This is a genomic window from Bacillus sp. FSL R9-9530, from assembly GCF_038008145.1.
GTDB classification, from domain to species: domain Bacteria; phylum Bacillota; class Bacilli; order Bacillales; family Bacillaceae_G; genus Bacillus_A; species Bacillus_A mycoides.
The window spans coordinates 2,133,846-2,191,516 of record NZ_JBBOYO010000001.1 but is presented as its reverse complement, the minus strand read 5'-3'; the positions used below and the strand labels follow the sequence as shown (position 1 = coordinate 2,191,516).

The 57,671-nt window shown below is 35.3% G+C and carries 53 protein-coding genes, 5 pseudogenes, 1 riboswitch and 3 other annotated features (2 of these 62 cut by a window edge); of the genes and pseudogenes, 45 read left to right on the top strand and 13 right to left on the bottom strand.

What is annotated here, in order from left to right; all coding sequences use genetic code 11:
* Both MKX66_RS10815 and MKX66_RS10810 read right to left on the bottom strand, forming a co-directional pair.
* Positions 1-281, bottom strand: the 5' portion of a protein-coding gene (locus tag MKX66_RS10815) for a VOC family protein (protein ID WP_341086141.1). The gene continues 172 nt to the left of window position 1, outside the view; 281 of the gene's 453 nt are visible here — the first part of the coding sequence; it begins with the start codon at positions 279-281; its stop codon lies beyond the left edge, outside the window.
* A 280-nt stretch (positions 282-561) separates the two neighbouring features.
* The gene (locus MKX66_RS10810) at positions 562-1,791 is read right to left on the bottom strand and encodes an aspartate kinase (RefSeq protein ID WP_002141239.1); all 1,230 of its coding nucleotides are present in this window, start codon (positions 1,789-1,791) and stop codon (positions 562-564) included.
* Positions 1,792-1,992: 201 nt separating this feature from the next.
* Positions 1,993-2,179: riboswitch (Lysine riboswitch) on the bottom strand.
* Between the two features lie 192 nt (positions 2,180-2,371).
* Here MKX66_RS10810 and MKX66_RS10805 point away from each other — a divergent pair.
* The 3 genes from MKX66_RS10805 to MKX66_RS10795 are packed head-to-tail and all read left to right on the top strand — an operon-like array spanning position 2,372 to position 5,527.
* Positions 2,372-3,280: a DoxX-like family protein gene (locus MKX66_RS10805; protein ID WP_002126739.1), complete on the top strand. Its 909-nt coding sequence runs from the start codon at positions 2,372-2,374 to the stop codon at positions 3,278-3,280.
* A gap of 4 nt (positions 3,281-3,284) precedes the next feature.
* Positions 3,285-3,896: a DUF4166 domain-containing protein gene (locus tag MKX66_RS10800; protein ID WP_341086140.1), complete on the top strand. Its 612-nt coding sequence runs from the start codon at positions 3,285-3,287 to the stop codon at positions 3,894-3,896.
* A gap of 5 nt (positions 3,897-3,901) precedes the next feature.
* Complete coding sequence (locus MKX66_RS10795) at positions 3,902-5,527, top strand: YndJ family protein (RefSeq protein WP_326996427.1); 1,626 nt, start codon at positions 3,902-3,904, stop codon at positions 5,525-5,527.
* A gap of 28 nt (positions 5,528-5,555) precedes the next feature.
* Here the strand turns inward: MKX66_RS10795 and MKX66_RS10790 are convergent, their stop codons facing one another.
* On the bottom strand, positions 5,556-6,041 hold the full coding sequence (locus MKX66_RS10790) for an 8-oxo-dGTP diphosphatase (RefSeq protein WP_326996428.1): 486 nt from the start codon (positions 6,039-6,041) through the stop codon (positions 5,556-5,558).
* A gap of 137 nt (positions 6,042-6,178) precedes the next feature.
* Between MKX66_RS10790 and MKX66_RS10785 the strand changes: the two genes are divergently transcribed.
* Positions 6,179-7,441: an MFS transporter gene (locus MKX66_RS10785; RefSeq protein WP_341086137.1), complete on the top strand. Its 1,263-nt coding sequence runs from the start codon at positions 6,179-6,181 to the stop codon at positions 7,439-7,441.
* A 29-nt stretch (positions 7,442-7,470) separates the two neighbouring features.
* Positions 7,471-7,749, top strand: a complete 279-nt coding sequence (locus MKX66_RS10780; protein WP_002135550.1) for a hypothetical protein — start codon at positions 7,471-7,473, stop codon at positions 7,747-7,749.
* A gap of 19 nt (positions 7,750-7,768) precedes the next feature.
* On the opposite strand, the gene MKX66_RS10775 is transcribed toward MKX66_RS10780, so the two are convergent.
* Positions 7,769-8,233 carry a hypothetical protein gene (locus MKX66_RS10775; protein WP_002086342.1) on the bottom strand — a complete coding sequence of 155 codons (465 nt, stop codon included), beginning with the start codon at positions 8,231-8,233 and terminating at the stop codon, positions 7,769-7,771.
* 245 nt (positions 8,234-8,478) lie between these two features.
* Here MKX66_RS10775 and MKX66_RS10770 point away from each other — a divergent pair.
* From MKX66_RS10770 to MKX66_RS10755, 4 genes and pseudogenes are all read left to right on the top strand, one after another.
* Positions 8,479-9,921: pseudogene (locus tag MKX66_RS10770) on the top strand (carbon starvation CstA family protein).
* Between the two features lie 90 nt (positions 9,922-10,011).
* A pseudogene (locus MKX66_RS10765) lies at positions 10,012-10,824 on the top strand (polyphosphate kinase 2 family protein).
* A gap of 531 nt (positions 10,825-11,355) precedes the next feature.
* Entirely contained in the window at positions 11,356-11,691 is a 336-nt protein-coding gene (locus MKX66_RS10760) for a YrdB family protein (protein WP_341086136.1), read from the top strand.
* Between the two features lie 153 nt (positions 11,692-11,844).
* Positions 11,845-13,113 (top strand): MFS transporter, encoded by a 1,269-nt coding sequence (locus MKX66_RS10755; protein ID WP_341086134.1) that lies wholly within the window; start codon positions 11,845-11,847, stop codon positions 13,111-13,113.
* Between the two features lie 232 nt (positions 13,114-13,345).
* Here MKX66_RS10755 and MKX66_RS10745 read toward each other — a convergent pair.
* Positions 13,346-13,423, bottom strand: a pseudogene (locus tag MKX66_RS10745) (3-oxoacyl-ACP synthase); the annotation flags it as partial.
* 180 nt (positions 13,424-13,603) lie between these two features.
* Between MKX66_RS10745 and MKX66_RS10740 the strand changes: the two are divergent.
* The 7 genes from MKX66_RS10740 (at position 13,604) to MKX66_RS10710 (ending at position 21,423) form a co-directional block, all read left to right on the top strand.
* Positions 13,604-14,158 carry a cobalamin biosynthesis protein CbiN gene (locus MKX66_RS10740; protein ID WP_341086130.1) on the top strand — a complete coding sequence of 185 codons (555 nt, stop codon included), beginning with the start codon at positions 13,604-13,606 and terminating at the stop codon, positions 14,156-14,158.
* 480 nt (positions 14,159-14,638) lie between these two features.
* Positions 14,639-15,898 carry a GTPase HflX gene (hflX, locus tag MKX66_RS10735; RefSeq protein WP_341086128.1) on the top strand — a complete coding sequence of 420 codons (1,260 nt, stop codon included), beginning with the start codon at positions 14,639-14,641 and terminating at the stop codon, positions 15,896-15,898.
* A gap of 577 nt (positions 15,899-16,475) precedes the next feature.
* A complete protein-coding gene (locus tag MKX66_RS10730) occupies positions 16,476-17,555 on the top strand; it encodes an RNA-guided endonuclease InsQ/TnpB family protein (protein WP_341087640.1) in 1,080 nt (359 codons plus the stop codon).
* Between the two features lie 203 nt (positions 17,556-17,758).
* Positions 17,759-18,970, top strand: coding sequence for an MFS transporter (locus tag MKX66_RS10725; RefSeq protein WP_341086127.1), 1,212 nt, complete (start codon positions 17,759-17,761; stop codon positions 18,968-18,970).
* A gap of 10 nt (positions 18,971-18,980) precedes the next feature.
* Positions 18,981-19,898, top strand: a complete 918-nt coding sequence (gene cysK / locus MKX66_RS10720; protein ID WP_341086125.1) for a cysteine synthase A — start codon at positions 18,981-18,983, stop codon at positions 19,896-19,898.
* A 94-nt stretch (positions 19,899-19,992) separates the two neighbouring features.
* Positions 19,993-20,505: a GNAT family N-acetyltransferase gene (locus tag MKX66_RS10715; RefSeq protein ID WP_341086123.1), complete on the top strand. Its 513-nt coding sequence runs from the start codon at positions 19,993-19,995 to the stop codon at positions 20,503-20,505.
* 93 nt (positions 20,506-20,598) lie between these two features.
* A complete protein-coding gene (locus tag MKX66_RS10710; protein ID WP_131245868.1) occupies positions 20,599-21,423 on the top strand; it encodes a DUF4037 domain-containing protein in 825 nt (274 codons plus the stop codon).
* 41 nt (positions 21,424-21,464) lie between these two features.
* On the opposite strand, the gene MKX66_RS10705 is transcribed toward MKX66_RS10710, so the two are convergent.
* Entirely contained in the window at positions 21,465-23,099 is a 1,635-nt protein-coding gene (locus MKX66_RS10705) for a putative polysaccharide biosynthesis protein (protein WP_002031219.1), read from the bottom strand.
* Between the two features lie 220 nt (positions 23,100-23,319).
* Positions 23,320-23,542: a binding site (T-box leader), on the top strand.
* Positions 23,543-23,843: 301 nt separating this feature from the next.
* Between MKX66_RS10705 and MKX66_RS10700 the strand changes: the two genes are divergently transcribed.
* Positions 23,844-25,187 (top strand): sodium-dependent transporter, encoded by a 1,344-nt coding sequence (locus MKX66_RS10700; protein WP_326996435.1) that lies wholly within the window; start codon positions 23,844-23,846, stop codon positions 25,185-25,187.
* A gap of 38 nt (positions 25,188-25,225) precedes the next feature.
* Here the strand turns inward: MKX66_RS10700 and MKX66_RS10695 are convergent, their stop codons facing one another.
* The gene (locus MKX66_RS10695) at positions 25,226-25,930 is read right to left on the bottom strand and encodes a polysaccharide deacetylase family protein (protein WP_341086118.1); all 705 of its coding nucleotides are present in this window, start codon (positions 25,928-25,930) and stop codon (positions 25,226-25,228) included.
* A 326-nt stretch (positions 25,931-26,256) separates the two neighbouring features.
* On the opposite strand from MKX66_RS10695, the gene MKX66_RS10690 reads away from it, so the two are divergent.
* The 5 genes from MKX66_RS10690 to MKX66_RS10670 all read left to right on the top strand — a co-directional run bounded on the left by MKX66_RS10690 (position 26,257) and on the right by MKX66_RS10670 (position 29,565).
* Positions 26,257-26,520, top strand: coding sequence for a CD3324 family protein (locus tag MKX66_RS10690; protein WP_002012161.1), 264 nt, complete (start codon positions 26,257-26,259; stop codon positions 26,518-26,520).
* Positions 26,521-26,675: 155 nt separating this feature from the next.
* A complete protein-coding gene (locus MKX66_RS10685) occupies positions 26,676-27,362 on the top strand; it encodes a DUF421 domain-containing protein (RefSeq protein WP_002126773.1) in 687 nt (228 codons plus the stop codon).
* Between the two features lie 110 nt (positions 27,363-27,472).
* Positions 27,473-28,114 carry a FusB/FusC family EF-G-binding protein gene (locus MKX66_RS10680; protein ID WP_341086117.1) on the top strand — a complete coding sequence of 214 codons (642 nt, stop codon included), beginning with the start codon at positions 27,473-27,475 and terminating at the stop codon, positions 28,112-28,114.
* Positions 28,115-28,278: 164 nt separating this feature from the next.
* Positions 28,279-29,175: an RCC1 domain-containing protein gene (locus MKX66_RS10675; protein ID WP_001106807.1), complete on the top strand. Its 897-nt coding sequence runs from the start codon at positions 28,279-28,281 to the stop codon at positions 29,173-29,175.
* A 189-nt stretch (positions 29,176-29,364) separates the two neighbouring features.
* Positions 29,365-29,565, top strand: coding sequence for a hypothetical protein (locus tag MKX66_RS10670; RefSeq protein WP_002012157.1), 201 nt, complete (start codon positions 29,365-29,367; stop codon positions 29,563-29,565).
* Between the two features lie 167 nt (positions 29,566-29,732).
* Here the strand turns inward: MKX66_RS10670 and msrA are convergent, their stop codons facing one another.
* Together msrA and MKX66_RS10660 are read right to left on the bottom strand one after the other, a co-directional pair.
* On the bottom strand, positions 29,733-30,269 hold the full coding sequence (gene msrA, locus MKX66_RS10665; RefSeq protein ID WP_341086114.1) for a peptide-methionine (S)-S-oxide reductase MsrA: 537 nt from the start codon (positions 30,267-30,269) through the stop codon (positions 29,733-29,735).
* A 90-nt stretch (positions 30,270-30,359) separates the two neighbouring features.
* Complete coding sequence (locus MKX66_RS10660; RefSeq protein WP_000911713.1) at positions 30,360-31,118, bottom strand: SDR family oxidoreductase; 759 nt, start codon at positions 31,116-31,118, stop codon at positions 30,360-30,362.
* Positions 31,119-31,376: 258 nt separating this feature from the next.
* Positions 31,377-31,622, top strand: a binding site (T-box leader).
* 67 nt (positions 31,623-31,689) lie between these two features.
* Positions 31,690-31,928, top strand: a binding site (T-box leader).
* Between the two features lie 151 nt (positions 31,929-32,079).
* Between MKX66_RS10660 and ilvE the strand changes: the two genes are divergently transcribed.
* From ilvE to ilvA, 6 genes are read left to right on the top strand one after another with little or no spacing between them, the layout of a single operon-like run.
* On the top strand, positions 32,080-32,979 hold the full coding sequence (gene ilvE / locus MKX66_RS10655; RefSeq protein ID WP_215591135.1) for a branched-chain-amino-acid transaminase: 900 nt from the start codon (positions 32,080-32,082) through the stop codon (positions 32,977-32,979).
* A gap of 22 nt (positions 32,980-33,001) precedes the next feature.
* Positions 33,002-34,717, top strand: coding sequence for an acetolactate synthase large subunit (ilvB, locus tag MKX66_RS10650; RefSeq protein ID WP_326996438.1), 1,716 nt, complete (start codon positions 33,002-33,004; stop codon positions 34,715-34,717).
* On the top strand, positions 34,714-34,944 hold the full coding sequence (locus tag MKX66_RS10645) for an ACT domain-containing protein (RefSeq protein WP_002165980.1): 231 nt from the start codon (positions 34,714-34,716) through the stop codon (positions 34,942-34,944). The genes ilvB and MKX66_RS10645 overlap by 4 nt, the downstream gene beginning before the upstream one ends.
* 14 nt (positions 34,945-34,958) lie before the next feature.
* Positions 34,959-35,972, top strand: a complete 1,014-nt coding sequence (gene ilvC / locus MKX66_RS10640) for a ketol-acid reductoisomerase (protein ID WP_341086109.1) — start codon at positions 34,959-34,961, stop codon at positions 35,970-35,972.
* 46 nt (positions 35,973-36,018) lie between these two features.
* On the top strand, positions 36,019-37,692 hold the full coding sequence (ilvD, locus tag MKX66_RS10635) for a dihydroxy-acid dehydratase (RefSeq protein WP_002012150.1): 1,674 nt from the start codon (positions 36,019-36,021) through the stop codon (positions 37,690-37,692).
* Between the two features lie 32 nt (positions 37,693-37,724).
* On the top strand, positions 37,725-38,987 hold the full coding sequence (gene ilvA / locus MKX66_RS10630) for a threonine ammonia-lyase IlvA (protein WP_002012149.1): 1,263 nt from the start codon (positions 37,725-37,727) through the stop codon (positions 38,985-38,987).
* A gap of 99 nt (positions 38,988-39,086) precedes the next feature.
* Here the strand turns inward: ilvA and MKX66_RS10625 are convergent, their stop codons facing one another.
* Positions 39,087-39,314, bottom strand: coding sequence for a hypothetical protein (locus MKX66_RS10625; protein ID WP_085310409.1), 228 nt, complete (start codon positions 39,312-39,314; stop codon positions 39,087-39,089).
* Between the two features lie 52 nt (positions 39,315-39,366).
* Complete coding sequence (locus tag MKX66_RS10620; RefSeq protein ID WP_002126792.1) at positions 39,367-40,470, bottom strand: CapA family protein; 1,104 nt, start codon at positions 40,468-40,470, stop codon at positions 39,367-39,369.
* A gap of 213 nt (positions 40,471-40,683) precedes the next feature.
* On the opposite strand from MKX66_RS10620, the gene MKX66_RS10615 reads away from it, so the two are divergent.
* The 3 genes from MKX66_RS10615 (at position 40,684) to MKX66_RS10605 (ending at position 43,615) form a co-directional block, all read left to right on the top strand.
* Positions 40,684-41,403 carry a DUF554 domain-containing protein gene (locus MKX66_RS10615; RefSeq protein ID WP_050000214.1) on the top strand — a complete coding sequence of 240 codons (720 nt, stop codon included), beginning with the start codon at positions 40,684-40,686 and terminating at the stop codon, positions 41,401-41,403.
* A 14-nt stretch (positions 41,404-41,417) separates the two neighbouring features.
* The gene (locus MKX66_RS10610) at positions 41,418-42,284 is read left to right on the top strand and encodes a GNAT family N-acetyltransferase (RefSeq protein ID WP_341086102.1); all 867 of its coding nucleotides are present in this window, start codon (positions 41,418-41,420) and stop codon (positions 42,282-42,284) included.
* Positions 42,285-42,400: 116 nt separating this feature from the next.
* Positions 42,401-43,615 (top strand): multidrug efflux MFS transporter, encoded by a 1,215-nt coding sequence (locus tag MKX66_RS10605; protein WP_002086285.1) that lies wholly within the window; start codon positions 42,401-42,403, stop codon positions 43,613-43,615.
* 55 nt (positions 43,616-43,670) lie between these two features.
* On the opposite strand, the gene MKX66_RS10600 is transcribed toward MKX66_RS10605, so the two are convergent.
* Entirely contained in the window at positions 43,671-44,432 is a 762-nt protein-coding gene (locus MKX66_RS10600) for a DODA-type extradiol aromatic ring-opening family dioxygenase (RefSeq protein WP_341086101.1), read from the bottom strand.
* 208 nt (positions 44,433-44,640) lie between these two features.
* On the opposite strand from MKX66_RS10600, the gene MKX66_RS10595 reads away from it, so the two are divergent.
* From MKX66_RS10595 to MKX66_RS10545, 11 genes and pseudogenes are all read left to right on the top strand, one after another.
* Positions 44,641-45,564, top strand: a complete 924-nt coding sequence (locus MKX66_RS10595; protein ID WP_341086099.1) for an alpha/beta hydrolase — start codon at positions 44,641-44,643, stop codon at positions 45,562-45,564.
* 56 nt (positions 45,565-45,620) lie between these two features.
* Positions 45,621-46,226, top strand: coding sequence for a pentapeptide repeat-containing protein (locus MKX66_RS10590; protein ID WP_002189192.1), 606 nt, complete (start codon positions 45,621-45,623; stop codon positions 46,224-46,226).
* A 122-nt stretch (positions 46,227-46,348) separates the two neighbouring features.
* Positions 46,349-46,708: a YunG family protein gene (locus tag MKX66_RS10585; RefSeq protein WP_002086281.1), complete on the top strand. Its 360-nt coding sequence runs from the start codon at positions 46,349-46,351 to the stop codon at positions 46,706-46,708.
* 53 nt (positions 46,709-46,761) lie between these two features.
* Positions 46,762-48,087 (top strand): bifunctional S-methyl-5'-thioadenosine deaminase/S-adenosylhomocysteine deaminase, encoded by a 1,326-nt coding sequence (locus MKX66_RS10580; RefSeq protein ID WP_012260737.1) that lies wholly within the window; start codon positions 46,762-46,764, stop codon positions 48,085-48,087.
* 164 nt (positions 48,088-48,251) lie between these two features.
* The gene (locus tag MKX66_RS10575; RefSeq protein WP_341086097.1) at positions 48,252-49,880 is read left to right on the top strand and encodes a peptide ABC transporter substrate-binding protein; all 1,629 of its coding nucleotides are present in this window, start codon (positions 48,252-48,254) and stop codon (positions 49,878-49,880) included.
* 401 nt (positions 49,881-50,281) lie between these two features.
* Positions 50,282-51,081: pseudogene (locus MKX66_RS10570) on the top strand (ABC transporter ATP-binding protein).
* A 31-nt stretch (positions 51,082-51,112) separates the two neighbouring features.
* Entirely contained in the window at positions 51,113-51,337 is a 225-nt protein-coding gene (locus MKX66_RS10565; protein WP_307838400.1) for a hypothetical protein, read from the top strand.
* Between the two features lie 77 nt (positions 51,338-51,414).
* Positions 51,415-51,795 carry a BA_1872 family lipoprotein gene (locus MKX66_RS10560; RefSeq protein ID WP_002031172.1) on the top strand — a complete coding sequence of 127 codons (381 nt, stop codon included), beginning with the start codon at positions 51,415-51,417 and terminating at the stop codon, positions 51,793-51,795.
* 148 nt (positions 51,796-51,943) lie between these two features.
* A complete protein-coding gene (locus MKX66_RS10555) occupies positions 51,944-52,078 on the top strand; it encodes a hypothetical protein (RefSeq protein ID WP_012260740.1) in 135 nt (44 codons plus the stop codon).
* 56 nt (positions 52,079-52,134) lie between these two features.
* Complete coding sequence (locus MKX66_RS10550; protein ID WP_341086096.1) at positions 52,135-54,180, top strand: class I SAM-dependent methyltransferase; 2,046 nt, start codon at positions 52,135-52,137, stop codon at positions 54,178-54,180.
* A 27-nt stretch (positions 54,181-54,207) separates the two neighbouring features.
* Positions 54,208-54,354 (top strand): annotated as a pseudogene (locus MKX66_RS10545) (radical SAM/SPASM domain-containing protein); the annotation flags it as partial.
* Between the two features lie 166 nt (positions 54,355-54,520).
* On the opposite strand, the gene MKX66_RS10540 reads toward MKX66_RS10545, so the two are convergent.
* Positions 54,521-55,045, bottom strand: a complete 525-nt coding sequence (locus MKX66_RS10540; RefSeq protein ID WP_341086094.1) for a GNAT family N-acetyltransferase — start codon at positions 55,043-55,045, stop codon at positions 54,521-54,523.
* Between the two features lie 142 nt (positions 55,046-55,187).
* Between MKX66_RS10540 and MKX66_RS10535 the strand changes: the two genes are divergently transcribed.
* The 3 genes from MKX66_RS10535 to MKX66_RS10525 all read left to right on the top strand — a co-directional run.
* Complete coding sequence (locus MKX66_RS10535) at positions 55,188-55,886, top strand: response regulator transcription factor (RefSeq protein ID WP_341086093.1); 699 nt, start codon at positions 55,188-55,190, stop codon at positions 55,884-55,886.
* Positions 55,876-56,943 (top strand): sensor histidine kinase, encoded by a 1,068-nt coding sequence (locus MKX66_RS10530; RefSeq protein WP_341086091.1) that lies wholly within the window; start codon positions 55,876-55,878, stop codon positions 56,941-56,943. Before MKX66_RS10535 ends, MKX66_RS10530 begins: the two co-directional genes overlap by 11 nt.
* 82 nt (positions 56,944-57,025) lie before the next feature.
* On the top strand, positions 57,026-57,671 hold the 5' portion of the coding sequence (locus tag MKX66_RS10525) for a M23 family metallopeptidase (protein WP_078421900.1). Its footprint extends 215 nt past the window's final position; only the first 646 of its 861 coding nucleotides appear in the window; it begins with the start codon at positions 57,026-57,028; its stop codon lies off the right edge, out of view.

Below are 57,671 nucleotides of genomic sequence, written 5' to 3'. Positions count from 1 at the left end.
AGATAACCGAGGGCGTTTACAGGAGCTGTCCGGTGATCTGCTATAGTAGGTGGGGTGAGAAATCGCGAAAGTTCAATTCGGCTGTGACCATCTGGCGTAACCATCATAGCAATCTCTACGCACTGAGAACCGAGTCCAGTTACGCGACCAGCCCATTCACCTTCGACAGTAGCTCGCCCTTCGAGTTTTAATCCAATCTCCTTGAAGAAAGAGATTGCGTTATCAAGAGATTCTACAACGATGCTGACATTGTCCATTCTTAGTAATCTGTTGTTTGCCATAGTCTTTATCTCCTTATGTGTAAAAATTTATCCCGCTATTTGCGGGCAATAAGACTCCCACCTCAAAATTCGGCGAATGCGAGGAAGTTAGGTGGGAGATAACTGCCCGATTGTTGAATAGAATGACTTGCTTCCGTTTTTTAACAATTTTATTATTCTTCAAACGACTTGATTTTAAACTAAATAACCTTTTTCTCACTTTCCACTATGCAAACAGCTTTCTATTTATATAGGAAGGAAATAGATTCATATAATTTGTTGTAAGTTTTACTGGTGGAAATTAAATCATTTGCACTAAAGGTTCAATTTTCGCCATAAATGATTGATGAAGTGCTTCAACACCCGTTACTAAATGAAGACGGTCAATAACGACAGATACTTTAATTTCTGATGTACTTACCATTTTAATATGAATATCTTCTTCTTTTAAAGTAGTGAACATATTCGCAGCAACTCCTGGGTTAGATACCATACCAGATCCTACAATTGATACTTTTGCTAAATGATTTTCATGTTCTACAGATTCGTAGTGAAGTGCTTCTTGATTTTGTTCCAATACTTCTAATGTTTCTCTTAAATCATTAGAATGGATTGAGAAGGAGAGGTGAACAGTTCCTTCATTTGTAATACTTTGAATAATAATATCCACATTAATATGTGCTGCTGCTAATGTAGAGAAAACTGTTGAAAGTGCACCTTGTTCTAATCCTTTAATTGTGACGCGTGTAATATTATCCTCAAATGCAATACCTTTAACGATTGATTGTTGTTCCATGTTACATTCTCCCCTTACAATTGTTCCGTTTTCTTGTTCCATACTTGAGCGAACTTCTAAAATTACATTATGATTTTTAGCAAATTCAACAGCGCGTGGGTGTAATACGCCAGCACCGAGGTTGGCAAGCTCTAACATTTCGTCATAAGAAATTTCATCTAATTTATAAGCATCTTGTACAACTCGTGGATCAGTCGTATATACGCCGGTCACATCCGTATAAATATCACATTTTTTTGCTTTTAGTGCAGCAGCTAATGCGACAGCAGTCGTATCAGAGCCACCGCGGCCAAGTGTGGTAATTTCATTTTCTTCACTTACTCCTTGGAAACCAGCTACTATAACAATCGTGCCTTCAGTAAGGTGAGACTGAATACGAGTAGTGTTAATGTCAATAATCCGTGCACTACTATGTACAGATTCTGTCGTAATACCAGCTTGCCATCCTGTTAATGAAATTGCGTTATAACCTTTTGTTTGTAGTGCCATTGTTAATAATGAAATGGTTACTTGTTCTCCTGTAGATAGGAGCATATCCATTTCACGTTTACTTGGATTTTCAGTAATAGCGTTAGCAAGTGCTACAAGTTTATCCGTACTTTTTCCCATTGCTGAAACGACAGAGACAATACTATGTCCTCGTTCATATTCTTCAATAATTAAATTTGCTACATGTTGAATGCGTTCGACGCTTCCGACAGAAGTACCGCCAAATTTTTGTACAATCGTTTCCATTACGAATTCCTTCTTTCGTCCATTTTTAAGAATAGGTTAGGACATATACAAATCCCAATATTCCTGTAGTTACCAGAGAGAAAAACAAAAAACACCATCTCAAATAAGTGAGGATGGTGCTGTTACAGGAAAAGGGAAACAGAAAACGGAGCTAATAAAAAAACCGCCAAAAAAGGAATATCATAAAAATGATATCTCTTTTTTGTAGATAGCTCTTCATACGTACACGTCTGTACATATGACAGTTCTGTTTCTATTCGAAAACAGCCCCAATTGATAAATGCAGAGAAATTTATCAATTTCGGCAACACTTCCTTTCCTCTAAAATCATAGACATCTCTGTGTCTCCTTTAGAATACTTATAAGCGTTGCAACCTCTATCTCACGTTTTAGGCGAGAGTGTATGATTTATGAAGTTGTTGGTAACATTTGTTTTATAATAATTTAAATTTTTCAGGGAATCAAGTGTTTTTTGTATTTTTTTGAAATTCTATCTTTTTATTAAATTAGTTTGTGAAAAATGTAGCAAAATCGATTCATTGCATGTACATTGAAAATATAGCGCATGGGAGGTGGAAGGATGGGGAAGAAAAAGCCTATTTATGTAGCCACAGAAATGAACACAACAATGGAGAAACTATGGGCATATACACAAGAGCCTGATATACATACAGAGTGGGATGCTCGTTTTACTGAGATTTCGTATTTAGAAAAAAAAGAGGGAGAACCACAGAAGTTTTTATATAAAACAAAGATCGGATTTGGACTTGAAATAGCCGGAGAAGGGGAATCGATAGGTGAAATAAGAAAAGAAACTGGAGAACGCATTTCCTCTTTAAAATTTTGGACAGACAATCAATTATCACTTATACAAATAGGGCGTGGTTATTGGAAGTATACACCGAATGAAGAACATATTCATTTTGAAACGCAATATGATTATGATACGAGATTTGGTCGTATAGGAAATGTGATAGATTTATATGTTTTTCGTCCACTATTAGGTTGGGCGACAGCATGGAGTTTTGATGCTTTAAAATTATGGTTAGAAAAGGGACTTCATCCTAAGTTGCTAATTAGAAGAACGATGACGTATTGGCTAGTTTGCTTTTTATTTGCTTTCGTATGGTTATATCAAGGGATTGTACCGAAATTGATGTTTACTCATTCAGAAGAAGTAAAGATGCTTTCTGCACTAATCGGATCGAATGAAAGTAGTATTTTTATACTTAAAATAGTTGGATTTTTAGAAATAATATGGGGTGTTATGTGGCTATTGCCACTTCAAAAGCGAAAACTATTTATATTGCATATTATATTGTTGATAGTTTTAACATTAGCGGCAGGATCGACGAATATCGCTAGTTTTACGCAACCGTTTAATCCGATTACATTAAATTTTCTTCTAATAGGGTTATCGATTGTCGGTTATATAAATAGCACGAATTTGCCAAGCGCAAAAAATTGCAAGAGGACGAGAAAGGGATAAGTATATGGTTAATATTTATGAAAGATTATTAGGGGATTCTTATAAAAGGCTTCATCCAAAATTGCAGGAACGATATGCGATAACAAAGGAAAATAGCTTTATTGGGGAAGGGGAAATGGATGAAATTTATGGAGGATCTTTTTTCGTTAAATTAATATTAAAAATTACATCGAAGTTTCGAATGTTTTTCTCTGATCGAGGGCAAAAAGTTCCGTTTGTGATACATAATACCGCTGAGCGAGATGAACATGGAAATGAGTTTGTACGGTGGAATCGTACTTTTTATTTTCATAATAAGAAAAGATATTTTAACGCTGTTATGCAGTTGGATGAAGAGAATAATGAAATTGTAGATTATTTTGGTGAGCCACATTTACTCGTTTCTACATTGAATTTTTATATTGATGAAAAAGGCGGGATGCATATTTCTTCAAAGAAACAATGGTTTTTTATGTTTGGAAGAAAAATCCCGTTACCAAAATTTTTATATGGAGAGGCAAAAATTGTTGAAAGTTATGATGATGCACTGCAATGTTTTCGAATTCATGTACAAGTACGGAATCCGTTAATTGGTTCGTTATTTTCATATAAGGGAACATTTGTGGAAAGGGAATAAACGATATGAAAAATATACTATTTGGGCTTGCTTGCTATATTATTTTTCTAATATGTGAGTGGTCAAATGTAAACCCAGTTGAAGCAATTATTTTATTATCTATTTTGTTATTTATACCGATGTCTTTTTGTATTATTGACAAGAAAAAAAGAAATGGATCGTATGTATTATTTTATAAATTTGTATCGTTTTTATATCCAATTGCAGCAATCAGTGCAATGCTAGCTTTCGTAACAAATCACTATTTCTTTGCGCTACTTTGGTTTGCATATACAGGAATCATTGCGTTATTTGGTGTAAGTAGATTGTTAGAAAGAGGATGGAAACCGATAGAAGAGACGGCTATCGATAGTGCATTTATTTATTTGTTTTTAGGTGGTTTTTGGTTTTTTGCTTCAGTAGCAAAGGTTTCAATTATGCACTTTAGTTCTGACATTGTTTTACTTACAGCGGCACACTTTCATTACTCGGCATTTCTATTGCCGTTATCAGTTGGTTTACTTGGAAGGAAAAGAGAAAAGAGAAGTAAAGTGTATGATGCTATTATGTTTATCATAGTCATTTCACCTATGACAGTTGCGATAGGAATTACATACTCAAGGATATTTGAATTTTTTGCAGTGTTCATATATTTATGTGCGATTTATGGATATGGAGTTTACGTGTGGAGAACGAAATTCAATGCTATAAGTGCGAAGGTACTTTTAGTTCTTTCTTCTAGCACACTTATGGTAACAATAATGTTTTCACTCATATATTCATACGGAAATTTCAAACAAGTAATGACGATTACAATTGCACAAATGGTTTGGATTCACGGTGTTGTAAATGGAATTGGAGTAGCGTTACCAGCATTTGTTGGTTGGATGATTGAAAAGAGTACTCCGAATTATAAATATTACGGGAAAACAATGAGCAGGTTAAGAGGAAATGCGACAGTTGGTGAAGCATTTTTACATAACAGAAATTTAATAGATCGCAAGGAATACAAAGGTTTAGTTGATAAAATGAATGATTTTCATAGTGAGGCATTTGACATGGCGAAGATTCCTTTAAGTATTATTCGTTTTTATGAAAATACAAAAGAGTATGAGTTACAATCGCATATTAAATGGACTCGTTGGTTCCGTCCGGTTGCATTTTGTTATGAGAAAATGAGTAAGCGTGTAGGACAAATACATTTAGGAATGGGCGGCAAGTGGGAAACGATGCATGGCTCTATCATTGGGATAATAGATGAGAAGGATGGAAGAGAGAATGTAAGGGCTTGGCTAAGAAAAAATGAAGCAGGAGAGACAATTTTTGTAGCTCTTTATTCAAAGCATACATACAAGAAAGATACATATATGAATATCGCATTACCTTTACCATATTCGAATATGACTGGTATTTTGAAGTTATGCAATGATGATAATGCTTTAATCATTACAAGTAAGTTAAGAGAGAATGGCAGGGGAGATGAGGGGATTTATTTACATACTCGTTTCTTTACAATACGTTTACCATTAGCAGAGACTTTTATTATTAAAGAGCGCAACGATCAAATATTAGAAGCTAATCATAGAATGTGGATATTTGGAGTTAAGTTTTTAGAAATTGATTATGAGATTAAGAAAATAGAGGGAAAGTAAGAAAAGCTTGGAGAGATTCCAAGCTTTTTTATGTATGGGTAATTGTCATAGCAACTTGTTTATCCAAGTCTGGGTCCCAGACACGCTGAATTTCAAACGTACCTTTTTCAAAAAATAATGGGAATCTCTCTTTAAACCAATCTTGCATAGGAAGATTGAGTGCTGTATCAATTGGCACCCATAATAATTCGCCTTCAGGAGGATTCAAAAGGAGTTCACCTTCAAATGAATCTGTCCAATAGTTAAATACCATATATCGAACATTTTCCTTAGGATTTACATATTCGTCTAACCCCTTGAAAATTAAATTAGAAACGTGGAGTCCGGTCTCCTCTTTCGATTCTCGTATAGCAGCTTGTAATATGCTTTCTGGGAAATCTACTTTTCCACCAGGAGCTATGTAGCCAGGAAAACCTCGATGGTCGGGGCGTTTTATAAGTAAAGCGTCATTATTTCGCTGGATCATACACATTGTATAGATGCGGTGCTCGATATTATGAGAATTTTGAGGCATAATAATGTATTCTCCTTTATCTTTTTTTGATAATTTTACCATAATATAATAGTTTCTTATATAATTAAAAATAGAATATTATTAATTTTCAGTTATTTATTATAAAGTCTATAATCATTTGAAAAGAGGAGAGAGATATGCAAGGAGAAATACCAACAGAGAAAAATTTAGGTTATGTCGGTAAATTGTTATTGCCAGTTAAAGTGTCACCGCACTTTAAGTTTTTATGGATTGGGCAATTACTTTCGACTTTAGGTAGTTCGATAACGATGGTTATTCTGCCAGTCGTTGTGTATTCATTAACTGGTTCAACAGTTGTAATGGGAATGACTATGGCAATATACATGCTTCCTAATATTCTTGCGTTACCGTTTGCTGGATTAGTCGTGGATCGAATTGACCGGGTGAAATTGATGTTATTTACAGATATAATTCGCTGTATATTAATGCTCTTATTTGCAACACTTATATTTATGGACATTTTAACAATTCCACTTTTATATGTACTTGTTGCATTATATGGACTTATGGAAGGGATATTTCAGCCGGCATATTCAGCTGTAAGAGCGAAAGTATTTGTACCGGAAATTCGAAATGCAGCTAGCGCATTAACGCAAATGAGTAATCAGGGTATACGATTAATTGGACCGGCTCTTGGAGGGTTGATAGTATCAGTTACATCTGCAGGGATAGGCTTCGGACTAGATGCAGCAACGTATTTGTTATCATTTTTATGTTTATTATTTTTAAAAGAAATAAAGTTTAATAAAATACAGAAATTTGAAAGAAATAAAGTCAATTACAAACAAGATTTTATGGAAGGGATTCTTGTTCTAAAAAGCCATCCGTGGTTGTGGATTACTATTCTAGTCTTTTCTTTCGTTAATATTTGTTATGCAGGCATTATCGTTGTATTAATTCCATGGTTGTTTAATGTTCATCATCATTTTGAAGCTTACGTATATGGATTGGGTATGGCTGCTTCTGGTGCTGGAGCTGTAATTGCAGCGCTAATTTTTGGTGGGAGGAAGCAGTGGCATAAGAGAGGATTACTTGCGTATGGCGGTGTTTTAATAAGTGGAATGGCACTATTAATTATGCCTTTCGTTTCTTGGGCACCTGTCTTAATTGGATTAATGGCAATTGAAGGATTCGGTATTATGATATTTGGGCTCATTTGGGAAACAAGTTTACAAGAGCTTGTACCAGAAGAAGCATTTGGAAGAGTGGCAAGCCTTGATATGTTAGGTTCATTTGCTTTATTGCCATTAGGATATGTGGTTGTAGGCTGGTTAGCTACTGTAATAGGTGGAAAGATAACAATTATAATGCTAGCTATTTTAGTACTCATAACAATTGGAATGGCATTGTCTGTACCAAGTATTCGGCGGTTCGATTGATTATGTAGGCAAAAAGGGGGGGATGGTATATGACTATAGAAAATCTACATGATTTAGTAGTACATGAGTTGGGATGTAAATACGTTTTGGGAGAAAAGGTATTTGAAGCAAGGAATTTCACGGTGTATATTGCTACTCCTATAGAAAATAAAATGACATATAATCGATTCATCTTAATTAAGCATTTGTCTAATGAAGAGCCTTCCGTACATGTTTGGGACAAAAAAATATGTGTAGACGCTACAAAAATACATATTGCAAAAGAAGTGACAGAAGCAATTCAATCGGGTTTTGTAAATAAAGAGTAAGCCCTAATCAAATTAGGACTTACTCTTCATTAAACACAAATGTTTGCTTCATTTTTTTACTCTCATGTACTGGATGACCGTTGTAAGAGAAATTCTTTTCTTCCCAAGTAATGACAACTTTAAAATTATGGCTATTAAAGTCTAATGGGAATACCATGTAGTCAAAGCTTGTATGACTTTTTGAAACGTTGTTATTAGATGAAGTAGGATTAAAGGTAGCTTTAGATGTAGGTGTGTTATCAAGTATTTCCACCGATACATTTGCAACATCATTACCAATATTTTTTAAGAGTAAACTATACGTATCATATACACCTTGTTTTGGCTGCACGGCTTGCTTGTTTGAGTTATGAGATTTGTCAATTTCGATATACCACTGTTTAGACTTTGACGCAATTGGTAGTGATTGAAATGTGTATGCACTAGCTTGTATTGGTAGTGCTAAGCAGATTAGTGCAAAGAGAGAAAATATTTTTCGTTTCATCTTTAGAGAGCTCCCATTCTTTAAAGGATTTATTTGTTATTATCTTCTCTTAGTGAAAAAATATACCATATAATGTAAGGGGGTATTGTAAATAAGAGAGGCTGTTTTTTTTATCTTATAAAAAGAATATGCTAAAAATTCTGTATAAAACGTTTATTTAATATAGTTAAACATGCTAGAATAAATTGAAAGCGATTTCTTATATAGAAATAAGAAAATGCTTTCTGAAGGGGGAGGGGATAGAAGTGATTACATTTTTAGTGTCAATCGTCGTATTGATAATCGGTTATTTTACATATGGAAAGTTAATTGAAAAGATATTTGGAGTAAATTATTCGAGAAAGACACCGGCTTATGTGAATCAAGATGGGATAGATTATGTACCTATGGATAGGCGAAAGAATTCTATGATTCAATTACTTAATATTGCAGGTACTGGTCCTATATTCGGACCAATATTAGGTGCTTTATATGGTCCAGTTGCATTTGTCTGGATTGTGATAGGAGCGATTTTTGCAGGAGCCGTTCATGATTATCTTACAGGGATGATTTCTATACGAAATAAAGGGGCGCATATTCCTGAATTAGCAGGGAAATTTTTAGGGAATGCAATGAGACATATTGTAAATGTTTTTTCATTGTTACTTTTAGTATTAGTAGGAACTGTATTTATAACAACGCCAGCATCATTACTTGATATTGTATTGCAAGGAAAATTGTCAATAACTATTATTTTATCTGTAATTTTCATATATTACATTTTATCGACTATCTTACCGATTGATAAAATTATTGGTAAAATTTATCCGGTATTAGGTGCATTATTGCTAATAAGTGCTATTGGCATAGGGGGAATGATGATAATAAAAGGTTCTCCTATTCCAGAGCTAACGTTTGAAAATATGCATCCAGACAATGCACCTATTTTCCCATTATTAATGTTGACGATTACGTGTGGTGCCTTATCAGGATTCCACGCAACACAATCACCAATTATTTCACGTACACTTCAAACGGAGAAACATGGCCGTTATGTATTTTTCGGTATGATGATTGCAGAAGCGATAATTGCAATGATCTGGGCAGCTGCGGCAATGAGTATTTTCTCTTACGGTGAATTAAATGAGCTAATTAAATCGGGTACACCAGCTGCGGTTGTAAGTGAAATCTCGAAGACGATGTTAGGTGCTGTGGGTGGCACAATAGCTGTTCTTGGTGTCATTGTATTACCAATTACATCTGGAGATACAGCATTCCGTGCGGCACGTTCTATTATTGCGGATTACTTCCATTTCAATCAAACAAAATTAAAAAATCGCTTAATTATTGCGATTCCATTATTTGTTATTGCATAGGGTTTAACGAAAATTGACTTTACACTATTATGGAGGTATTTCTCTTGGGCTAACCAATCGACTGCAGCCATTGCGTTATGGATTGGAACGATGTATTTATTTATAAAAGGAAAACAGTATATCGTTTCTTTAATTCCAGCGATATTTATGACGCTCATGACAGTTGTTTATATTTTAAATGCAAAAATTGGTTTTAATATTCCGCTAAATACATCGTATATTGTAGGTGCGGTTATTACAGTTATTTTAACTGCTGTATTCTTTATGAAAGCTGTAAGGAATAGAAGAGAGAATATTGAGGTGGATGTACAATTAGAGAAAGAAGCTGTGTAGAGATTTTCTACACAGCTTTTTTGGAACAAGAAAAAATTACCAATAAATATGTTAAAATAACATTGTCATATAACAAGGGGGATTCGTTTGATGGAAAAAGAGCATCTTGCTAAAGTAGATTTAACGAAAAAAATTGAATCAAAATCTAAGTACAATAAGAAACTTGAAAAATATCAAATGCGCTTATTGGCACTACAGCAAATATTAAAAGAAGAGAAAATAGCCGTTATGATGGTTATGGAAGGTTGGGATGCGGCAGGTAAAGGCGGAGCGATTAAGCGAGTAACTGAACATCTTGATCCGCGTGGATTCCAAGTAAATCCAATTGGGGCGCCTGCTCCTCATGAAAAACGGTATCATTATTTACAACGTTTTTGGCGGAAACTTCCTCAATATGGGTAAATTACTATATTCGACCGTTCATGGTATGGGCGTGTATTAGTTGAACGTGTTGAAGGTTTTGCTACAAAAGAAGAGTGGACGAGAGCGTATGGTGAAATTAATGATTTCGAAAAACTATTAACTGATGATCATTACATAATAGGAAAGTTTTTCTATCATATTAGTAAAGACGAACAGTTAAAGAGATTTACAGAAAGAGAGAACAACCCTCTTAAAAGGTGGAAAATTACAGATGAAGACTGGCGAAATCGTGAAAAACGGGATGAGTATGTCGAAGCAATAGAAGACATGTTTGAAAATACAAATAAGCCGAATGCAAAATGGCATATTATCGCGAGTAATGATAAATTATACGCCCGTTTGAAAACATTGAAAGTAATTATTTCATTAATTGAGGATTATTTCTTAGAGCATAATATAGAATTACCTTCTTATTATAATGAAATAAAAGAAGGAAAGAAAAAGAAAATTGAATCTGTGCAAGATGCAGGAGTCAAATAGTAAAAAGGTTTGTATAGGAAATATGAAGGGAAGCTGTCTTTTAATTTGGTAAACCCAAATTAAAAGACAGCTTTTTAGTTGGAAGTATTTTATATATTTATATAAAGCGAGTGTACCAATTATTTTAGTTTGTGCTGTAGTAAGTTTGTTGTTTTAGGAAGGGGAAACTTTAAGAAAGAGTAGTAGGGGAATAGGCTAAATATGAATCGCATTTTAATTATGGAACGTTAGCTGCCAAAAAAATTTATAGAATTATTTTGGGAACTCCTCGGTAATGGGCGAAACGTAAACCGTGGAGTTCTTTATTTTGTGATTATAGGCATATGTATCACTGTCATTAAATATTTGCTTTCATTCATTATCCGTCAAGATCAAGTTTTCGAAGTTTAGAAAGATAAACTAAATAATATTAATAAGATGTATAATTGTTTTTTACATGTCATGAATGGGCACGTATCAAGTTCAAATAACGGATGCATAATATTATTTTCATAGGATTTTAAATATATTTTTCAAAGGGGTGTTCTTTAAATGTTTATAAAACCTATAAATTTAGTGATTCGATTTTTTCTAGAATTAGGTGCTCTTGCATCACTATGTTACTGGGGCTTTCAATTTTGGGAAAGTGTATATGTGAAATTTATTTTTGGCATTGGCTCACCACTACTTTTTGCGACAATATGGGGGATTTTCATTGCACCTAAAGCATCATTAAAACTGCCAGAACCATATAGGTTTATGTTGGAAATCATATTGTTTGGAGTTACCTCAGTTGCTCTATATGTTGTTGATCAAATAACCTTAGCTATTATTCTTGGAATGGTATTTGTAATAAATCGTACTTTAATCATTATTTGGAAACAATAATTTTTTGCTAAGTTTCTTCACGAAAGGAACTTAGCATTATTTAAGATGTAGGAGTAACGAAATATGGATAAATTTAAGCGCTTTCAATTTTGGGATTTTGTTGTTTTATAGTACATTAACAAGAGATATTAGTTTCATAGGAAGGGTGAGGAAATGATAGATATAGCAGATGCTTTAATAAGTAATCATATGTATACAGAAGAAGAGCAACAAAAATTATATAAACGAACGTTAATAATCGTAAGTATTTCACAAATGTTTGGCGGAGCGGGATTAGCTGCTGGTATTACAGTAGGTGCACTTCTTGCACAGCAAATGCTTGGGACGGATGCGTATGCAGGATTACCAGCTGCTATGTTTACAATGGGATCTGCGGTAGCGGCTTTCTTTGTTGGGAAGTTATCGCAAAAATATGGTCGCCGAATAGGACTTGCAACAGGGTTTATAGTAGGAGGACTAGGAGCTATTGGAGTTGTATTGGCTGCGTTAACAAATAGTATTATTCTATTACTAGTTTCTTTACTCATATATGGTGCGGGTACAGCGACGAATCTACAAGCTCGTTATGCTGGTACCGATTTAGCAGATAAGAAACAACGAGCAACTGCTATTAGTATTACGATGGTTATGACGACTTTTGGTGCGGTAGCTGGTCCAAATTTAGTAGGCGTAATGGGAGATTTTGCCCATTCAATTGGAATTCCTAACCTTGCTGGTCCGTTCATATTATCAGCAGCGGCATTTATACTTGCGGGTCTTGTACTTTTTGTTATGCTTCGTCCAGATCCATTAATTATTGCTAACATAATAGAAACATATAAACAAGAACATACATATAAAGGGCAACCAGTAACAGAAGAAATGATAGAAAATAAACGTGGTGTTACTGTTGGAGCAATCGTAATGATACTTACTCAAATAGTGATGGTTGCGATTATGACGATGACGCCAGTTCATATGGGGCATCATGGTCATGGTTTAAGTGCAATAGGGCTTGTAATTGGTTTTCATGTAGGTGCAATGTATCTTCCGTCTCTCGTTACAGGAATGTTAATTGATAAAATCGGCCGAACTACGATGAGTATAGCTGGTGGAGTAATTTTACTAGCGGCGGGTGTCATAGCTGCGATAGCGCCGAGTGATTCTTTACTATTATTAATTGTTGCTCTGTCTTTACTTGGGTTAGGGTGGAACCTCGGTTTAATAAGTGGTACAGCTCAAATTGTTGATGCAACTATACCTTCTACACGTGCAAAAACACAAGGAAAAATAGATGTATTTGTTGCGTTAGCTGGAGCTTCTGGTGGAGCGATGTCAGGTATGGTAGTAGCTAATTCAAGTTATGCGGCATTATCATTAGCGGGAGGGGCTGTAGCCTTACTGCTTATTCCAGTTGTGATATGGTCTCAGACAGGTAAATAAAATTCAGATAAAAGAAGCGGCGTTCAAAGGGAGATAATCAATCTTTGAATGCCGCTTTTTTGTGATCAACTAATAGTCTAACTGGAATCGTTGATATAATTTCATTTACCGTAATGTTAGTTGTATAAAAGGAAATTTCAGTTTAAATCCCACTCCACAATAAGTCCTAAATGCATACACCCATCGTCAAATCCCTACAGTAAAAGTGTATCTCCATTATTTAATTTTCCTTCTTTTCTAAATCGTTATTAGATAATATTTGATCTGGAACATAAGTACCAATTGCAGTAATACGAGATTGAGAATTCATAAGAACATCTCCTAACTTATTTTTATAATCTGATACTAATATTAGATCGTAAAAATATTGATAAAGATTTTCTGTTTAATAAAATTAATATATTTTAATAAACGGAAAGGGATTTGAGGAGTGATGTCCAAATAATATACGGAAAGCTTCTAAATTTGATAATGAAGGGGTTTGAGATTCTTGAAAAGAATCGTATATGTATTGTCTCTTGTTTTAATTTGTAGCTTTACTTATTTTATTTTACCAGAGAAATCTTATGCTTGTGATTGTACTAAAGCATCACCAGAAGAGAGGTTACAACAAAATGATGTAGTGTTTGAAGGTAAGGTATTAGAAGTTCAAGAGAAGGACGGAAGAATGAAAACATTATTTGAAGTGAAGAAAATTTGGAAAGGGACAAGTTCTTCGCAAATTATTATATATACAAGCAGTAGTAGTAGTTGTGCATTTCGTTTTGCAGAGGGAGGAGAGTACCTAGTGTTCACTTCTCATAGAGGAGAAGTGAAACTGTTGGAGACATCTAGCTGCAGTGGAACGAAGAGATTAGATGAGGCAGAGATAGAGAAAATGGCTTTACGTCATATTACAAAAGAGTCTGTTCCGACGAAGAAAGTGGATTTAAAAGATGAAATGGTAAGCGGTTTAAGTTGGTGGCAAGTAACTATCATTTCTATAGGTGTGTTATTGTTAATTGCTGTTGTTATTTTTATTGTGAGAAGAACTCGCAAAAAATGACGATTAAAGTAAAAATATAAAGATTTTCTTTCGGTTTCTATAGGTGGTTTAATCTTGTGAAAGCGAATTACTTATGCTACACTTTATGTAACTTAAAATGAACGGAGGGGCTTCCTTTGATCTTAATCAGATTACGTCTCAATACTTTGTGCCGATAATTGAATAGCGCTCAAAGGCTCTGTCTGTGTACAGAGTGAACGGGATTGGTCTGCCTATTTTAAAGGAACCCTTTATTAAGCTTATATGTGAAAAAGAGGGAGGGACGAATACGCCCTCTTTTTGTTTTGCCTTTATAAATAGAATGGGATAGTATAGGTGAACACTTGTTGGATACGTATACTATCTTGGGACTTTTTGACCATGTATAGGACGAAAGCACTGCTTTCTTCTATTTCTTTGGTGAACCCTTATCCGTTTACAAAAACACAGGCAGTGACCTGTGTTTTTTATTTTGCGTAATCGAAATGGAGGAATAAATATATGGAAGAATTATTACAAAGAGCAATATTAGTTGGAGTAAATTTAGGTAAGGAAGCTGATTTTGCATATTCGATGGAAGAGTTAGCAAATCTTACGGAAGCTTGTGATGTGGAAGTAATCGGTCAAGTGACGCAAAATTTACAACGAGTAAATCCGTCGCATTATATTGGAAAAGGGAAGATTGAAGAAGTAGCAGCGTATGTGAAAGAAGCAGATGCAAATATGGTCATCTTTAATGACGAATTATCTCCTTCACAAATTCGAAATTTAGAAGAGGATTTAGATTGTAAAGTAATTGATCGTACCATTTTAATTTTGGATATTTTTGCGCAGCGTGCGAAAACGAAAGAAGCGCAGTTGCAAGTAGAAGTGGCCCATCTTCAGTACATGATGCCTCGCTTAATCGGTCTTCGTGAATCGTTAGGAAGACAGAGCGGGGGAGTTGGCACGAAAAATAAAGGTGTCGGTGAGAAGAAGTTGGAATTAGACCGTCGTAAAATTGAAGAACAAATTGCAGCTCTAAATAAAGAATTAGAGGCACTTGTTGCACAACGTCAAACGCAGCGTAAACAACGTAAGAAAAATGAAATGCCAGTTGTATCATTAGTAGGATATACGAATGCAGGTAAATCAACGATAATGAATACAATGCTTGAAATTTTTAATGGTACTGTAGAAAAACAAGTATTTGAAAAAGATATGTTATTTGCGACGTTAGAGACATCTGTACGAAATATTGATTTGCCGGATAATAAATCATTTTTATTAACGGATACTGTTGGATTTGTAAGTAAATTACCGCATCATCTTGTGAAAGCCTTCCGTTCAACGCTAGAGGAAGTGGCAGAAGCGGATTTACTCATTCACGTTGTAGATTACTCAAATCCCAATTATGAGCAATTAATTGATATTACAAATGAAACGTTAAAGAAAATTGGCGTGGAAAATATCCCGACGATTTATGCATACAACAAATCAGATTTGGTAGATGTTGAAATTCCGAAAGTGCAAGAAGATCGCGTTTATCTATCTGCGAAGAAACATGTTGGAATTAAAGAGCTTGTAGAAGTAGTTCGTTCACACATTTATAAAGAGTATACGAAGTGTGAAATGTTAATTCCGTATGATCAAGGGCAGGTAGTTTCGTATTTCAACAATCATGCACACGTTTTATCTACGAGTTATGAAAACGAAGGTACGAAAATGGTACTAGAATGTAAGACGAGTGATTATGAGAAATATAAGCGTTTTTCTATTTAATAAAAAAAGGCGATCCTAATATGTTTTAGGATCGTCTTTTTCTTCATATTTGCAAGCCTTCCTTTCGTCCTGCCTTAGTATAAAAGAAAATACAAAGAGTTCATATGAATAAATCCGACAAAGCACATAGAAAAAATATATTTTTTTAGAAGTTGAATTTCTGGAAAAAGAAATGAAACCAGTATAGAATAGAAATGTTTCAAAACTCAGAATTTATTCTGATTAAAGTCTAAATTTATTACAGCCCTTTCCGAACGAGAAAGCCCATCGCCTTTAGGCATGGGATGAAAGTGAGGTTGGATACGGAGTGCCACTGAAAATCGCAAGGTTCGTGGTACTTTAAGTATCCAAAGTATAGGTAGTTTCTTCGAGTCTTTTTGTTGTAATTTTTCGAAAGTAAATGATACATTGTAACTAGAATCAACGATGATAGAAGTACGTTTCAAAGTGTTTGAGAGGAAAATCTCCTCACCTCATGTAGTTGTAAAGTTTATGGACACGTTCTTATTTTGTTTCTATTGCTAGAAATGTATCAAATGAACGATGTTGAAAATCAAAAAACAAGGGGATGAAACGTATGTCACAGCCCCTAACAGTGAAAGTGAAATTGATTCCAACAAAAGAGCAAATCCGTTTATTAGAACAAAGTAGTCACGAATATATCAAAGTTATAAATACACTTGTATCAGAAATGGTTAAAGCAAAGAAAAGTACGAAAAAAAGCACAAAAGATATCGAAGCAAATATTCCAAGTGCGGTGAAGAATCAAGCAATCAAAGACGCGAAAAGTTTGTTTGCTACAAAAGTAAAGAAAAGCAATTATAAAATCATTCCGATTTTAAAGAGGCCTGTTTGTATATGGAACAATCAAAATTATTCGTTTGACGCCACTCATATTTCAATTCCGTTTAAGGTAAATGGAAAGTCGACTCGTGTAAAAATCCAAGCTTTATTAAGCGATAAAAACAATCGCAATCTGAATCTATTAAAACATAAATTAGGCACACTTCGCATCACAAAGAAATCGAATAAGTGGATAGCCCAAATATCTGTCACACTTCCTACAAATAAAAGGACAGGAACGAAAATTTTAGGAGTAGACTTAGGTCTCAAGGTCCCCGCAGTAGCAATCACAGAGGATGATAAGATTCGTTTTTTTGGAAATGGTAGGCAAAACAAATGTAAGAAGCGTAAGTTTCGGTGTATTCGTAAGAAATTAGGAAAAGCCAAAAAAGTGAATGCGATTCGGCGATTGGATGATAAAGAACAAAGATGGATGCAAGATAAAGATCATAAAATAAGTCGTGAAATCATTAATTTTGCGATTGCAAATCATATTTCTGTCATTCGATTAGAACAATTAACGAATATAAGACAGACGGCAAGAACAAGCCGTAAAAACGAAAAAAACCTACACACTTGGTCATTCTATCGTTTGTCAAAATTTATTGAATATAAAGCGATATTAGCTGATATTCAGGTTGAATATGTGAATCCAGCTTATACAAGTCAAAGCTGTCCGAAATGCGCTGAAAAGAACAGGGCACAAGACAGAAAGTACAAGTGTCAATGTGGGTTTGAGACACACCGTGACATCGTTGGGGCGATGAATATTCGCTACGCAACTGTGATTGATGGTAACAGTCAATCAGCCTAAGCACCTATATGGTCTGGTTTAGGAGGGGCAATGAGATGCCCTCATCTTGAAGGCTGTTCAAAACAGAAATGGACTGCGAACGTTTAGTCATTCAAGAATCCCACCCGTAATTCCGTAAGGATTCGGGCTTGCGACTTTAGTCGTGGGAGTCTCAAACTAACTGTAATAAATATATATTTTGTACAGGAAGGAGAAATACACATATGCAGGCAGTTTCACAAAAAAATACAGTAGAAACACCGACAATATATCGAATATTATTTGCGATTAGTTTCGGACATTTTTTGAATGATTCGATGCAAGCAGTTGTGCCAGCGTTGTTTCCTATTTTGGAAAAAACGATGAATTTATCCTATATGCAAGTAGGGTGGATTGCGTTTGCGTTAAATATGACGTCATCGATTATGCAGCCGGTTTTTGGGATGTATTCAGATAAGAGGCCGTCACCATTTTTATTACCGCTCGGTATGTTTTCGAGTATGCTTGGGATGATTGGACTCGCATTTGCACCGAACTTTATAGTTGTTATTATTTCTGTTTTATTTATTGGATTAGGTTCCGCGGTCTTTCATCCGGAGGGCGCTCGTGTTGCTTACATGGCAGCCGGTGCAAAACGAGGTTTAGCACAAGCGATTTATCAAGTGGGGGGAAATACAGGGAATTCTCTAGCACCTATTTTTACAGCATTAATTTTCGTTCCGCTTGGTCAAATTGGTTCTTTAGGTTTTACAGCCTTTGCAGCAGTTGGAATTGTATTACTAATTTTCGTATCAAATTGGTATAAAAATGAATTAGCCACTGGTGCTGTAAGAAGGAAAAAGAGGGCTGCACTTGAGGCTGAAAATGCGATTGTAAGTACGCACATTAAATTTGTTATTATACTTCTTGTTTTTCTAACATTCGTACGTTCTTGGTACGGTGCTGGTATCGGGAATTTCTATCAATTTTATTTAATAGAGCATTACGGTTTATCTATAAAAAATGCACAGTATTTCGTCTTCGCTTTTATGATTGCTGGTGTATTAGGTACTTTCTTTGGTGGTCCGCTAGCGGATCGATTCGGTAAGAAAAAGATTATTGTCTTTTCGATGCTCGGTTCAGCGCCGCTTGCACTATTGTTACCTCACGTTTCTCTTATGTGGGTTGTACCGTTATTTTTATGCATTGGATTTATTAGCTCTAGTAGTTTTAGTGTAATCGTTGTATATGCTCAAGAACTTGTCCCAGGGAAAGTTGGAATGGTGTCAGGATTAATTGTCGGTCTTGCGTTTGGTCTTGGAGCATTAGGTGCTGTAGTCCTTGGGAAATTAGCTGATATGTATAGTCTTCAATTTATTATGCTATTATGTAGTGGTTTACCATTAATTGGACTTACTTCATTGTTACTGCCAAATGATAAGAAAACGATAGAATAGGGGATGCGCTATGAAATTATGTGAAAACGTTACAGAATTAATAGGAGATACACCTGTTGTCCGATTATCTAAATTTATTCCAGAGGACGCAGCGGATGTGTATGTAAAACTGGAAATGTTTAATCCTTCACGCAGTGTGAAAGATCGTGCTGCCTATAACTTAATTCATATTGCCGAGGAACACGGTCTCATTAAGCCAGGTGATACAATTATTGAACCGACAAGTGGAAATACAGGAATTGGCTTAGCGATGAATGCAGCTGCTAAAGGATATAAAGCTATTTTAATTATGCCAGATAATATGTCCAAAGAGCGTATTAATTTATTGAAAGCATACGGCGCAGAAGTAGTTTTAACACCAGCAGAACAAAGAATGCCAGGAGCAATTGCGAAGGCGTTAGAGTTACAAAAAGAAATTCCAAATAGTTTTATTCCGCAGCAATTTGAAAACCCAGCAAATCCGAATATTCATCGTTATACGACTGCACTTGAAATTTATGAACAAATGGATGGAGAACTTGATGCATTTGTAGCAACCGCAGGAACAGGCGGAACAATTACAGGGACCGGTGAAACGTTAAAAGAGAAACTACCAAACTTATATATTGCCGTAGTAGAACCGAAAGGATCACCAGTGTTATCTGGTGGTGTTCCAGGCCCTCATAAACTAGTCGGAACAAGCCCAGGGTTTATTCCCAAAAACTTAAATACAGAAGTGTATAACGAAATTATGCAAATTGCAGATGAAGAGGCATTAACTACAATGAGGAACTTGGCAAGACAAGAAGGATTACTAGTAGGGCCATCTTCAGGAGCTTCTGTTTACGCCGCAATAATGATAGCGAAGCGTTTAGGTGCTGGTAAAAAGGTTTTATGTATTGCACCTGATACAGGGGAACGCTATTTAAGTATGGGGCTATTTGAATAAAATTGATGGAAACACCTTAATAGTAAGGATGAAAATCCGCTATTAAGGTGTTTCTTTTAGAAAAATAGATAATGGGTGAGTGGGGAGAATGACAATGAAGCTATTGAAACCAACATACGAATATAGCGAACAAATTATGGAGTATAGGCAGGCATTTTTACATGCAGGAGAACAACCACACGGCAGTAGCTCTTTACAAAATTTTGATTCACTAGATGAATGGTTTGAAAAAGTGAGTATACAAGAAGTAGGAGGAAACTTACAAGCAAATCGAGTGCCATCTAGTCAGTTTTTAAGTTTTGAAAAAGGAGAACTTATCGGTTTTGTGAATATTAGACATCGATTAAATCCAGAATTATTGCTGGAAAGCGGTCATATCGGTTATAGTATCCATCCGAATAAACGTCGCCTAGGTTACGCGACAAAACAATTGAAACTTGCATTAAGTGAAGCGCAAAAGTTAGGGTTGAAGAAAGTGCTAATAACTTGTGATAAAGCTAATATTGGTTCGGCTAAAACGATTCAAAAGGTTGGCGGTGTGCTAGAAAATGAAGTAGTTTCTTCTAATTCTGGCGAAATTGTTCAGCGTTATTGGGTAGAAATATGATTTAGTTGAAATTTGAAAAGGTAATATAATGTTTAATATCGAAATAGATAAATGAAAAGTAAGGGGAGTACTGCAGTTTTAGGGGGAAATGCAATGGGATTAAAAGAGAAAGCGATAGAGATGTCGGAGATTTATAGGCAAAACCAGAAAGTCGAAGCTATTATTTTAGCAGGATCTGTAGCGAGAAAGTTAGAAGATGAACATTCAGATATTGAATTACATATTTTATGGTCAGAACCACCAGAGGATGAAGAGCGTCTAGGTCCAATTAATAATATTGGTGGAACGATTTTGTCATATCATCCTTACGAGGACGAAGAATGGTCGGAAACGTATTTGACGAAAGAAGGAATTAAACTAGAGATTAGTAACTTTTTAACATTGACAGTAGAAAAAATTATTTCAGAAGTTATAGAGCAGTATGATATAAATTATGAGAAACAATGTATTGTATCATCGGTTCATGATGGTGTGAGTTTGTATGGAGAAGTAAAAGTACATGCTCTAAAAGATAGAGTTGAAGCATTTCCAGAAGAACTGGCGAAAAGGATGATTTCAGAAAACCTTTGGTTAAGCAATCGTTGGCATAATCGAGAGGCGCTTTTAAAACGAAAAGACTGGCTTATGCTTTATGATGTTATTTGTGAAGTACAAAGGCATTTATTCGGTGTTTTATTCGGTTTGAATAGAATGTACGTGCACCATCCTGCGTTTAAATGGATGCCATATAATGTGGGACGAATGAGTATTAAACCTGAAAATTTATATGAGCGTATGGCGAATACGTTGATAGGGAAACCGGAGTATAGTGTACAGGAGTTAGAAGTGCTACTTGAAGAGGTATTACATTTAGTAGAACAATATGCTCCGGAGTTAAATATCGCTGAACAACAAAAGCGTATTCAATATGCGAAGTAAAAAAACAAGAGATGTAACAACGCGTTACATCTCTTGTTTTTTTACTTTACTAACTTTCCTAATACAGGCAATCGTCGAATCCTATCACCGAGAATATGCGAAGCAAGTCCACTCGTTAATACGAATAAAAGATAAACAAGTCCTCCTGCTGATGCGCATATAAACACAATGATCAGTGATTCTATATAAGATTGTCCAGGAATAATCCAGCTTATAATTGCTCTTAATACAATTACAACAGCAGACATTGCTGCGGAGTAAATCGTAATTAGAAATACTGTTTTTGCTGTTTCGCCAATTTTAAATTTCGCAAACTTAACGATGCAGTATAACATAATAATATTTGAAACGAGATATCCAAGAATTGTTCCAAGTACAGCACCATGTCCACCGAATAAATGTAAGAGCGGTGTGTTCACCACAATTTTAACGAGAATACCGGCTGAGAATGCAATCATTGTTTTTCTTTGATAATCAATTCCTTGTAATATAGCGGCTGAAACTGTGAAAATTGCACTTAATACAGCAGAAGGTGCAAATGAAATTAAATATTGTGATCCACCAAGTGCAATTTCAGGATTTACATAAACCATGCGGAATGCATCGTAAGCGATACTAGCAAGACCGAATGCGGCTGGGATAGTGAAGAATAACAACACTTGAAATATCTTTGAAATTTGTCCTTGTAATTCATCTAGCTTCCCGCTTGTAAATGATTTCGTTATAGCCGGAATAATTGTTAATGAGAATCCAGTTGCAAGTGAAGCCGGAATCATAATTAACTTTTGGGCATAGTTCGTTATATAAGCGAAAACTGCATTCGCGGTTTCTAAAGGTTCTCCCATCGCTCTAAGGACATCAGCTACGGTATATTGATCTACTAACGTATAGAGCGGGATTGCAATGCCTACAAATACAATTGGAATTGCATAACGTAGTAATTCCATATAAATACTTCTTAACGGAATGTTTGATGATCTCGTTTTCAGCTCACCTTCAGGAGGTTTTAATCCATTATATTTTTTCCAGTACATCATTAAAATAGAGACGCTTGCAAGTGCCCCGATAACAGCACCAAATGTAGCAACTGCCACAGAAGAAGCTACTGAACCTCCTAATAGTTTTGAGACGATAAAACTACCAACTAAAATGAAAACGACACGTGCGATTTGTTCTACGACTTGAGAAACAGCACTTGGTTTCATATGTTGAAAACCTTGGAAATAACCACGTGTAACACTCATAGCTGGTACGATAATAAGCGCGAAGCTTAATGCTCGCATTGTAAGTGTTACGTCTGCGATAAATTGTGGATCTGGTGTTTTCGAGCGAATAATAAATTGTGATATGTACGGTGCTCCAATAAATAAAGTTAAAAATCCTAAAAAGCCCATAAACATCATTAATTTTACGCTCGAGTTATACAATTTTTTACTTGTACTATAATCACCAAGTGCATTATGTTTTGCAACAAATTTTGAGACGGCAATAGGAATACCAGCTGTTGAAAAGCTTAATAAAATACCGTACCAAGAGTATGCGTATCCATATAAAGCGACCCCTTGCGTTCCAACTAATAATTGAAAGGGGAAAAAGTATATAAAACCTAAAATTCGTGAAATCATTGTTGCACCACTTAATAAAGCGGTACCTTTTAAAACTTTTGAAGTAGACAAAATTCTTTCCTCCTACTCGTGCTGTCTTGCATTTATCGTATACTACTATAAACCTGCTAGAGAAGTTAATACAGTATAAACCATAAATGTTCTAATACTATTCATACAAAAGTCATATTTTGAATTTTTAAATAGAATGTAATGCATAAAATTTCAAAATATAAGTTGACACTATTTTTAATGTATGATAAAAATGATAGTAATCAATTCGGAAAATAATATTTGGGCAATGAAAGGGTACAGTAGTGAATATCTCCCTATTTCAGAGAGCTGATGGTTGGTGTGAATCAGTATATAGATTATTCATGAAGTTCGTCCTGGAGCATCTTTCATAAATCTCATGTTTTGAGGAAATGAAAGACGGTAGTTTATACCGTTATCAAATAAAGTGGTGAAGATTGTTTCACAACTAGGGTGGTACCGCGATATTTATCGTCCCTACGTATTTACGTAGGGACGTTTTTTATTTAGGTCCTAACTTTGGTGTGGCTTCATAACTAGGGTGGTACCGCGATATTTTATCGTCCCTACGTATTTGCGTAGGGACGTTTTTTATTTAGGTCCTAACTTTGGTGTATCTTCATAACTAGGGTGGTACCGCGATATTTTTGTCGTCCCTACGTATTTACGTAGGGGCGTTTTTTATTATTAGGGAGGAAGTGAACGTATTAGAAAAGAGTATGGATAGAACAATATAAATACTGGATTGTAAAACAGAAAAAGATAAAGAGAGGAGATTAACAAATGAATTCACAGCAATGGACATCGAAATTAGGTTTCGTATTAGCTGCAGCAGGTTCAGCGATTGGTCTTGGAGCGATTTGGAAGTTCCCGTATATGGCCGGAATTGGAGGAGGCGGCGCGTTCTTCCTTATTTTCATCGGTTTCACATTATTAATTGGTTTACCGCTATTATTAGCTGAATTCGTTATCGGAAGAAGTACACAAAAAGAGGCTGTTGATGCGTATAGCGAAATCGCACCAAAAACACTATGGCCTTGGTTAGGTAAATTAGGGATTGTAACTTGTTTCATATTACTTTCTTTCTACAGTGTTGTAGGAGGATGGATTATATTATACTTATGGAATGCAATTACAGGTAGACTATGGGAAGGAAATGGAGCATACGAAGCTACGTTTGGTGAAATCATTTCCAATCCGTATTTAGCAGTTGGATCACAGCTATTATTCATCCTTATTACTATTTTTATCGTAAGTAAAGGTGTACAAAATGGTGTTGAAAAAGTAAATAAATATTTCATGCCAGCATTATTCGTTTTATTCTTTGTATTAATTGTTCGTGCACTTACGTTAGATGGTGCCGGAGAAGGAGTTCGATTCTTCTTACAACCTGATTTCTCAAACGTAACATCAGAAATCATTTTATATGCAATGGGGCAATCGTTCTTTTCGTTATCTGTCGGGGTAGCCGTTATGGTAACGTATAGTTCGTACTTACCGAAAGAAGAAAGCTTACCACGTTCAGCATTTTCTATCGTAGCTTTAACGCTTGTGATTACATTACTTGCAGGGCTTGCAATTTTCCCAGTAGTGTTCGCATTTGGGATGGAACCATCTCAAGGACCAGGGCTATTATTTATCGTACTGCCAGCTATTTTCAGTAAAATGGCGTTCGGGAAGTTATTCTTTATTGTTTTCTTATTACTATTCTTCTTTGCTACTATTACATCAGCAATTTCGATGTTAGAAATTAGTGTTGCGTCTTTAACAACTAAAGGTAAAAGTAAAGGGAAACGTGAAAAAATGGCATTAATTGTTGGCTTGTTAATCTTTGTTGTAGGGGTTCCATCAGCCTTATCATTCGGTTTGTTAAGTGATGTGAAACCATTTGGGAAAACAATTTTTGATTTAGCAGACTATGCGGTTAGTAACATATTAATGCCGCTTGGTGTTTTATTAGTTTCCATCTTTGTTCCGTTGAAAATGAAGAAAGATGTATTAATGAAAGAGCTTGGTGTAAGTAAAAATAAAGGCTATAAACTATTCGTATTATGGTTATTCTTACTTCGCTATATTGCACCAATTGCGATTATTATCGTATTCCTAAATGTGCTTGGAATTATATAAAAGAAAGGTAGCGTATCGAGATATGATACGCTACCTTTTTATTTTGCTTTTTTTTGCAATTCGTTTACTGTCACGAATTGATAGCCCTTTTTAGATAAAGAGTCTAAAATACCTTCAATAGTTTGCAGATTTTCATTAGATTCATCGTACATAGGGTGCAATAAAATGATAGAACCTGGTTTTACATTTTTACTAACATATTCAATTTTATCAGCTGTAGATGTATAAAAAGTATCAGGTTCAAGGTCCCATGTGATTGTTTCGATATTGTTTTTATTTAAATAATAGGGCAGACCAATTAGCTTTTTACCGTTAGGTGGTCTAAAATCAATTCCATCTGTATATCCTGTTTGACGGATTATCGAGTTCGTTTTTTCTATTTCTTTTTTAATAAAAGAAGGCGTTTTGAAAACCATTCTGTTATGAGAGTATGTATGGTTTCCAATTTGGTGTCCAGATTGTACGATATCTTCTCCTAACGATAGGTTTTTCTCTAGTTCATTTCCGATTAAAAAGAAAGTAGCTTTTGCATTGTATCGATCTAGTAGCGGTAATATTTGTTTTACATTGTTAGTAGGACCATCATCAAAAGTTAAAGCAATCACTTTTTCATTTGTTTCTACTCGGTTTGTTAAACCTCCAAACAATTGAAAACTTCTTGTGTTCATCAATTTGTATGTTCCGAATAATGCTACAGTAATAATGAATAATGTAACGATTGTAATGATTATATTCTTTTTCATAACGCAACCTCACTATACTTTTGGATTGGACTAAAAAGTATTATATCAAACTAAGTAACTTCGTGCTTTAAAAAGGATGTGGATGCAAGGGGAAGAAATTTATCATATAATAAAATGCAAAAGGTATATTAGGAGGTGTTTATATGGCGATTATAATTCAATTGCCAGACACTGCAACGTCTCATGCAAAGCCAAGTATGGAAATGGCGATACTTTGCGTGGGGTAGACAAGTAATATACAATCGCCTAAATGAGCTCGTATCATTTTTTATATTTGGCTTTGCACCTTATTGAAATGAACCATAAAAAATAAGGGGCGAGCAGAAATGAAATACGTTAAAGCTGCGACGGTTTTACCAGAAAGTTTAATTGCTGAAATTCAAAAGTATATACAAGGTGAAACAATTTACATTCCAAAACAAGAAACAAAACATTATAAATGGGGTACACAATCTGGAGGAAGAAAACAACTAGATGAAAGAAACAAAGCTATTAAAGAAGCGTTTAAAAGTGGAATTTCCATTCATCAACTTGCGGAGGAGCATTTTCTTTCCGGAGAAACGATTAAAAAGATTGTGTATTCTAAATGAAAATAAAAGAGTCTAGTTCAATTATTAAATTGAACTAGACTCTTTTTGTTTTGTATCTATTGGATATGAATGGGCAAGATAATAGAAAAAATGTGCCGGCTTTTTACTAAATAGAATATAGAGCATTTGAGTGAAAAGCAGAAAGGTGAGCATATATGAATCATCTAGGACAAATAACGATAGAACTATTTTTTGGTTTTTTTGTGCTATTGATTGCTACTAAAATATTAGGGAAGACACAAATATCTCAGTTAACGCCATTTGATTTTATTTCTGCCATAGTTCTCGGAGAATTAGTAGGAAATACTATATATGATCCGGAAATAAAAGTATGGTCTATTTTATATGCAGTACTTGTATGGGTAGTGTTAATTTATACAATAGAAGTGATAACGCAAAAATTTAGGGGGACGAGAAGTTTTTTTGAAGGCTCTCCGTCAATCATTATCCGTAATGGATATATTGACCGGGAACAACTAAGTTCAAATCATTTGGATATTAATCAACTACAACAAATGCTAAGACAACAAAAAGATATATTTTCAATCCGAGAAGTTGAATATATGATTTTGGAACCTAATGGAAACATAAGTGTTCTGAAGAAAAGCAAATATGAATCTCCTACTATAAATGATTTAAGTTTAAAACATAAACCTGTATACTTACCGATTTCATTAATTAGTGATGGAAAAGTAGTGAAAGATAATTTGAGGGAAGCAGGTTTTGATGAAGGATGGCTTTATAAACAAATAAAGCAAAAAGGGATTACTAAATTTGAAGATGTATTATATGCAGAATGGAAAACAGATGATGGTTTCTTTTGTCAGGAAATGCCTCGGTAGAACATAGTCAGAGTATGTAATGTTCATTTCTAAGTTATCTTTTACATATCAAAAAGCTGAATCATTGTATACAATAAAATTAGATCAACAATTTGTATGGAGTGATAAAGATGGAAGTTTTTATTAGAAGTGATCAATATAATTTTATAAAGTCACAAGCTTATATTTTAGCAAATGGGCATGCAACGGCAAATGATAGAGGTGTAATTCAAGCGTTAAAATCACTTGCGATTGAAAAGATAATACATGTATTTGAGAATTTAACGGATGAACAGAAAGAGTTAATTGATACGGTATTAACAGTTCAAAATAGAGAAGATGCAGAATCGTTTTTAATGAAAATAAATCCGTATGTAATTCCGTTTCAGGAAGTTACAGCACAAACGTTAAAGAAATTATTTCCTAAGGCGAAAAAGTTAAAACTTCCTGATATGGAAGAACTGGATATGAAAGAATTAACTTATTTAAGCTGGATTGACAAGGGATCGAGCAGGAAATTTATTATAGCGAAAAATGATAAAAATAAGTTTGTTGGTCTGCAAGGAACATTTCAAAGTTTAAATAAAAAAAGCATTTGTTCATTATGTCATGGGCATGAAGAAGTAGGAATGTTTTTAGTTGAAATTAAAGGTGATGTACCAGGAACTTTCGTTAGAAAGGGAAACTATATTTGCAAAGATGGTGTAGCTTGTAATCATAATATGAAATCGCTTGATAAGTTACAGGATTTTATTGAGAGACTAAAGAAATAAAAATAGAAGACCTCTAGTATTTAAACTGGAGGTTTTTATTTTTTGAAGAAGAAGTAATAGGTTCTTTTGGAGATGTAGATTTATAAAAAAGTTAGTTCATTTATAATGAAATTTGATGAAAATATCTATTTGGATACAGTTGCTTATATGCAAGGAGGTAAAACATGAATTACATTTCACCGAAAGAAGAGGTGTTAAAAGTGAAAAGGTGGCCTAAAAATACGATAGCAGCGGGTCGTGGTCATACCGTTGCTCTTAAATCGGATGGCACGGTGGTAGCAGTGGGCCGAAATAAAGAAGGAGAATGCAATGTAAGTGGCTGGCGTGATATTGTATCGGTCGCAGCGGGCAATGTTCATATGGCGACGAACACGGGTAATGCTCATACAATCGGTCTTAAATGTGACAGTACTGCGGTTGCAGTGGGTTGGAATAATCATGACCAATGTGATGTAAATGATTGGCATAATATTGTATCGGTTGCGGCGGGGTGGCGCCGTACCATTGGCCTTAAACCGGATGGCACGGTGATAGCAGTGGGCCGAAATAAAGAAGGAGAATGTAATATAAGTAGCTGGCGTGATATTGTGGCGGTCGCGGTGGGTGACTGGCATACAGTCGGTCTTAAATTGGACGGAACGGTGACGACTGTGGGTAATAATCGATATGGCCAATGCAATGTAAGTAGCTGGCGTGATATTGTGGCGATAGCGGCGGGATATCTTCATACAGTTGGTATTACATCTGACGGTATGGTGACGGCAGTGGGTAATAATAAACGGGGGCAATGTGATGTAAGCGATTGGCGCGATATTGTGGCGATAGCGGCAGGTAGTAATCATACAATTGCTCTGAAATCAGATGGTACTGTGGCGGCAGTAGGTTGGAATGAGTATGGCCAATGTAATGTAAGTGATTGGCGTGATATTGTAGCGATAGCGGCTGGTTGTGCGCATACGGTTGGACTTAAATTAGATGGCACGGTGGTAGCAGTAGGTGATAATACATACGGTCAATGCGATGTAGGTAGTTGGCGCAGCATCCGATTGCCTGGTAAATAGTTAATTTATAATAAATCACTAGTAATATTATTCTAGTTTAGGAGTAATTATGGAATAGGATATGTAGATAAGAATCCCTTTTTAAAAGAGGTTCTTATTCTTTTTCCGTAAAATGAGTGTCTAAATGGAATTTTTTAAAACTACAGTAGAGGATATGATTTATAAATAAAGCATAGGAGAGGTGAAGAATTGTATAAAAAGCTTTTATTTTCTTTACCAGATATTTTACTTGTGTGTATTGTTTTCTACATAACATATACAAAATCTTTTAGTTTTGGACAGACGTTAGTAATTTCAATTGCAATCGGAATCATCGGTGGTCTTGTTATAAGAATTTGTAAGGATGTATTCACGTATATAAGGTGGACAATTAAACAGAGGAAATGTTGAATAAGTTGTATTGCTATTAGGAGGAGATGAAATGACTAATAAAAAGAATAGAGTAAAAAACGAGATAGTACTTTGGACATTAACAGCGGTTGTTCTTTTAATTGTATGGTACTTTTTTCAAAGATAAAAACGCATCGCACTTTGAAAAAAAGCACGATGCGTTTTTATTATTTTTTTTGCCAATTTTCTTTTATAAAGTCTTCACGGCCAGATTCTTTTTGCTCAGTAGCATATTTCTCTGGATTCTTTTTATAGAAATGTTGATGGTATTCTTCGGCCTCATAAAAAGGTGCAGCCGGGCGAATTTCAGTCACGATTGGATCTTTAAACATACCGCTTTCTGCTAGAGTTTGCTTTGATTTTTCTGCAAGCTCTTTTTGTGTTTCATTATGATAAAAAATTGCTGTGCGGTAAGAGGGACCACGGTCAAAAAATTGTCCGCCATCATCAGTCGGATCGATTTGTGGCCAATATAAATCTAGTAATTTTTGATACGGGAAAATAGAAGGATCGAATGTAATTTGAACGACTTCTAAATGGCCAGATGTTCCAGCTTTTACTTGTTCATATGTTGGATTTTCTATATGACCACCTGCATAGCCAGAAAGTACTTTATGAATACCAGGAAGTTCATCAAATGGTTTTACCATGCACCAAAAGCAACCACCTGCGAAGGTTGCGAGTTCGTATGTTTTTTCGGACATTGCTGTAATCCTCCTAAATGTATATGTTTTATATAGTATTATATAAATTTTTTTATTGCGCAATAAAAAAGATTTGAAAATATATGTTTTTTATAAACAAGATCCTCCGCTCACATCAATTAATTGTCCAGTAACCCAGCGGCTGTCTGGAGAGGCAAGAAAAGCAGCGGTATCGGCAATATCTTCTACTTCACCTAAGCGATTGAAGGCGGAAATAGTAGTAGCGTACTGTTTCATCATTGGGTCGCTCAATAGTTCTGCATTCATATCTGTTTTAATAAAGCCTGGAAGTATTGCATTTACTGTTATTCCTCGTGCTCCGAGTTGTTTTGCAAGCGTGAAAGTCATCGTGTTAATTGCACCTTTCGTCATACTATATGCAACGAAATCAGGCAAAGAAATGCGGGTGGCAGCTGATGAAATATTAATAATTCGGCTATTATCACGTAAACGTGGTAGTGCTTGTTGAATGATAAAGAATGGTGCTTTTGCATTTACTGAAACCATTCTATCAAAAAATTGTTCAGTCGTTTCTTCAATAAAAGCACCAGGACCGATTCCAGCGTTGTTTATTAAAATATCAAATTGTGTTCCACCAGTTCTTTTTTGTAGTTCGTTATCTAGAGAAATATACAGGTTATCTACACCGTGTAAAGATTCAAGATTTGCACCGATAGAAAAAGCTGATCCGCCATTTGATTGAATTTCATGAACAGTTTCTTCAGCATCTTCTTTTCGATTTCCATAATGAACAGCAACTAATGCACCGTCGTTTGCTAACCGTTTTGCGATAGCACGTCCAATTCCTCGGCTTGCTCCTGTAACTAATGCTATTTTACCTTTTAACATAGTTTTCTCATCTCCTCATAAATTGTATATGTTTTTAAGTTGTTTTTCTTTATGTAGTAATGCGAACATACTTAAGTAATATATGAGTATGTGTAAGAAGTTCATTCCGATTTTGTTTTGAGAAAAAATAAATATATTTCTGGTAAATAGAATGAATTTTAATGTTTTTCTAAAAACATGTTGACAATGGAAAGAACCGCGTCCTATAATACGTGTAACAAATAAAAGTTAATTAAGAATTTTCTAACTTTATATGTTGTATATGCAAAGAAGAGGAAAGTAGATGATTATGGTCGTTTCAGAGAGCTACTCCTAGGCTGTGAGAGTAGTAGCAATCGAATCATTGAAGATCACCTCGGAGCATCGCTTGCGAAAGGGAAACTGAGTAGAGGGCGGCGGCATCGTCTCCGGTAAAAGGACGGAGGTCTGATTGGACCTATGAAGCTTATATTTCGTGAGAAGTATAAGGAAGCTGAGTGGTAACGCGAAACTCTCGCCTCAGCAATCAAAGCTACTAATTTGTAGTAGTTGATTGCTGAGGCGAGAGTTTTTATTTTAAAAAATAGAATAAAAGAATGCGAGGAAGAGGAGAGTAAATGATAAAGATTGTTTCAGAGAGCCGCCCAAAGGCTGTGAGGGTGGTAACAATTGAATCATTGAAAATCACCTCGGAGCACTGCTTTTGAAGTTAGTAAAAAGTAGCGGAGTTGTTTCCGATAGAAAAACAAAAGTCTAATTGGACTTGCAGAGCTTATATTTCGTGAGAAGTGTAAGGAAGCTGAGTGGTACCACGAGTCTCTCGTCTCAGCAATGGATTGCTACAAGTGTGTAAGTAATCGATTGTTGAGACGAGTATATTTTTAAGGTTAGTATACTGAATATTCTGTTAAAAATACTCATCTCAGCAATCGATATAGAAATAGGTTGCAAAAATAGAGAGAAAAAAGAGGAGAGATGTGAGATGGGAAACCAGTACATTTATATGAATGGGGAATTTGTAGAAAAAGAAAAGGCAGTTGTTTCAGTATATGATCACGGCTTTTTATACGGGGACGGTGTATTTGAAGGGATTCGTAGTTACGGAGGAAATGTATTTTGTTTAAAAGAACATGTGAAACGATTATATGAATCGGCGAAATCTATTTTACTTACAATTCCAATGGCGGTTGACGAAATGGAAGAAGCAGTTTTACAAACATTGCAAAAAAATGAATACGCGGATGCCTACATTCGATTAATTGTTTCAAGAGGAAAAGGTGACTTAGGACTCGATCCGAGAAGTTGTGTGAAACCGAGCGTAATTATTATTGCAGAGCAATTAAAGTTATTCCCGCAGGAATTTTATGATAATGGACTAAGCGTTGTATCTGTTGCATCAAGACGTAATACACCAGATGCATTAGACCCACGTATTAAGTCAATGAACTATTTAAATAACGTACTTGTGAAAATTGAAGCCGCACAAGCAGGCGTACTTGAGGCACTTATGCTCAACCAACAAGGATATGTTTGTGAAGGATCTGGAGATAATGTTTTCATTGTGAAAGATGGAAAAGTGTTAACACCTCCTTCGTACTTAGGGGCGCTAGAAGGTATTACGAGAAATAGTGTGATTGAGTTATGTGAGCGACTTAATATTCCGTGTGAGGAAAGGCCGTTTACTCGCCATGACGTATATGTAGCAGATGAAGTGCTTTTAACAGGAACTGCAGCGGAACTAATTCCTGTAGTGAAAGTAGATTCAAGAGAAATTGGAGATGGAAAACCAGGAGATGTAACAAAAAGATTAACCGAAGAATTTAAAAAATTAACGAGAGAAAGAGGAGTACGTGTTCCAGGATTGGCGGAAAGTTTAGCGTAAATAGGGAGAGGAGTTAATTGAAATGGAGGAACAGTATACAGCATATGATGAACTGCAGAGTGAAGAAGCTACAGGTGCTGGACACGTTATTCAATGTTTGAAGAAATTAGGTGTAACGACTGTTTTCGGTTATCCGGGCGGCGCGATTTTAACAATATACGATGCGTTATACGAAAGTGGTTTAAAGCACGTGTTAACTCGTCATGAACAAGCTGCCATTCATGCGGCAGAAGGATATGCGAGAGCTTCGGGAAAGGTTGGGGTAGTCTTTGCTACCTCTGGCCCAGGGGCGACGAATTTAGTTACGGGTTTAGCAGATGCTTATATGGATTCGATTCCTTTAGTTGTCATTACAGGGCAAGTTGCAACGCCTTTAATTGGTAAAGACGGATTTCAAGAAGCGGATGTTGTCGGAATTACAGTACCTGTTACGAAGCATAATTACCAAGTTCGTGATGTAAATCATTTATCACGAACTGTGCAAGAAGCTTTTTACATCGCCGAAAGCGGGCGACCGGGACCGGTATTAATTGATATTCCAAAAGATGTTCAAAATGCAAATGTAACAAGTTTCTTTAATGAAGAAGTGGAGATTCTAGGATATAAACCAGAACCTTTTCCAGACAGTTTGAAACTGAGAGAGGTAGCAAAATCAATTTCAAAAGCAAAACGCCCACTCCTTTATATCGGGGGAGGCGTCATTCATTCAGGCGGATCTGAAGAACTCATCAAGTTTGCGAGGGAGAATCGTATTCCAGTCGTTTCAACTTTAATGGGACTGGGGGCATATCCGCCGGGAGATCCGTTGTTTTTAGGAATGCTCGGTATGCATGGAACGTACGCTGCAAATATGGCAGTAACAGAATGTGACTTATTACTGGCGTTAGGTGTTCGTTTCGATGATCGTGTAACAGGGAAATTAGAACTTTTTTCTCCGCATTCGAAAAAAGTACATATTGATATTGATCCTTCTGAGTTCCATAAAAATGTAACTGTAGAGCATCCGATTGTTGGTGATGTGAAAAAGGCGCTACATATGCTGTTACATATGTCTATTTATACACAAACAGATGAATGGCTTCAGAAAGTGAAGAAGTGGCAAGAAGAATATCCACTTTCATATAAGCAAAAAGAATTTGAGTTAAAACCACAGCATGTTATCAACTTAGTAAGTGAATTAACGAATGGTGAAGCGATTGTCACGACAGAGGTAGGACAGCATCAAATGTGGGCTGCTCACTTTTATAAAGCGAGAAAACCACGGACTTTTCTAACATCAGGGGGATTAGGGACGATGGGATTTGGTTTTCCAGCAGCAATTGGCGCTCAGCTTGCAAAAGAAGAAGAACTTGTCATCTGTATTGCTGGTGATGCTTCTTTTCAAATGAACATTCAAGAGCTGCAAACAATTGCTGAAAATAATATTCCTGTCAAAGTATTCATTATAAACAACAAATTTTTAGGAATGGTAAGGCAATGGCAAGAAATGTTTTATGAAAACCGTTTGTCGGAATCGAGAATTGGGTCACCAGATTTTGTGAAAGTAGCAGAAGCTTATGGTGTAAAAGGGCTAAGAGCAACAAATTCGTTTGAGGCGAAAAAGGTAATGTTAGAAGCGTTTTCTCATGAAGGTCCTGTCGTAGTTGACTTTTGTGTAGAAGAAGGTGAGAACGTCTTTCCAATGGTTCCGCCAAACAAAGGGAATAACGAAATGATTATGAAGAGGTGGGAAGAATGAGTCATACTTTTTCATTAGTTATTCATAACGATCCGAGCGTCTTATTACGTATAAGCGGAATTTTTGCTCGGCGTGGTTATTATATTTCTTCTTTAAATTTAAACGAAAGAGATACAAGTGGTGTTTCTGATATGAAACTAACAGCAGTTTGTACTGAAAATGAAGCAACGTTACTTGTCAGTCAGTTGAAAAAATTAATCAATGTACTGCAAGTAAATAAATTATAAGGAGTGTATGGAATATGAAAACTTATTATGAGAAAGATGCAAATTTAGAGCTATTAAAAGGGAAGACAGTTGCGGTAGTTGGATATGGATCTCAAGGTCATGCTCAAGCACAAAACTTACGAGATTCTGGTGTGGAAGTTGTAGTTGGTGTTCGTCCTGGTAAATCATATGAAGTAGCAAAAGCAGAGGGGTTTGAAGTAATGTCCGTTTCAGAAGCGGTTCGAACCGCACAAGTTGTACAAATGTTATTGCCGGATGAACAGCAAGCGTATGTATATAAAACAGAAGTAGAAGAGAATCTTCGTGAAGGACAAATGTTACTTTTCTCACATGGATTTAATATTCACTTCGGGCAAATTAATCCGCCAAGTTACGTAGATGTAGCGATGGTCGCGCCGAAGAGTCCAGGTCATCTCGTTCGCCGTGTCTTCCAAGAAGGAAATGGTGTTCCGGCATTAGTCGCAGTGCATCAAGACGCAACGGGAACAGCACTACATGTAGCATTAGCGTATGCAAAAGGTGTAGGTTGTACACGTGCAGGTGTAATTGAAACGACATTCCAAGAAGAAACAGAAACAGACTTATTCGGTGAGCAAGCAGTGCTTTGCGGAGGAGTAACAGCACTTGTGAAAGCTGGTTTTGAAACGTTAACGGAAGGTGGATATCGTCCTGAAATTGCATACTTTGAATGTTTACATGAATTAAAGTTAATTGTTGATTTAATGTATGAAGGCGGATTAACGAATATGCGCCATTCTATTTCAGATACGGCAGAGTTTGGAGATTATGTAACAGGATCGAGAATTGTTACAGATGAAACGAAGAAGGAAATGAAACGTGTTCTTGCAGAAATTCAGCAAGGTGAATTTGCGAAGAAATGGATTTTAGAAAATCAAGCAGGGCGTCCAACGTATAATGCGATGAAAAAAGCAGAACAAAATCATCAGCTAGAAAAAGTAGGAGCAGAGCTTCGTGAAATGATGAGCTGGATTAAGGAACCAGAAAAGAAAACGTTAGTAAAGAAATAGATTGAGAGAATATAAGTGAAAAATACGTAAGAGGGGATTTGACAAGATGAGAAGTGACATGATAAAAAAAGGTTTTGATAAAGCGCCACATCGTAGTTTATTAAAAGCAACTGGTTTGAAAGATGAGGATTTTGATAAACCGTTTATTGCGATTTGTAATTCTTTTATTGAAATTATTCCAGGGCATAAGCACTTGAACGAGTTTGGGAAACTTGTAAAAGAAGCCGTTCGTGCGGCAGGCATGGTGCCATTTGAATTTAATACAATTGGAGTAGATGACGGTATTGCGATGGGTCATATCGGTATGCGTTATTCGCTTCCGAGTCGTGAAATCATTGCAGATTCAGTAGAAACGGTTGTAAATGCACACTGGTTTGATGGAATGATTTGTATTCCAAACTGTGACAAAATTACACCAGGTATGATGATGGCTGCACTTCGAATAAACATTCCAACTGTTTTCGTTTCAGGTGGTCCGATGGCAGCGGGGAAAACATCTAAAGGGGAAGTTGTCGATTTAAGTTCTGTTTTTGAAGGGGTAGGAGCCTATCAATCTGGGAAAATTTCAGAAGAAGAATTAAAGGATATTGAAGATCATGGCTGTCCATCTTGTGGTTCTTGTTCCGGTATGTTTACAGCGAACTCTATGAACTGTTTATGTGAAGTGTTAGGTTTAGCTCTTCCTGGTAACGGGAGTATTTTAGCGATTGATCCAAGACGTGAGGAGTTAATTAAACAAGCAGCAGAAAAATTAAAAATTTTAATTGAAAGAGATATTAAACCACGCGACATTGTAACAGAAGAAGCAATTGATGATGCGTTTGCACTTGATATGGCGATGGGTGGATCAACGAATACAGTATTACACACGTTAGCACTAGCACAAGAGGCGGGGTTAGATTACGATATGAACCGCATTGATGCAGTTTCAAGGCGTGTACCGCATTTATGTAAAGTAAGTCCAGCTTCTAATTGGCATATGGAAGATATCGATCGCGCAGGCGGGATTAGTGCAATTTTGAAAGAGATGAGCCGAAAAGAAGGGGTACTTCACCTTGATCGTATAACTGCTACTGGGCAAACATTAAGAGAAAACATTGCTCATGCAGAGATTCAAGATAAGGAAGTTATTCATTCTCTAGAAAATCCTCATAGTGAAGAAGGAGGATTACGTATATTAAAAGGAAACCTTGCGAAAGACGGAGCGGTTATTAAAAGCGGAGCAACAGAAGTAAAACGATTTGAAGGACCTTGCGTTATTTTTAATTCACAAGATGAGGCGCTTGCCGGCATTATGCTTGGGAAAGTTAAGAAAGGAGATGTAGTTGTTATTCGCTATGAAGGACCAAGAGGCGGACCTGGTATGCCGGAAATGTTAGCACCAACATCAGCAATTGCTGGTATGGGATTAGGAGCAGATGTTGCACTTTTAACTGATGGTCGCTTCTCTGGTGCTTCACGTGGTATTTCGGTAGGGCACATTTCACCAGAAGCAGCAGCTGGCGGAACGATTGCACTTCTTGAACAAGGAGATATTGTATGTATTGATGTTGAGGAACGCTTGTTAGAAGTGAGAGTTAGTGATGAGGAATTAGAGAAGCGTAAAAAAGGGTGGAAACGACCAGAACCAAAAGTGAAAACTGGGTGGCTTGGACGATATGCACAAATGGTAACATCGGCGAATACAGGTGCAGTTCTGAAAATCCCGAATTTTGATTGAGCCAATATAAAAAGAGATAAGGATGATATAAAATGGTGCAAAATGTAAAGGAGAGAGTGAAAATTGAAGATATCTTAATGGCTCATAATTGCATGAAAGATATCGTTATTAAAACACCGTTACAACGAGATTCAGTTTTATCTGAGAAATATGAATGTGACGTATATGTTAAGCGAGAAGATTTACAAGTTATTCGTTCTTTCAAAATTCGTGGTGCGTATAATTTAATTCAAAGTTTACCGAAAGAAAAGTTACAAAATGGTGTTGTTTGTGCAAGTGCTGGTAATCATGCACAAGGAGTTGCTTATACGTGTAATTTATTGAAGATTCCGTCAAAAATTTTCATGCCGACAACGACACCTAAGCAAAAAGTATCACAAGTTGAATTTTTCGGTGGTGATTTCGCAGACATTGTATTAGTTGGTGATACATTTGATAGTTCTTTCCAAGAGGCGCAGCGCTATTGTGTAGAAAATAGGATGACATTTGTACATCCGTTTGATGATCCGTATGTCGTTGCTGGTCAAGGAACAGTCGCTGTTGAAATTATGCATGATATGGAGAAACCAGTTGATTATATATTTACAGCAATTGGCGGTGGTGGATTAGCATCTGGTATTGGTACATATGTAAAGGGGGTTAGTCCTACTACAAAGGTAATCGGTGTAGAACCGATGGGAGCTGCATCTATGAAAGAAGCTTTTCTTCAAAATGAAAATGTTGCATTAGAAAAGATTGATAGTTTTGTTGATGGAGCAGCTGTTAAGAAGGTAGGAAAGTTAACTTTTGAAACGTGTAAAGATGTAATTGATGACATTGTTTTAGTACCGGAGGGAAAGGTTTGTACAACGATTTTAGAACTGTATAAGAAAAATGCGATTGTAGCAGAGCCAGCTGGTGCGCTTTCTATTGCGGCACTTGATCTATACAGAGATGAAATAAAGGGAAAAACAGTTGTATGCACGTTAAGTGGTGGGAATAATGATATTGATAGAATGCAAGAAATGAAAGAACGATCCCTTATTCATGAAGGATTAAAGCACTATTTCATCATTGAATTTCCGCAACGTTCAGGAGCACTACGAGAGTTTCTTGATAAAGGATTAGGACCGGAAGATGATATTACTCGCTTTGAGTATATTAAGAAACATAATAAAGAAAATGGTCCAGCTTTAGTGGGGGTAGAATTAAAGCATAAGGAAGACTATGAAGCTTTAATTACTCGTTTTCAAGAAAATAACATTCAATTCGTGGAGCTTAATAAAAATCCTGTGCTGTTTGATTTACTTATTTAATAAAAGAAAAGAGTTAACATACAATTCTAATTGAAATAAAAAAGATAGATACAAGGGGAGGGAAATCCTGCTTGTCCTATCTTTTTTATTCTTTGAAAGTTAAACGAAATAAGCTCCATATTCAAGAAGGATAAAGCTAGTTAACCAAAAAAGTATTGCAATACGAATGATTACATACATTGTAAATTCAAAGGGAGTAAGTTTTCTCTCTCGCTTTACTTTTCTTAGAAGTCTAACAGAAAAAAATGAACATAAAAGCAGGATCGCTATAGATATTTTATACACGTTTTCTAACAGACTTATATTTTCTAATAAGTTTTTCAGCATATTCATCACCTATCCCGTAATGTATGTTACAGAGAAATGAATCTCGTGCTGTTTAGTTGCGTTTGTTTATTATTTTCCCAGTATCATCAATTTCTACATCAGTTGAAACCGTTTGTAAATATTGCAGTGCTTTTTTCTTTTCTTCTTCATTTACAGGAGAAACTTGGTTGTTGCGAATGATGTAAGGATTGAATGACATTTGGACATCCTTACCTTTAAAGGTTAAAGTTAATACGCCTGTTTCGGCACTCTTTCCATTTACATAATTCGGGAATAAAAAGTTTCCTAACGAGTATGCGATAGGAACTTTATTGTAATACTCAAATCCTTGTAACCAATGCGGGTGACTTCCAACGATTGCATCAGCACCCGCCTCTACCATTTTCGGAACATATTGTTTCTGGTATTCTATTGGGCGATTAGATTTTTCGACGCCCCAATGCATATAGACGATTACATAATCAGCATCTTTCTTTTGCTCTTGAATCGTTTTTGTTACAAGATCTAGGTCATATCCGTTTGCAACGCCAGGTTTATTGTCACCAGCTACCCAATTAAAGTTAGGCATAAAGCGTACAAAGGAAAGAAATTTAAACTTTTTTCCTTTTACAGTTAGTTCACGAGCAGTATAAGCATCTTCAGCATTTTTTCCGGCTCCAGTGTAAGGTAGTTTTAATTTTTCGACGTGAGAAATGGTGTCTAGTAGTCCATCTTGCCCATAATCAAGCGTATGGTTATTGCCAATGTTCACGATGTCATATCCGGTGTTTTTAATGGCTTGTAGTGTGGATGGATCACTTTTAATCCAAAATTGTTGCCCAGGTACTTTTTTTTCTCTCGTTGTAAATGCTGACTCTAAATTAACAAAAGAAATATCAGCTTTCGTTATTTCTTCTTTTACGTGTTGGAATGGATAATCAGCCCCATTTTTTTCGATTACGGGACGTAATTGCCAATCGAACATTGTATCACCAGAGAAGGTGAGTGTGATTTCAGGGTCTTCGGTTTTCTTTTCGCTTTTTGAAGCTGTTTTACTAGATTTGTTTTGCATATCAGGTTTGTCTTTCGCTTTTGAAATAAAAGAGTAGTTGATTAATAAAACAATTGGTGTAATGAAAAAGGCTATTAACAGAAATCGTTTTAGTAAAGTTTTCATAAATACCTTCCCTTTTGAGTTTATCCCGCAATTAGATTAACAATGAATCTACTAAAGGCAATCGGTCTTTGCATAGTTACAAAAAAATAGCGGGTTATGTAGTGAAAAACGTTTGTTAATATTCGCAATATTACGTTAACATATAGGTAACCTGTAAATCAATGTATAAACCAAAATATAGAAATAAAGAATTCGAAGGGTGAAGAATGAGAAATGGTTATATTAGGAGCAGTTGTAAATGGGATTTGTATTATATTTGGTACTTTACTTGGTAAATTATTTAGTGCAATTCCAGAAAGTATGAAGGGAACAATTATGCATGCAATTGGTTTAGCGGTTACTGTACTTGGACTTCAAATGGCATTAAAAAGTGGAAATTTTCTTGTTGTCATACTAAGTTTAGTTATTGGTACGGTAATCGGAGAATGGCTACAATTAGAAGAAAGGTTAAAACTGTTAGGGGATTGGCTAGAAAATAAAGTTGGATCGAAAGGGAAAGGGAGCATATCAGAAGGCTTTGTAACAGCCACGCTTATTTTTGCAATCGGAGCGATGGGGATACTTGGTGCATTGGACAGTGGGATTCGCGGAAATCATGATATTTTATTTACAAAGGCGATTATCGATGGATTCATTTCTATTATATTAACGACAACTCTAGGAATTGGCGTAGTATTTTCAGCGATTCCAGTGATTTTATATGAGGGAGGTATTGCAGTTTTTGCAACACAAATTAATAGTTTTGTTCCAAAAGAATTAATGAATCAATTTATAGTGGAAATGACGGCTACTGGCGGTATTATGATATTCGCAATCGGATTAAACTTACTTGGATTTATTAAAATTAAAGTGGCAAATTTACTTCCAGGCATATTAATGGTTGGAGTAATTGTTTCTATTATATACGGTTATGGTTTGATAATAAGTCATTAGGGGAAGGGATATAGATGATGGAATTCCAATTTACAAAACGTGCATATAAAATATTGGAGATTGCAGCAGAAGAGGCTGAGTGTAGTAAAGGTATTATCCATCCAGTTCATCTATTTATAGGAGCTTGTAAGGAAGGTACTGGAGTTTGCGCGGAGTTACATATGTATTTATTTCACACGGTGGGTATGGATTTTTTAGCAAAGATATCGTTACTCCAACAATATTATGCAAATGAAATAGAATACATAAATGTTGGGGAGTTTAAAGTTTCAAATAAGACGATAGAAGTTTTACAAGTAGCAAAGAAACGGATGGACCGTTTTCAGCAAGTATTAATAAATGAAGGGCATGTTTTATATGCACTGTTTCAAGTTGATACAGTTATTGAAAAGGTTATAAGTAAAAACGTGCAAAAAGAGCTGCTGAGTATTACATCTGAGTCAAGAGACTTAACCGTTGATTTAAAAAGATTTAATCCTATTTATAATAATTTAAATTTTAATGTTAGAAGAGCTGTCTTTTCTGATTTTGAAAAGTTGGCACGTTTTGTTAAGGATGAATTTGGTGAACGTTGGTTAAAATCTTTAGATTATGGATTTCGGACATATAAAGAGGAGTTGCCTATTTTTATTGCTGAGCAGGAAGGAGCAATCATTGGTTTCGCTTGTTACGATGTTGTGAGAGGAAAAAAAGGGTTGTTTGGCCCGATGGGTACAGCGAAACATAATCGTGTGAACGGTGTTGGGAAGACGTTATTGAATCATTGTTTATATAACATGAAGAAAAGCGGATATGATTATGCAATTATAGGACAAGCAGGTCCGATTGAGTTTTATGAGAGGTGCTGTAATGCACGTTTAATACCCATAGGAGATAATTAACTCTATCCCTTTGCAAAGAATGCAAAGGGATAGAGTTTTATTATGTATAAATCAAATTACTAAACTTTTTCCAGGAAACGGTGTAGAATGGGTATCTAATGAAAGAAGGTGTGAAAATGGCCAGCTGGAAACGAAATTTAATGATTTGTTGGCTAGGTTGTTTTACCACTGCAGCCGGTATGAGTTTAGTAATTCCTTTTTTATCTTTTTATATTGAGGAATTAGGAGTGACTGGCACTTCTAGTATTGCACAGTGGTCGGGACTTGCATTTGGTGTAACATTTTTAATGGGTGCGATTGTATCACCGATATGGGGAAAGCTCGGTGATATACATGGACGGAAATTGATGCTTATACGTGCTAGCCTTGGTATGGCGATAATTATGACGCTTATGGGGTTTGTGACAGATGTGTATCAATTAGTCGCACTTCGGTTTTTAATGGGATCGGTATCAGGTTTCCTTTCTACAGCGATGACACTTATTGCTGCAGAAACTCCGCAAGAACATTCAGGTTGGGCAATTTCTACAATTTCAACTGGAGGCGTGAGCGGTTCATTACTTGGGCCGATACTCGGAGGTTATTTGTCAGAGTTAATTGGAATGCGCCATGTTTTTCTAGTTACAGGAGCTTTCTTATTCCTTTCCTTTCTTATCGTCTTTTTCTTCTTACATGAGGAGAAACATTCTGCTAAAGAAAAAAAGGCACAGCCGAAAAAAGTATGGACGATGGTCCCTGCAAAACATTTAATAATAAGTTTATTTGTAGCAACGTTTATTATTCAGCTTGCAAATATGTCGATTCAACCTATTATTACGTTGTACGTAAAGCATTTGGCAGGACCAGGAACAGATCATATTGAAATGCTTGCAGGTGCAGTCATGTCTGCGACAGGATTAGCAGTTATTTTAGCAGCTCCTAAGCTAGGAAGATTATCAGATCATATTGGACCTCAAAAAACGTTAGTTGTAGCGTTGTTTGCTGCAGGAATTATTTTTATTCCGCAAGCATTTGTAACCTCAGCTTGGCAACTATTAATTCTTCGCTTTTTATTAGGTATTGCACAAGCAGGACTATTACCTTCCGTACAAACTCTACTAAAACAACATACGCCAACCCATGTAACGGGACGAATATTTGGATATAATCAATCGTTTCAGTTTTTAGGAAATATGATTGGGCCAGTACTTGGTGGACAAATTGCAGCTCATGCAGGCTTCCAATATGTTTTCTTCTCTACATCATCACTATTATTTATTGCGTGCATTTGGGTTTATTTTCATAGTAAGAACGAAGAGGTATCAGAGAAACGACATTTGGAAGTTAGTTAACTATGTGAATGAAAAACAGAAAAAGGATGAAGCAATATTGCTTCATCCTTTTTCATTAAAATTGAAGGCAAAGATAACTTAATGTACCAAGCTCGTAGCTACGGTGAATGACCGTACCGTCGTTCTCACCACTACCCATCGCGATAAATAGAGGAACAAAATGTTCCGCTCTTGGTACAGCTAATTGTGCATGAGGAGCATTTCTTTCCCAGTTAAACAATGCATCTTTATCGCTAGTATGCATATGATTTATAATCCAATCATCAAATTCAATCGCCCATTGTTCCGGAGTTGTTTCATTCCATTTTAATGCTCGTAAATTATGAACAGTAACTCCGCTGCCGATTACTAAAATATCTTCTTGTCCAAGTCCTTTTAGTGCTTCTCCAATTTCAAATTGTTCTTTTGCAGGAAGGAATGGATTTACTGATATTTGTACGACAGGAATATTGGCTTCTGGGTACATACGATGCAGGAGTGTCCATGAACCATGATCTAAACCTCTCGTCATATTATGATGGACTGGAATGCCTTTGTTTTTAAATTTTGTTTCTAGCATAGACGCAATGCTAGAAGAGCCTTTCGCACGATATTTGATTTCGTATAACTCAGGAGGAAAACCTCCAAAATCATAAATTGTTTCATATTCGTTATCTGATGAGGAAATCGTTAATACTTCACTTTCCCAGTGAGCAGTGAAAATAACAATTGCTTTCGGTTTATATGTTTCTCCAAGTGTTTTTAAAAAAGTTGTATATTCTGTATCTTGAATAGCAAGCATTGGTGAACCATGTGCTAAAAATAATGATGGCATCATAATAGAAACCTCCTAAAAATATAATGATTACTTTATGTAAGTAACTATATAATTTTATTTATCGTTCGTCAACATAATAGTTTGATAGTTAATCGGAAAAGTGTGATATTTGTCATAATGAAAGCAATTGCATATAATACATAATAAGAATAATGAATGTTATTCATTATAAAAAAAGATATACATAATAGATTTGGGGGCTGTCGAAATGAACATACAGGAAAATTTCGTTACGGCATTGGATAAATCGGAAATTTACTTGCGTAAATGGTTACCAGAAGGAAATCCGCGGGGAATTGTTCAAATTGCACATGGTATGACAGAACATGCAGGTGTTTATACAGAATTTATTGATGCTTTATTAGAAGCAGGATATGGTGTTTATGCTCATGATCATAAAGGGCATGGAAAAACAGTGAAAAGGGAAGAAGACTATGGTCATTTTGAACCAAATGTAGGTTGGAATCAGGCTGTGTCTGATGTTATCTTTGTTTCGGAAATGATAAAAGAAGAGCAGACATGCCCGTTATTTTTACTTGGACATAGTATGGGTTCTTTTTTATCAAGACGTGCTGTACAACTTAAAGGTGAATTATATGATGGATTCCTTATTTCAGGAACTGGTGGAAATCCAGGGCTTTTAGGAAGTATCGGTCATAAAGTAGCGACAATTGAGATGAAACTTCGCGGAAAGAAAACGAAAAGTCCGATGCTGAACTTCTTATCTTTCGGAAACTTCAACTCACACTTTAAGCCAAATCGTACGAAATTTGATTGGTTATCTTCAGATATTCATCAAGTTGATAATTATATTGCGGATCCGTTATGTGGATTCATTTGCACGACTAGTTTTTACCGAGAATTGTTTCATGGAGTTCTAGAAGTAAATAAAATAGAAGAATACAAGAAGACACCAAAAAATCTTCCAATACATATATTCTCTGGTGATCGTGATCCTGTTGGGGATATGGGGAAAGGTGTAAAAGAAGTATACGAAAACTATAAAAAATGTGGTGTGAAAGATGTAACACTTCGTTTATATGAAAATGGTAGACATGAAATGTTCCATGAAGTGAATAGAGAAGATGTATTTCAAGATTTGATTTCATGGTTAGATGAGCATATTGTATAAGAAGAAACCTCACTTCATGCTGAAGTGAGGTTTTTTGAAAAATTGGAGGATTGATTATGAGTGAATTTGTAAATAAAGAATATGTAGAAATAGATTTTCAAGATGTCTGGATAAAAGAAGAGGAATTGAAAAATTGTACCTTCATAAAATGCCGTTTTAGAGGGATAGATGCATCAGAAGTTTTTACTAAAAATTGTAATTTCATAGAATGTGATTTTACTGGTACTCTTTTTAATGCTTCTATCCATCAAGGAACTACGTTTGCTAATTGTAGGTTTTTTGGTGCGAATTTATTTGTATCTAAGTTTGAAGAATGTAAAATGACTGGTTCGGATTTCGAAGAGGCGAATTTAGACGGAATAACAATTATATCAGGCGATTGGTCATATACGAATTTAAGGTTTGCAAACTTAAGTAAACAAATGTTAAAGGGTATTCGTTTAATTGAAGCTGACCTATATGAATGTAATTTAGAAAAAGCAGATTTGCGTGAAGCGGATTTAACGGGCGCACAATTAGGTAAGGTGAAACTTAGTGGGGCGGATTTAAGAGGAGCTGTAGTTGATAGAGTTGATTTTAAAGCTTTTGATTTAAAAAACGTGAAATTAGATATAGCGCAGGCGGTTGCAGTCGCGAGATGTTATGGAGCAAAGGTGAATTAAATCATTTGTAACACCGTTCAATATATTGAACGGTGTTACAAATAGTAATGATTTTTAAAGATTGCCTTTTACCGCTTTTATAATATGATGTGTGAAATTGCTAATGTCAGGAGATGCTGAATATGGATAGCATAAAGATTAAACAACTATATGAAGCATTAAGAAAATCTTGGTCAATAGAAACGAGTTCTAAGTGGACGAGCGAAAGCCCAGCAAAGGGACAATGTGGTGTAACGGCCCTTATTGTCCAAGAATTGTGCGGGGGAGAGATAATAAAGACGAAGATAGGTGAAGTATGGCATTTCTACAATAAAGTAGATGGGAAAAGGTATGATTTTACTAGGACCCAATTTCATGAAACATTAAACTATATGGACATGAAGTCGAGCCGTGAAGAAGCATTTGCAGATACAAATGAAAAACAATATAGCATTTTGAAGGAAAAGACAACGAAAGAATTAAAATTATCTTTTGACTCTTAATCTTCAATAAGTTACTATAATGGTGGTAACTAATTAAAGGGAACTTCATAGAGTTGAAAGGGGAAATACTTTTGAAAACAACTTATGTAAACGCTACAATTGCAACGATGAATGAACAAAATGAAGTGATAGAAAATGGATATATCATTGTAGAAAATGATCAAATTATAGATGTAAATAGCGGAGAATTCGCTAACGATTTTGAAGTAGATGAAGTAATTGACATGAAAGGAAAGTGGGTTTTACCAGGGCTTGTCAATACACATACACATGTTGTTATGAGCCTTTTGAGAGGTATCGGAGATGATATGTTATTGCAGCCATGGCTTGAGACGAGAATTTGGCCACTTGAAAGTCAGTTTACGCCAGAGCTTGCGGTCGCTAGCACGGAATTAGGATTACTTGAAATGGTGAAAAGTGGTACAACATCATTCTCTGATATGTTTAATCCTATTGGAGTAGACCAAGATGCAATTATGGAAACGGTATCAAGGAGTGGAATGCGTGCTGCTGTTTCAAGAACTTTATTTAGCTTCGGAACGAAAGACGATGAAAAGAAAGCAATTGAAGAAGCTGAGAAATATGTGAAGCGTTACTATAACGAAAGTGGTATGTTAACTACGATGGTTGCACCGCATAGTCCATATACATGTTCCACAGAACTGTTAGAAGAGTGTGCTCGTATTGCAGTAGAAAATCAAACGATGGTTCATATTCATCTTTCTGAAACAGAGCGTGAAGTACGTGATATTGAAGCACAGTATGGGAAGCGTCCAGTAGAATATGCAGCAAGTTGCGGATTGTTTAAACGCCCAACAGTTATTGCGCACGGTGTAGTATTAAATGAAAATGAGCGTGCATTTTTAGCAGAACATGATGTTCGAGTAGCTCATAACCCAAATAGTAATTTAAAACTAGGTTCTGGTATAGCGAATGTAAAAGCGATGCTAGAAGCAGGAATAAAAGTAGGAATTGCAACAGATAGTGTGGCGTCTAACAACAATTTAGATATGTTTGAAGAAATGCGTATAGCGACTTTATTACAAAAAGGTATTCATCAAGATGCAACAGCATTACCAGTTGAAACAGCTCTTTCTCTTGCGACAAAAGGAGCTGCGGAAGTAATTGGTATGAAACAAACGGGATCACTTGAGGTTGGTAAGTGTGCTGATTTTATTACGATTGATCCATCTAATAAGCCACATTTACAACCGGCAGATGAAGTGTTATCACATCTTGTGTATGCAGCTAGTGGAAAAGATATAAGCGATGTAATTATTAATGGTAAACGTGTCGTTTGGAATGGTGAATGTAAAACGTTAGATGAAGAGCGTATTATATTTGAAGCAAGTCGTTATAAACGAGGTTTACAAAGATAGGTATTTATATACCAGTTGAGAAAGCTATCCTTTCTAGAAAATAGAATAGGGTAGCTTTTTTTATTGAACGAATAAATATTCAAAAGAATGTCGCATCTTTCTATTGGTATTTCTGCTATAATATATAACGCTTTATAATATTTTATACTTAAGGAGAACAACTCATGAAGCGAAAAAAGAGCCATTTAATAGTAATGGCACTTGTTACATCTTTATTTTTAACAGCTTGTAATAATAAAGCGAATAAAAGTGAAACAGAGGCAAAAAAACAAGTATTAAATGTAACAGTATCAGAAGAAATTCCTTCTCTTGATACTGCGAAAACGATGGATGGTACATCAGCGCACGTTATGCAAAACATATTTGAAGGGTTGTATGTATTAGATGATCAAGATCAGCCTATTCCAGCAGTAGCAAAATCGTTTAAAAGAAGTGAAGATGGTAAAAAATATACATTTGATTTGCGTAAAGATGCAAAGTGGTCAAATGGAGACTCAGTAACAGCAAATGATTTTATGTTTGCGTGGAGAAAAGCGGTAAGTGCTGAAACAGCGTCTCAATATGCATACATGCTGTTTTATATAAAAAATGCGAAAGAAATAAACAAGGGAACAATTCCTCTCAATGAACTTGGCGTAAAAGTAATAGATGATTATAAGTTAGAAGTAGAATTAGAACAGCCGATCCCATATTTCTTACAGTTACTAGCCCTACCTATATACTTACCACAGCATGAATCATTTTTGAAAGAACAAGGGGAAAATTACGGGCTTGAACCTAATAATCTCATATATAATGGTCCATTCGTGTTAGAGACATGGAAGCATGAACAGGGATTTCAATTGAAGAAAAATGATACATATTGGGATCAAAAGAAAGTGAAATTAGACGAAATAAACTTTCAAATTGTAAAAGATACAATGACGGTTGTTAATTTATACGAAGCTGGTGATTTGGATCGAGTGCCTATTAATTCTCAATTTGTAGACAAGTATAAAGGCAGTAAGGAATTACATATGTCGAGCGATCCTGGGATTGCTATGCTTCGTTTTAATGAAAAAAATAAAGCGTTAGCAAATAAAAAGGTACGTCAATCTATTTCATTAGCGTTAAATAAAGATGATTTCGTCGCTCACTTTATTAATAACGGGGCAAAACCTGTAAGTGGACTTGTACCAGTTGGTCATATAAATGAAGCGACTGACAAAGATTTTAGAAAAGAAAACGGAGATATTTCTCCATACGACTTACAAAAAGCGAAAAAGATTTGGGAAGAAGCGAAAAAAGAACTTGGAGTAGAACAAATAAAACTCGAGTTTTTAACGTTTGAACAAGATAACGCAAAACGTATGGCGGAATATATAAAAGGTGACTTAGAGAAGAATTTGCAAGGACTCACGATACAAATTAAACAACAGCCATTTAAGCAAAAATTACAATTAGAACAAACAGGAGATTACGATATATCTATGGCAAATTGGGGACCTGACTATAAAGACCCAATTAGTTATTTAGAACTATTTACGACGGGTAATCCGAATAACAAAATGAATTATTCTAACCTTCACTACGATGAATTAATAAAGAAAGCGAAAAATGATTTTGTACTAGATCCGGAGAAACGATGGGAAGCGTTGGTAGAAGCTGAGCAGGTCTTATTAGAAGACGCTGCTGTGGCACCGCTGTATCATATTGGCTCAGCTTATGTACAAAAGGATTATGTAAAAGGAATTGAAAAACATCAATTTGGTGGTGTTTATACTTATAAGAATGCTTATATCGCTAATGAATAAATACAAAAAACCTTACTTTTTAAAAGTAAGGTTTTTTTAGAGAGGGCAGGGAAATCCTTTGGTGGTGTTCCCAGCATATAAAGAAGATAAATGAAAAATTGTAGTTACGCATTCATAAGAAGTTGCAAAAAATCAAAAACAAAAATGGAAAGTTTTTTCGATTTGTTTAAAAATTGAATGTAGTTTCTATTCTTTGTAGGGGTGTAATATCGGAAAAAGAAGAATAGAAATATAGCATATATGGAATAAGAGAATGCAGTACAGATCAGCATACAAGCATTCTCTTTCTGTAACTACGTTTATTTTTAATTATATGAAAAGAATATTAGATTATATATTTTGTCCTTGGTATACTTAAAAGGTAATTTGGGGTATTAAGATGAATTGATAGAGGTGTTTGTGTGGAATTATTTGAGTATTATAAAAAAGGGGACGGTTTAAGTGTTTAATTGGGACAGGGATTTTTCTCTTTGGATTATATTGTCTGTATAATAGTTGGGGTGATGTTAATTGGGGAGAAATAATATTTATGGTTATAGCTTCGTTTGTTTTTGGGGGAATTGGATTTTGGCAATTAAGAAAAGGGAACTTATTAAAAGAGAATATAGCTAAAAATGATTTGAAGTTTTGGGATATTGATACTTATGTTTTACTAGAATTACCTCAAAATAATAAACATTACGGTTTATATACTCCCGATGGGGCCTATATAGTAGGAACAACTATGATTTCAACTGATATAATTTCTTCAAAATTACCTTTTTTAAAAAACAAGCAAGTTATTGGGTTGGAAGCAAGGGATGGGGAAATTCTTGCATATTTTCATAGTGAAGTTGAAAACTATGATTGGGCTATTTATGACTCAAATTATAATTGTGTAGGTATGTTTAAAGAAAATATGATACAAGGATTTGGAATGGTACGTGGTTCTTTAATGAATGAAAAAGAGATAAAACTTTCTGAAGTAGAAGTTGAATTTGATTTTTTCGAAACTTCTTTTCGTACAATGGATAATCGGATATTAATAAACTGTAAAAGAGGATATATGCCTTTGGAATGGAGCGAAAGATTCGGATTAAATGTACCTATTATTAAATTAGGTAATAATGTTTCTAATGCTGAAAAGATATTTGGTTTAGGGGTTCTTTTCTACATTTTAGAAACAATTAAAGTAAGAAAAAGTAGGGTTTTTAATGATTAGGATTAAAAATTTGTGTTATGAAATTTTTTGAATGCGTTATTGGGATAGGGGGATATTCATGAGGAATATACAAGTTAGACCGGAAGAATTGAGGAGAATTGCAAAGAATTTTAAATATGCTAGTAATATTTCTTCGGAGTATAATTTCTTTTTGAATCATGAAGATATCTCTAGTGTGTTACATCTTGGTTTTATTAATGAAACAGAATTAGAGTTTCAAAAATTATTTAAAAAAGAAATTGAAGAAAAGCAGTGATTCTTTTAAGGTGTTGGTGTTTTTGAAATAGTTAAAGAATGAATCTTAATTCATATACATAAAAAAGGAGGATTTCTATGAAATCATTACGTTTATTTATGATTCTCACTCTTGTCGTATTGTTAAGCGCGTGCAATACAGCAACACAAGTTACAAAGGTTCAAAAAAATGGCGAAACGACTTTAAAAATTGGTTCCCTGCAAGGGTATTACGATGTGCAAACGCTTAAAGCTGAAAAAGGAAATGTGGAAATTCCTTATGAAGCAGCCGTTGAAGAAGGTACGATTTTATTGCAAGTTACAAAAGATGATAAGGTTATTTATGAAGAAGAAGTCACTTCTCAAAAGGAAGGTTTGCTTTCTTTTGAAGCGCCAAAATCCGGATCATATGATTTAATTGTACGCGTGAAGGGTGAAAAAGAGAAAGCAAAAGAAATTCAAATACATACTAAGCTATGAAAAAACGGCAAGTGGAGTGCACCCGCTTGCCGTTTCCATTTTCAGTTGATTCTGTTACAACATATGTTTATGAAGTGATCCGCTGAGTCCTGATGTTTATTCCGCCGAAATTCCTGATGAAGTTAAAATAAGAGATGAACAAAAGAATGTGTTACAAACTTGGCATGTTAGTAACGAAATTGATAACTCTCTTTTACATGATAAAAAGACTGGGTTTGATACATTTGTATTTGAAAGAGATGTAGATGGTAAAAAGCAAGTAGTAGCACTCAGGGGGACATAAGGTGATGATCTTTTTGGAGAAGGTGTCCCAGACCTTACTACAGATATTGATTATATATGGGGGTAAATAAGTTGAAAAACATTGAAGTTCTAAATAAATACATTGAAGGGTTTTCTGATGATCTCCCTACGTGGTTAAAGCATCTAATCGGGGCAGAGGAGATACATCAAAACTATGAGAATGTACAAGTACTTGGTGAATTAAAAACAGATGCGGTGTTGTACTATGTACACCGTACGCTGCAAGTGTTAGATGGATTGTCTTTAGATGAAGAAGCGTATCGCATTATTGAAAAAGTACTAACGTATAGTGAGCTTGCAAAGGTAGGCTCTTTAAAACAGCGAGAGAAATGGAAGAAGAACGGAATCAATCTATTGGTACATAACGAGGGTTCTGCTGATATCTTTAGTGATATTCAGTTTATCGAACATATAGAGACAAACTTAAACTCTACTGAGTATTTGTTTGTTCGAGATTTAATTAGAACACATGGATTAATCGGGCAGTATATCCGCGGAGAGGCTCGTTTGAACTCTCATATTGATTTAATTGACACATATAAAGAAGAATACGGAGACGTTAGGTTAAAGGAGATTCTATACTATCTTAATCAATGTATTATTGAAGGTGTATCAAAATCTTTGTGGAGCGAAGTAAAGAACGATGTGAAGATTACAATTGATGGGCTATTTGATGGTTATGTGGAGCCATTTACTTCTCGTGTACATAGACTCACGCCAAAACATAAGGAGTCAGTATTTGAAAAAGATATAATTATGGGGAGCGAGAAGAGAGACGTTCAAACATTTTTATCTGATAAGGATTTGTGGTATGTAGAACCGTCTATGCATGCCCTTAGCTTCGAGGATATTTGGACAGTTTTTGTTATGTTAAAGAACGAGATAGGCACTAGAAAGGTTCAGCATATCCATTTCGAGAAATTGATGCAGCAGTTGCACTATGATTTCAAAGGCGAGAAGAAGGACAACGTGTATCGTAAGCGGGTTATTGAGAAGTATCTACGGGAGTACCGTGAGAACGAGAAGCCGAATACAACACATGTTTCTTTTGAGGTTAAAGTCGATGAAGATATGAAGACTGCGTATGTGTCGTTTCAGTTTTCTGCTGTAGGTGAAGCGTTAATCATCTTCTGTGTAGAGGCAGAAAAGATAGATATGATGCATGCTCGGGCAAATGTACTGCTCTTTGATTTCTTCGGGTTACGAAAGGATGCATATGATAGATTCCATAACGAAGAAGTGTATTTGGAGCATATGAATAGTTCGGCTGATGATAAACGAATTATTCTTGATTATATAAAGGGAGATACGATTGTAGATGTCGGATCCGGTGGTGGTGTTATGCTAGACATGATTGAAGAAGAGACCGAGGATAAACGAATCTACGGTATCGATATTTCCGAAAATGTGATTGATACGTTGAAAAAGAAGAAACAGGACGAAAGTCGTTCTTGGGACGTCATTAAAGGGGATGCTATCAACTTAGGTAGCTCGTTTGATAAAGAATCGGTTGATACGATTGTGTATTCTTCTATCCTTCATGAGCTGTTCTCTTATATTGAGTATGAAGGTAAGAAATTCAATCATGAAGTAATCAAAAAGGGGTTACAGAGTGCTTACGAGGTGATAAAGCCAGGAGGTCGTATTATCATTCGTGATGGCATCATGACTGAAGATAAAATGTTAATGCGTGTGATTCATTTTAAAGATGCAGGTGGAATGAAGTTCTTAGAGCAGTATGTCCGTGAATTTAAGGGGCGTATAATCCAGTATGAGGTACTTGCAGACAATACAGTCAAAATGCCTGTTAACGATGCGATGGAGTTCTTATATACGTATACATGGGGTGAGGATTCCTTCGTTCACGAGGTGCAAGAGCAGTTTGGAATCTTTACGCCAAACGACTATCAGGATTTCGTAAAGGGTATCTTTGGAGATAAAGTAAACATCGTTCAAGCTATGAACTATTTACAGGATGGATATACACAACATCTTAGCGAGAAAATCGATTTTAAAGATGAGTCTGGGAATGCGGTTGTGCTACCGGATAGTACGTTCTTTATGGTTTTAGAAAAGAGGTAATGGTATTGAAAACTTATAAAAAGTTTAGTTTGTGGGTTTCGATATGTTTGTGGAGGATCTCGTTCTAAAGCATATGCAATGACGGGAGATTACATGGAAAGCGAACCTTTCTGTGTATACATTCCAAAAGCATTGCGAAAACAGAAAAAGAACGTAAAAAAGGGACATGAGTAAGAATATGCTCATGCCCTTTGTTTAGATTATATAATTTATTGTACTTCGCATCAGTCGTATGATGATCTAAGAAATGAAAAACGCTCGGTTTCCCATCTTTCGTTAAAAATCCACTATCTTGATTCATTATGCTGAAACGAGTTTTTACGTATAATTTCTATTAAACTCATTTTAATAAAGAATAATAATTCGTATCATATGGAATATCATCTTGATACATATAATTTTTTAGAACTCCTTCTTTTTCAAAACCTAATTTTAATAGCACTTTATTTGAAGCCTCATTTTCAAGAAAGACAATTGCTCCGATACGTTTTAAATGAAGTGTGTGGAAACCGTATGATATAACTTCAGAAACCGCTTCAGTCGCATATCCATTTCCCCAGTGTTCAGGGAAAAAGGCATAACTTATATTTGCTCGTTTATGTTCGGAAGACCAATCATGAAAACCAATTGTTCCAATGAGCTCTTTCTTGTCTTTTAATTCGATTCCCCATTTAATGCCGCTTCTTGCGTTGTAACCCAACTTAAAATTAGTAAGGATTTGCTTTACTTGATCCAAATTTTGCAATGGTTTTTGGCCATAATGGCGCAGGACATCAGTATTAGAAAAGCATTGTAGTATACTCGGTGCATCTTCTTCGGTAAGTTCTCGTAAAATGAGTCGGTTGGTTTTTAATATAGGAAACATGCTTTCACTCCATTTCTTCTGAAACCAGAATGTGTTGTTATTATATAATCTAATCTGAAAATAAAGATTATTCAAGAGGGAAGTATGGTTTTGATTTGTGATAAAATTGATTGTGGAATATATTTCAAAAAGAGGTTTAGATATGGAGAAAAACTCAATTTTAATTGTAGATGATGATCGAGATATTGTTCGATTTGTGAACGCAAATTTAATGCAAGAAGGTTTTAAAGTTTTTAGTGCTCATAACGGAGAAGAGGCTTTAGAAATAATAAATAATAACAGTATTCAACTTGCTATTCTGGATATTATGATGCCGCAAATGGATGGGATAGAATTGTGTAGAAGGATTAGAGAGAAACATAGTTTACCAATTATGTTTTTAAGCGCGAAATCATCGGACGTAGATAAAGTCGTTGGATTTAGTACTGGGGCAGATGATTATATTGTGAAACCGTTCAGTACAATTGAATTTATAGCAAGAGTGAAAGCTCAATTAAGAAGGTATACATACTTCAATCAAAATGCTGTTCAAGTAATAGAAAAGAAAATAAACATTAGAGGTTTAGAAATAGATGAAGTGTCGAGAACAGTGATGTTATATGGAGAAACAATCAATCTTACGAAAACTGAATATGATATTTTGTACTTAATGGCCGCTGCAATGAATCGTGTGTTTACTATTGAAGAAATATATGAAAGCGTTTGGAAAGAAAGGGCCTATGAAAGTAATAATACAGTAATGGTTCATATTGCAAGATTAAGAAATAAAATTGAAGAGAATCCAAAAGAGCCGAAGTTTATTCAAAATGTTTGGGGAGTCGGATATAAAATTGAAGATTAAATCATTACAAGGCATGAGAGCTAAGTTTTTTATCGCATTCATATGTAGCATTTTGTTAGCAACTGTAAGTATAATAGCGTTTCAAATTGTAATTGGAAATATATATAGTCATGTTACTGTGTTAGAGGAAAAATATTCATTTTTATATTTAATAGTTTTTTTAATTTTTACTACAATATACTTTGCATTCATGACAAAAACAATGATGAAAAGATTATCTGAAATTAACAAGAGTCTGAAGGAAATAAGTAATGGTAATTTTGAAATACATATACTTATTTCAAAAAATGACGAGATTGGTGAATTAGCAGCGAATGTTAATAGAATGGCCAAAAGTTTAAAAGAGTCTATCGAGAATGAAAAAAAATCGCAAGAAATGAAAAATGAAATGATTAGTAATATTTCTCATGACTTACGAACACCTGTAACATCCCTAATAGGTTACGCGGACCTGTTAGGAAATCAGCTTCATTCAAATAGAGAAGAATGTGAACAGTATGTAAGTATATTAAAGCGAAAAAGTTATGAATTAAAAAATCAAGTAGATGGTTTATTAGAATATTGTCAAATAAATTATAGAGAGATCGAATTACATAAAAGTGTAATAAATATGAAAGCGTTCATTGAACAAATCATGATTGATTTTTTACCACAACTAGATGATGCTGATATGAGCTTTTTTATTAAAGGTGATAAGGTGTTACATGTGGAAATGGATGTAGCGGTTATGGTGAGGCTATTCGAAAATGTAATTAGTAATAGTATTATGTACGGGAAAGACGGAAAGGAGCTTTTAATTCAAGTTTCTAAAAGAGATATGAATGTTGAAATAGAAATTAAAAATTTTGGACAATGCATTCCGAATGAGAACCTTCCTTACGTTTTTGAAAAGTTTTATCGTGGTGAAAAATCACGTAGCTCTCATACGGGTGGAAAAGGAATGGGGCTTGCAATTGCGAGAAGTATAGCGGAACTTCATAAAGGAGATATCACTGTACGTAGTAACGATAAAGAAACGGTTTTCACTATCGTTTTACCGCAGTATAAAGAAATGTAAGAAAGTCGTAAGTATTTCTTTCATATGTCGTAATTTTTACTTCGTATCATGGGGAACAAAGATAGGAGAGTAGGGATACAGTATGTGGAAGAGATTTTTATTAGCGAGTATAGTTGCTTTTTTAATTATAAGTTGGAGTTTAGTTTATTTAGGTAATGGCGTTACATCAGTCTTTGTTTGGTGGATTATACAGGCTTTTAGTGTAATTTCAGTTTTTCTCTTAATAGGCTCAGCAGTAATGTTTGTTTGGAAAGGCATTTTTAGAAAGCGGATAGATGGAACGCTACTATTAATAGTTCTGTTTTCTACCATTGGAGCTTGGCCCGTGGGATGGTTCGCTAACATTGGGAGAATTGCATACCCAGTAGATGTACAGTCTATGAGTCCTAAAGTAGTCGTTCGTTTTCCTTTGAATGAACGAGCATTGATAGGTTGGGGCGGCGATAAATTAGAAACGAACTATCACGTTATAAAACCAAATGAACGATGGGCATACGATATTCTCATTCCACCAGCTGAAGTGAAAAGTAGTAAGTTAGAGGATTATGGAATATATGGAGCGAAAGTAATGGCACCAGCTTCTGGGACAGTTGTATCAATTAAAAATGATGAAATAGATTTAGTTCCGGGATCGGATGATTTTCAATCGATGGCGGGAAATCATATTTATTTACGACTGGATGAAACAGGTACATTTTTGTTTCTTGCCCATTTAAAGAAAGGATCAA

Coding starts and splice junctions, on each gene's coding strand:
- MKX66_RS10600 (WP_341086101.1), bottom strand. CDS start 44,432: ATGATGCCATCATTATTTTTAGCACATGGTTCACCAATGCTTGCTATT.
- MKX66_RS10645 (WP_002165980.1), top strand. CDS start 34,714: ATGAGTCATACTTTTTCATTAGTTATTCATAACGATCCGAGCGTCTTA.
- MKX66_RS10560 (WP_002031172.1), top strand. CDS start 51,415: ATGAAATCATTACGTTTATTTATGATTCTCACTCTTGTCGTATTGTTA.
- MKX66_RS10610 (WP_341086102.1), top strand. CDS start 41,418: ATGATGGAATTCCAATTTACAAAACGTGCATATAAAATATTGGAGATT.
- ilvC (WP_341086109.1), top strand. CDS start 34,959: ATGAAAACTTATTATGAGAAAGATGCAAATTTAGAGCTATTAAAAGGG.
- MKX66_RS10715 (WP_341086123.1), top strand. CDS start 19,993: ATGAAGCTATTGAAACCAACATACGAATATAGCGAACAAATTATGGAG.
- MKX66_RS10805 (WP_002126739.1), top strand. CDS start 2,372: ATGGGGAAGAAAAAGCCTATTTATGTAGCCACAGAAATGAACACAACA.
- MKX66_RS10625 (WP_085310409.1), bottom strand. CDS start 39,314: ATGCTGAAAAACTTATTAGAAAATATAAGTCTGTTAGAAAACGTGTAT.
- MKX66_RS10800 (WP_341086140.1), top strand. CDS start 3,285: ATGGTTAATATTTATGAAAGATTATTAGGGGATTCTTATAAAAGGCTT.
- msrA (WP_341086114.1), bottom strand. CDS start 30,269: ATGTCCGAAAAAACATACGAACTCGCAACCTTCGCAGGTGGTTGCTTT.
- MKX66_RS10585 (WP_002086281.1), top strand. CDS start 46,349: ATGGATAGCATAAAGATTAAACAACTATATGAAGCATTAAGAAAATCT.
- MKX66_RS10790 (WP_326996428.1), bottom strand. CDS start 6,041: ATGCCTCAAAATTCTCATAATATCGAGCACCGCATCTATACAATGTGT.
- MKX66_RS10795 (WP_326996427.1), top strand. CDS start 3,902: ATGAAAAATATACTATTTGGGCTTGCTTGCTATATTATTTTTCTAATA.
- MKX66_RS10780 (WP_002135550.1), top strand. CDS start 7,471: ATGACTATAGAAAATCTACATGATTTAGTAGTACATGAGTTGGGATGT.
- MKX66_RS10620 (WP_002126792.1), bottom strand. CDS start 40,470: ATGAAAACTTTACTAAAACGATTTCTGTTAATAGCCTTTTTCATTACA.
- MKX66_RS10675 (WP_001106807.1), top strand. CDS start 28,279: ATGAATTACATTTCACCGAAAGAAGAGGTGTTAAAAGTGAAAAGGTGG.
- MKX66_RS10615 (WP_050000214.1), top strand. CDS start 40,684: ATGGTTATATTAGGAGCAGTTGTAAATGGGATTTGTATTATATTTGGT.
- MKX66_RS10760 (WP_341086136.1), top strand. CDS start 11,356: ATGTTTATAAAACCTATAAATTTAGTGATTCGATTTTTTCTAGAATTA.
- MKX66_RS10685 (WP_002126773.1), top strand. CDS start 26,676: ATGAATCATCTAGGACAAATAACGATAGAACTATTTTTTGGTTTTTTT.
- MKX66_RS10710 (WP_131245868.1), top strand. CDS start 20,599: ATGGGATTAAAAGAGAAAGCGATAGAGATGTCGGAGATTTATAGGCAA.
- MKX66_RS10700 (WP_326996435.1), top strand. CDS start 23,844: ATGAATTCACAGCAATGGACATCGAAATTAGGTTTCGTATTAGCTGCA.
- ilvB (WP_326996438.1), top strand. CDS start 33,002: ATGGAGGAACAGTATACAGCATATGATGAACTGCAGAGTGAAGAAGCT.
- MKX66_RS10755 (WP_341086134.1), top strand. CDS start 11,845: ATGATAGATATAGCAGATGCTTTAATAAGTAATCATATGTATACAGAA.
- MKX66_RS10680 (WP_341086117.1), top strand. CDS start 27,473: ATGGAAGTTTTTATTAGAAGTGATCAATATAATTTTATAAAGTCACAA.
- MKX66_RS10695 (WP_341086118.1), bottom strand. CDS start 25,930: ATGAAAAAGAATATAATCATTACAATCGTTACATTATTCATTATTACT.
- MKX66_RS10535 (WP_341086093.1), top strand. CDS start 55,188: ATGGAGAAAAACTCAATTTTAATTGTAGATGATGATCGAGATATTGTT.
- hflX (WP_341086128.1), top strand. CDS start 14,639: ATGGAAGAATTATTACAAAGAGCAATATTAGTTGGAGTAAATTTAGGT.
- MKX66_RS10550 (WP_341086096.1), top strand. CDS start 52,135: ATGGGGGTAAATAAGTTGAAAAACATTGAAGTTCTAAATAAATACATT.
- MKX66_RS10730 (WP_341087640.1), top strand. CDS start 16,476: ATGTCACAGCCCCTAACAGTGAAAGTGAAATTGATTCCAACAAAAGAG.
- MKX66_RS10540 (WP_341086094.1), bottom strand. CDS start 55,045: ATGTTTCCTATATTAAAAACCAACCGACTCATTTTACGAGAACTTACC.
- MKX66_RS10595 (WP_341086099.1), top strand. CDS start 44,641: ATGAACATACAGGAAAATTTCGTTACGGCATTGGATAAATCGGAAATT.
- MKX66_RS10725 (WP_341086127.1), top strand. CDS start 17,759: ATGCAGGCAGTTTCACAAAAAAATACAGTAGAAACACCGACAATATAT.
- ilvE (WP_215591135.1), top strand. CDS start 32,080: ATGGGAAACCAGTACATTTATATGAATGGGGAATTTGTAGAAAAAGAA.
- MKX66_RS10575 (WP_341086097.1), top strand. CDS start 48,252: ATGAAGCGAAAAAAGAGCCATTTAATAGTAATGGCACTTGTTACATCT.
- MKX66_RS10690 (WP_002012161.1), top strand. CDS start 26,257: ATGAAATACGTTAAAGCTGCGACGGTTTTACCAGAAAGTTTAATTGCT.
- MKX66_RS10810 (WP_002141239.1), bottom strand. CDS start 1,791: ATGGAAACGATTGTACAAAAATTTGGCGGTACTTCTGTCGGAAGCGTC.
- MKX66_RS10660 (WP_000911713.1), bottom strand. CDS start 31,118: ATGTTAAAAGGTAAAATAGCATTAGTTACAGGAGCAAGCCGAGGAATT.
- MKX66_RS10565 (WP_307838400.1), top strand. CDS start 51,113: ATGCGTTATTGGGATAGGGGGATATTCATGAGGAATATACAAGTTAGA.
- MKX66_RS10590 (WP_002189192.1), top strand. CDS start 45,621: ATGAGTGAATTTGTAAATAAAGAATATGTAGAAATAGATTTTCAAGAT.
- ilvD (WP_002012150.1), top strand. CDS start 36,019: ATGAGAAGTGACATGATAAAAAAAGGTTTTGATAAAGCGCCACATCGT.
- MKX66_RS10775 (WP_002086342.1), bottom strand. CDS start 8,233: ATGAAACGAAAAATATTTTCTCTCTTTGCACTAATCTGCTTAGCACTA.
- ilvA (WP_002012149.1), top strand. CDS start 37,725: ATGGTGCAAAATGTAAAGGAGAGAGTGAAAATTGAAGATATCTTAATG.
- cysK (WP_341086125.1), top strand. CDS start 18,981: ATGAAATTATGTGAAAACGTTACAGAATTAATAGGAGATACACCTGTT.
- MKX66_RS10785 (WP_341086137.1), top strand. CDS start 6,179: ATGCAAGGAGAAATACCAACAGAGAAAAATTTAGGTTATGTCGGTAAA.
- MKX66_RS10605 (WP_002086285.1), top strand. CDS start 42,401: ATGGCCAGCTGGAAACGAAATTTAATGATTTGTTGGCTAGGTTGTTTT.